The following is a 57,671-nucleotide window of genomic DNA, read 5'->3' as shown; positions in this document are numbered from 1 at the left end:
CGATGGCGTCATGATTGGGCGAGGCATCTTCAAGAATCCATTCGCTTTTGAAAAAGAGCCAAGGGAGCATACGAGCAAAGAATACCTTGACCTCCTAAGACTGCAGCTTGATCTCCAAGATCAATATGCCGAAGAAGTGCCGCGATCCTTATCAGGGCTTCACCGCTTCTTCAAAATCTATGTCAAAGGTTTCCGTGGAGCTGCTGAATTACGAAATCAACTCATGACCACAAAGTCGACGGATGAAGTGCGGGCTTTGCTTGATGGGTTTGAAATAGAATAAGGTTGCATGTTAATAAACACAAAAAAATTCGGAGTTAGTTTCCATAAAAACAGATGTCCTAGTCTGCTACACACCTCGTAAAGGCTGTGATGAATGTTGAAAAATATTTGGACGGAAGGGTGTGGACCACTATTTGAATAACAAGATGATGCTAGAAGCAGAAACCAAGATTGCGGGAACCGAAAAGACAATGCTGGATTTTTGGAAGTGGGGATTTTCGAATATATTAACCAATAACCTAAGGGGTATTTTTGCTGAATATATAGTGGGTTCAGCTCTCGGCGTTGTAAATCAATCGCGCATTGAATGGGACGCTTTTGATTTAGTTTACAAGGGTAAAAAAATTGAAGTGAAGTCATCTGCATATATTCAGTCCTGGCACACCGATAGATTCTCTAAGGTTAGATTCGATATAGGTGAGAAAAAAGAATACTATTATGAGACATACACTTACAGCGATGAGCCAAAAAGACATGCTGACCTATATGTTTTTTGCTTATTAAAAGAGAAAGATGTAAAGTTGATTAACCCAATAGACATGACTCAATGGGAGTTTTACGTGGTACTTACAAAAGAGTTAGATCAACATTTTCCTAAACAAAAATCAATATCCTTATCTTCACTGAATAAAACAACGCAGCCGAGTAACTATGAACAAATAAAGATAATGGTAGATGAATTATGCATCTAGCTGAAAACACATATCAGAGATGTTCAGGGTTAATTTCCATCAAGCTGATTCATCGCTTCATCAGCCAGCTCCATTGCTCTGATCCGTCTTTCTAAAAGTGTTCTTTGCGGGCTGCCCGGTTTTGCTTTGTCAAAACTGTTGTGAAGCGATGGGAATAAACCAGTCAACACAAGGCGGGCTTCTGCAATTTCTTCATCAGTATAAGGATGAGGTGTTTGATTCCATGCGGTCTCAAGCATAGCCAAGCCGACTTGAAGCGCTTTGAGTCGTTTAGTCAGCAAGGTAGTATTCGAGCCTTGTAGCGACATTTTAGTTAAGGCGTTTTCGCATTTGCGGATGGTGGATTGGAAGGCTTTGATGGATTGCGATCTTACTTCATTTGATATGTTTTCCATGTAATGCTGACCTCACTTTGCATTGATTTTGGACCCATGACCTAAGAATACCATTCTACACTACTTAGATAAGTAAATGCCCAATAAAATAATGTTTCATCAAACCCCGACAATCCCTTCTAAAAAGGGTCGTCGGGGTTTTTATTTTGTGAATAGGTCCCACTACTTTAACTGGGCCATCGTACCTGTCCCCGAATAATACAAGGTTCAATTAACATATTGTGTAAAAAAGGGTTTTTGATTTCTCGTAATTGGCGTTGGAAGCTTCTATAAAGGGGCTGGTTGGTTTTGAGGAGGCATAAACATCTACATTTGATTGTATTTTTGGCCATGTTATTAGTGGTCATGCTGATCGTTAATGTCATTCTTCACGTGAGAATTTATGTGGTGTATAGCTCGGGTGTCGGGCCGTTTTTCTTTACAGGGTTGATTATTTTAACGATGGTTGCGCTGTATTTTAAACGCTAGGGGGAAGGACTATGCATCAGGTACCTCGCCCCAGCATGATGGCGACTCAGATTATTCTAAGAAAGTTATTTTTAAACAAATGTTTGTTTAAATTCAAATTTTACATTGTAATGGATGGGTTTTTGGGGATTCGGGATTATTCAACAATCTTCGAAGATATATTAGAAAAGGAAGCGGGAGAACCGTCCCCCTGCTTCGTGGCAGTCATCCGGAAACCAGTGGTAACCAATCAGTAACCCAGCAACCTGAAAGTGCCTAATTGTCAGCATCTCCCTAATCATTTATCGTTAAGCTATCAATGATCAGGGGGAAAAATACATGAATATCTTGATAGTCTATGCCCATCCAGAGCCAACATCCTTAAATGGCAGTCTGAAGGAATTTGCCTGCTCTCTACTTAGATCTCAGGGACATAACGTACGGATTTCGGATTTATATGAAATGAATTTCAATGCCATAGCGGACGGAAATGATTTTAGGGAGAGGAAAAATCCCGACCAATTAAATTATTTATCGGAACAGATGAATGCTTCCAAGAATAAGTCGTTTTCAGAAGACATCCTGCTTGAACAGGAAAAATTGGAGTGGGCCGACTTCGTCATTTTCCAGTTTCCGATTTGGTGGACAGAGGCACCGGCCATCTTGAAGGGCTGGTTTGATCGAGTTTTCGCATTTGGCTTTGCCTATGGCCCCGGTGCTTATGACAAAGGTAATCTAAGAGGGAAAAGGGCAATGCTCTCTGTGACGCATGGTGCTCCCAACATGAACAACTATGGGGAATATGGATTGAAGGGAAAATTAGAGGAACGATTATTTAATATTCAGCATGAAAAACTATATTTTAGTGGCATGGATGTATTAGAACCTTTTCTCTTTCCTTCCTCAGCTCCATTGGAAATTAGAGATGCCTACTTTGAACAATATAAAAAAAGGTTACTCCACATATTTGAAGAACCAACGATACCGTTCCATCCCCTTTCCCATTATCAGCATGGTCAACTTGTTGATGAATTTCGAAAGGATCAACCTATGTAACATCGTGTTAAAATTATAAAAATATGGTATTATTTCTTTATTCTTTCCCTATGGAGGATATATGGAAAATACGAATATTTGTCCAGTTGATTATGTGGTAGATCTAATTAGCGGAAAATGGAAGGTTTTAATCATCTGGAATCTCAAATTTGGCAAAAAGCGATTCGGACAGCTGCAAAGGATCCTGACAGGTATCAGCAAGAAAGTGTTAAGCCAGCATTTAAAAGAATTAGAGAACAGTGGACTAATCATACGGACGGTCATTCCTTCCATTCCTGTACAGGTGGAATATTCCTTAACGGAAAGAGGGATGGAGCTATCTGCGATTCTTGAAGAGATCAATCAATTTGGAGCCATACTGCTAAAAGGACCAACTGTTCCGAAAAGTTAGGGAGGGTTCCGGCTGCTTCAAGGGTCTGGAGTATATATTGTATAAATTCGATAAAGCATCGGGAGCCGTTCCTGATGCTTTTATACGTCTACACCCCCAAAAGGGTTTCTTACTTTAATATAGAATAGTTTACTTATAACCAAATATTGTGTGATTACGGTATTAAGTAATAGGTCAGGTTGTGTAGGGGGGAAGGATTATGAATAGGTTAGTGGGAGTCTTTTTATTTACTTTGTTTAGTTATTTACTATGGTTGTATCTCGCATCTAATCACTCTACTCCTGATGATTGGTGGACTGTAAAATATATAAGAGAAACCCATACAGAAGACAACGATATTAAAGTGATTCCACATCATTTTTCAACATCGTCAATAAAGGTCTTAATCGGTTCAGGGGTTTTTATATTGTTAGGAACTTTGCTTTCAATCTTTGTTAGAGAAAAAACAAAAAACTGAATCTAATCGATAAATGAACATAATTCAGACTGGAAACTATTCGAAAACTGACCATTTTCTCATTGGAAAATCAATACATCGATCTTCCTCTATAAGCGGAGCGATAATTGTAGTACAGTGATTTAAGCATTATGGCATTAAATTAGTTATTCCATTAAAGGGCGCATTAAATAAACAACTGGGACAACGTACCCGTCCCCGTATGTGACATAAGAAAAGAAGAGTCACCCTTCCAATAGAAAAGGTGACTCTTCTTTAAATTGCCTTTTTATGATTGCTCACGTATTTCTTTAACTGTAGGTAGATTTCATCTTGGTGTTTCGATGTTAGAACATAGTAGGTAAGGGCATGCTGTTTTTCCTGTCCGTTATAGATAATAGTGAAGGCTGGTGTTTTGATTCCCAGAATACCTGTTGGGATATTGGTATCGACCTGTACTTTATTGATGCTCTTCCGTGGAATTTCCACGCTGTTGATGCGCAACTTTTCGGCATCATAGGAGAACATCGTTGGATCTTTAATGACGGTATAGGCGTATACCACTAGCAGTCTTCCAAAATAGGAAACCCCGATCACGGCCGTCGCTATATAGAATATCCTTCTAGGAAGCGTGGCATCAGAGTAGATTCCTTCATATATCAGAAATGCCGCCACCAGCACAAAACCTAAAGCGATGGCAAAACGCCCAAGGGCTACAGACTTGCGGTATTTTATGATTTTCATAGATTTCCCTCACATGATTTTATAGGTGTCAAAATGGTAAGTAAGACCGTTGCCCTCCCTCTTTTACTTCCCGATTCCTTCCTGTTTATAGCCACTTTTTAAGAATCACAATAAAAGTATGGGGCATCAATGTGAGTTTTTCTCTAATTTGACACAAAACGACAATATTCTATTCCAGGACCTTCTATAATATTGGAAAAGAGTTGGAAGTGTAGGAGGTGTGAAGTAGATAACCATGAAAAAGAATGAATATCATGACCCCTTTGATTCTATTATGGCAAAAGCCATCGATGACCCAGCCAGCCGCTATCATTTTTACAAAGCTTTGCTGGATCAGGAAGTAGTTGTTATCGGGACGGTTTCCGATGATGAAGAGACACTGAATCTAAAATATATCGAAATGGAAGAGGAACTCATTCTCCCTATATTTACTAGCATTGACAAGTTTCAAGCCATACTGAAGTCAAACTACCCTTACATACAAATACCGGCTAACATGCTTCTGGAAATGGTAGAAACAGATATCCCATGGGTGCTGAATCCGGGATTCGAACCTAGCAAGAAAATGATTAAAGAAGAACTGGAGACACTGAAGGACGGCAGGATCTTACACTATTTCTTTGATCAGCTCCCTGAAAAAGAAAAAGAAAGCCTACTGACGGAACAGATGATATACCTTCCGGAGCAATCTATGGAGGTTTTGTGTGAAAATCTAAGAGGATACAAGGCTATCAAAAAAGCATATCTTACCCATTTGTTTCATCCTTCCTTCGCCGGGCAGTCCTTCCCGCTGCTGGCGCTGGAGCTGGATGAGAATAATCAGGAGGTTACAGAGCTTGTTCAGACCCTATATGATGTCTTAGATCAACAGCTCCAGCTCCCTATAAAAATCGAACTGATTGTCCTGGATGAGATGGCCCCACTGGCAAACTCCATAGTTCAACACAACAGGCCGTTTTATATCCGGGAAACATTAATTGATCTCAGGTCCATGTTTGACTAGATGGAGGTAATGCCGTGTCAAAAATAGAAATAAAGATCAATCATACGAAATCTGTAAATAAACAAATCAAGCAGCTATCCTCCAACCTGACCGTTTCAAGGGTTTCCCTATCAATGATCCGAAATCATATAGATAGCCAAGTGGCACATCGCAGGAGCATAGGACCCCGGCTAAACGAAGTGGTAACGAGGATAAATGCTTCTGAAAAAAGGCTGCAGGACCTTTATCAATGTATCGACCACTCCTTGGACCTTTACGTAAAAGCGGAAAAGAGAGTGCAGTCGCTGAAACTGGATGAGGTAGAAAAGAAGTCAGTCTGGGACACCGTAAAAGATTCGATTAAAGGATTCGGCAAAGGTCTCGGTACTGCAGTGGTCTCCACAGTCGAAGGAATCTGGCACGCCTTCACCCACCCGGTCGAAACCATCAAAGGTACCATCCACGTCGTCACCCATCCTGTAGAAACCGGCAAAGCCATATGGAAAGCCATCTCCGACTCCTGGAAAAAAGATGTCGTAAACGGAGATGCCGAAAGTCGCTCGGAATGGTTTGGTCGGGGCTTTGGGGAAGTTGCACTTGCAATTGTCGGGACGAAGGGTGTGGATAAGGGTGTAAAGCTTTTGAGAGGGTCGGAGATTTTACAAAATGAAATTGGGGCAGTGAGGATTGGTAGGGAAAGTAGTGATAAGATAGAAGGTAAGGGTAATGATAATAGTGTTAACGTAGTTAAAGAAATTGACTTTGGAAAGCACATAATAAAGGGCGAAAATGGTAAGAAACAACTAATACCAAATACTATGTATATAACTAATGATAATTACAAATATACAACAGATGGACTTCGGCGTATTGTAAATGTGGAAGCTGCTGAACTTATAATGAAAAAGGCTGAAAGAAATAAATATGCACAAGCAAACGTAGGGGGAATAGACAGATTACCAGATGATGATGGTGGACATTTGATAGGAGCGCAATTTAATGGCCCTTCTGATATTGATAATCTTGTACCCCAGAACAGTCAGATAAATAGGAAGGGTGGAGTTTGGTACGAAATGGAGACTGAGTGGGCTAATGCATTGAAAGAGATACCGCCCAAGAAAGTTTCTGTTAATATTGAACCAATTTATTCTAATAATTCAATACGACCAGATTCCTTTTTAATTGAATATGAAATTGAAGGTGAATTTCCAGTGATTCGTGAAATTGCAAATAGATCAGGAGGCTGATAGTAATGAGTTTTGAAATAGAGTTAAACAAGATATACAATGAAATCGCTCAACAGGTTAATAATATGATTCCGATTGAATGGGATAACTTCTATTTTAATGGCGAAATTAAGGGAGAAGAAGGAGGAGTTTTCTTCTTTTTCACGCCCAAAGATGAGGTCAAACATGTTTTTTCTCATTATATTCCCAAATTATATAATGTAGACAAGAGGGCTTACAATAAAGAGCTTCATAAGTTATTTGGTCTAACAGTTGAGCTCCAAAAAGTTTTTACTGACAATGACCAAGAACCTTGGTTTTCAGTGACATTATTAGTTAATGATGCGGGGAAATTAAATGTACATTTTGATTATACAGATTGGCATGAAAGTGAATTTGGTCCAACGGCTAGAATAAAATATTTTGAATATAAATTTATAACAAAAAACAAACAACAACAAGATTTAGATTTAATAAACAGAATGAAACAATTTGAAGAAGTTTAGAATCATTACTTACTTATAGTATATGAAAATACTAGACTAGCTGCCTGTGCTTTTGAAGGAGGTTAATAGTTTAGATTTAAAAAGCCTGTTCAGAAATCTTATATATATATCAAGGTTTCTGAACAGGCTTATTTCTTATTTCCTATAAATTTTCATTATGTTAACTAAACATATTAAGAAATACGATAACCTTATTCCTCTACCAGGAGAAAATACAGAAGATTGTTATGACATGCTATGCCATTAATATTATCTTGATATCGAGACAACATACCCGTCTCCGAATAATAAAGCTAAACAGATTGTGAAATTAAGAAAAGAAGAGTCACCTCTCCCATAGAAAAGGTGACTCTTCTTTAAATTGCCTTTTTATGATTGCGTACATATAAGGCTTAGATAAATTTTAATTAAATAAGAATACATACGAATTAAAATGATAAAATAGAAGTAAAAAATGGAAAGGATTGTAAAATGAAGGAGATACTTTTAAAGTATATGACTCAATTTACCTCTCTCAACGAAGAAGAACAAAGAGCGGTTTCTGAATCTGTTCGAATCGGGGAGTATCAAAAAGGTGCATATCTTCTTAGACAAGGAGATCACCATGATATTAAATGTTATTTTGTATTAAAGGGATGTGTACGGCAATTTTTTGTAGATGAATCAGGGAAAGAGGTTACATCAAATTTCTTTACTGAAGAGCAAGCAATTCCAGTTTTCAATGATCTAGCAAAAGAAGAGTTATCTAATTATTCTTTCGTTTGCTTAGAAGACTCCATATTGGTGGTTGGTGAACTTGATTCAGAACAGGTGATGTATAACAAATACTCACAATTGGAAACTATGACCCGCAAAATGATGGAGATTAACTTTAGTGAAGTACAAAACGAATTCGCCGAATTTATAAAATCTACTCCTGAAGAGCGGTACAGATCAATAATAAAGAAACGTCCTCAGCTTGTTAACCGTGTGCCTCAGCATCAATTGGCAAGTTTTCTTGGAATGACTCCTGAGTCGTTAAGCAGAATAAAGAAACGTATGAATAAGGAGTTCATCTAGTAGGAAGTCTATCCGTTCTTTTTGTAGCTATACTTTTATTTTGTAAACTTAGGAAGTTGGTAAATAAAGATCAGTGACCCACATATGCCTTATCGAATTAGCGATGAGGAATTGCAACTTAGGCAGCCAAAAAAGCAAACCGAGATTATACAAGTTTTTATTCATTTAAACTTGATGATCTTGGTTTTTTTTGCATGATCCAGTAAGAAAGCAGTTCAGTGTCATCCACATTTCGTTATCTTTCCGCCTCTATGCAACATCCACATTGTAATCACGCCTAAAAAAATCTCTAAAGTCTCTAGAAATTAACTTAAGTCAATGAATGGATTCAATTCACTTGTTACTATTAATTAAAGTTAAAAAAAGGAAATCTTATTAAAAAGGCCTTTTAATTTTATGAAAATTGGGGGAGTTTTTATGAAAGCTATAGTTTGTAATAAATATGGTTCACCCGATGTACTTGAATTGAAAGAGATAAACAAACCTATACCCACCGAGAATCAAGTATTGGTAAGAGTTCATGCTGCATCCTTGAACTTCAGTAATTTGGTTCTTTTAAAAGGCAAACCTTTCTTAGCTCGCTTTGCCTTCGGACTAACGAAACCAAAATACTCTGTTCCAGGAGGTGACATAGCTGGTACAGTTGAAGCTGTTGGTAAAGAGGTTAAGCTCTTTCAAGTAGGGGATGAAGTATTTGGTGACCTCTCTGGTTGTGGCTGGGGTGGTTTTGCTGAATATGTAACGGTCCCCGAACACGTTTTAGCATTAAAACCAACCAATATTTCCTTCGAGGAAGCTGCTGCGACCCCTATGGCAAGTGTGACTGCCTTACAGGGACTGCGTGATAAAGGTAAGATTAAATCGGGACAGAAGGTATTAATTCATGGGGCATCTGGTGGTGTCGGAACTTTCGCCGTACAAATTGCCAAATCATTCGGAGCTGAAGTAACAGGTGTATGTAGCACAAGAAATTTAGAGATATTGGATTCAATAGGAGCAGACCATATCATTGATTATACAAAAGAGGATTTCTCCCAAAATGAGGAACGATATGATTTGATTCTTGGTGTGAACGGATCTAATTCCATTTCAGCTTATATGCGTGCACTAAAATCCAATGGGAATTTCGTTCACGTAGGAGGTTCCGAATCCCAATATTTTCAGTCATTATTTCTTGGACCTTTTATTACAATGACTGATAGCAAGAAAATAAGGAACCTGTTGCAGAGAGCAAACCAAAAAGACCTGAATAATGTAAAAGAACTACTTGAGACTGGAAAAATAAAACCAATAATTGATAAACGATTTAAGTTAAGTGAAGTAGCTGAAGCATTCAAATATTTTCAGGAAGGGCACGCTCAAGGCAAAGTGGTAATTACTGTAATATGATACAGCGAGCCTTTTGATAAGAAAGAAGCATTGGGAGCCTATCCCGATGCAATTGAGTTATATTATGAGCATATTCCTGTTGAAGGAGAAACAGATGCGGACATGTATTGGATGCCACCTGAACTAAACTCGGACGATCTGGAGATACTTGCCGAGGTGCCGGGTGTAAAAGCGGTATTAGGGATCAATTATGGCTGGGGCACGATGGTCCACGGTGATCAGCAAGGGGAAATGCAAATCACTGGCGTGGGTGCTGACTATTTTTCAGCTAAAAATGTCCAGATTGAGGAAGGACGTGCCTTTTTAGCAAGGGATGTTGACGGGTTAAATCGTGTTGTCATGATTGATACAGTTGCAAGAGAGAAATTCTTTCAGCCGTCTGAAGCGGCTATCGGTGAAATTGTTGATATAAACGGAAATCCATACAAAGTCGTTGGGGTGTATGAATCATCCATTCCTGAGCAATATCGTCAGGAGGGGATGGGAGAAATGCTTATGCCACGGACGGTCATTTCGATGATGTTTGGCAACATGGAGATAGAAAGCTTATCCGTTATAGCGAGCGACCCGGAGAAGATCTCCGAAACAGGGCATCTGGCTGCTGAAACACTTACTGAAAAAAGAAGCTTGAAAATGGAATGTACAATATTTATGATCAATCTCAATATGAACAAGAAGTAAATACGGTTATCACCATTATGACATTAGTATGAAGCATTGCCGGCATTTCTCTCTTAGTTGGTGGGATCGGAGTAATGAACATCATGCTCGTCTCTGTAACGGAAAGAACGAGAGAAATCGGCCTTCGAAAAGCACTGGGGGCCACAAGGGGCAAAATCCTTCTGCAATTCTTGATTGAGTCAGCCCCCCTTACTTCATTAGGCGGGATGATAGGAATCGGTCTCGCTGCTGTAGGAACAATTACTGTCACAAATTTTGCTCCTATCACTGCGTCGGTTAGTCCATTAGTGGCGTTAATAGGTGTGGGATTCTCAGCATTTATAGGTGTCATATTTGGAATTCTTCCTGCGAACAAAGCCTCGAAGCTAAGTCCAATCGATGCCTTAAGATATGAATGATAGAAGTTTTAAATTTGTGTCATTTTCGGGTAGTTGTTGGTTAATGAGGATAACGCTTATTTTTGATAATAGATGGGTAAATAGGCTGACCTTAAATAATGATGGAGATTCGAATGATCTACAAAAAAGTTTTATAATTCTCAGTGCAATAAGCCGATTACCTGCAGGTGCAGATAATCGGCTTTATTATTTGAAAAAAGAAGTAGACGAGGCGAGCAACATCCCGAGCTGAAATCAGATTTCACAATCGGGGCGCCTGGAAAGTTTTGTTAGACTATTATTGATCACGAACGAGCACCATAAAAAAACTTCATGAGCATGCAAATTAGTCTAAAGAGGTATAGGTTAGTTATTAATTTTGTATCTAGCAAAATTCTTTGTAAGATTTCCCTAAACTATGATGAAAAAGTATAGGGAGCCGTTCCAGATGCTCTATTTGTCGAACCTCGGGGACCATGTACATCCGTTGCCTGCAGGTACAGGCATGAACGGTTGGCGCTGGATCCATACTCCCGGCCATTCACATGGGCATATTTCCTTGTTCCGTACAGGGAAGCTTCAATTGGTCGACAGCTAATACACAACAACACCGGTCATACTGAAGGAAGAGAACTCTGGGGTGGCGGAAGTGCATATAGGTGATTGTTGATAGGGGCAACCTCCTCTGACTAGTTCAGGGGAGGTTGTATAATGGTCGTAATCTAATAAAACAAAAGTCACACAAGAGGCAGTAAACATATCTGTCTCTTATTTTTTGTTGCCAATTTTAAGTAATTCTTCCTATGTCAAGCCTATAAATCAATTAATATTAATGTACAATTATGTAGAAAGATGTAATTTTTTATAAAATTTTGTAATTTTGACAGAAGAGGTGTATATAGGATGAAAAAGGAAAATTGGAGGAAGGTTTTTAGGACGATATCGGATGAGACTTTGGTTGAGTTAGTCAGGGCTTGGAGCTTGAATGTCAATGGGTTTCGAAATGTGACAAAGGACAATATTAAAGTGGCAAGAAAGTTGATTTTAACAGAAAGCCTAAAAGCCAAAAATTTAAAAATAATTAAATTGTTTTATAACATATGGGCTGAAAAGGAAGGCGAAGAGGAAAAAGGTGTTTGGGACTTTAGTATGGATGAGTTACTTAAGGAATATGTAGATGGGGAAGAGCTGCACTATATCCTCGGTGGCCTTTACTCCAGTGAAAAGGAAGAACATGAAGAAATGGCTGATAGATTTATAGAAGAGCTTTTCAGTAAGTATGAAGCGGATTCTTTGGAAGGTTTGATTTTGGAGAGGGAAGATGAAGAAAGTGCCCAGGAAGAGAAGCAGGTTGAAAACGAAGACGCAACTAGTGAGTTGGAAAAGAAGTATGAAAAGCTGGAGTTTAAAAATCAAAAGCTACAAAAGCAAGTGACTGATTGGGAGCTGCAGTATTCTACCTTAAAGAAGGAGTATAAAGCGGAAAAGCAGTCATGGGTCAAGGAAAAAAATCGAATTCAGCAGGATTTGGGATGTGAGAAATCAGCATTGGAGAAGAAGCTGGAGCAGTGTGAACCATTACTTGATGAAAACGCTAAGTTGAAAAGCGAAATGGATGCTCTAAAAGCTGAAATTGCTCATTTACACGCCAGTTTGTTGAACTCGCAAAAGGAAGTGGCTGCAACAGTTAAAAAAGAAGAAAAAGCAGAGGAATTGATACAAAGTGCAAGCAGGGTATTAGTTATAGGAGATCCGAAAAATAAATTGATTGAAAAATCGGAAAGTCCATTATTCTTGATTCTGGATCCAAATGACGCCTTGGAAGAAATCGAATGTCAGGAGTGTAATGAAATATGGATTATGGAATATTTAGTATCTCCGACAATCAAAAGAAGAATATCCAAAAAGTATAAAGAAAAGGTTAGAACATTTAAGGATTTTACTACGGTGAAAACGTACCTGGAGAAAGGGAGTAGATAAGATGAGCACAAAGATTTGGGAAAATGATTTAATTGGTGTACTTGAAATTCCGAGTTATGATGATATGCCTTATAGAGATTCCATATTTATCAATAAACAGGACAGCCTTCAATTTATTGTAAGGATCATCTCGCAGCCGCCGGAAAGTTTTCCGAATGTCAAAACAGTTACATGTTTTTATTCGGATCTTGAGCCATGGGGTTTCGAAGACGATTACCACCAGCCGGATTACATCCGCAAAGATAGACTTCGAGAGTGGCTGGATGACAGGCTGCTTGTATTTAAGGTGGAACGAAGGGTCAAATATAACCATGAAGAAGTATTCAATACCAAGGATGTTAGGGTCCTGCCAAAGCATCCAAGCTTTAACCAGGAACTAAGACTTATCCCGGTTCCGATTTTCAGTAGAGAATCCCATAGTATTGATGTTGACGAATTTGTATATCGACTTTCAAACAAAAAATTTGTAGGAAGAATTGATAACATATCACATGAATCGAATGACACCCCTTCCTTGATACTCTGGAGAGATGAGATAGAAGATGAAGAACAATATAAAGTGTTTGGGGAATTTGAACACCATCAATATGCATACGGAGGCTTTAGCTTCGGTCTAAGGGGTGAATTGAAAGCGATAGATTTCAAAGAACAATGGATGGATGAATGCTACTTCTGTAACGATGTAGAAGACTTGGTATATATTCCACTTTCAATCTATCAAGATATGACGGAAGCAATGGAGCTCGCCAAGTCTATAAGTGAAATTTCGCTGATTGAAAAAAATGAAACAAAAAATACACAAATAACTAATGAAGAACAGATGGTTCCTCAGTACCTAAAAGAAGAGGAAACAAAAACAAAGGTATTTGTTCAAGCCGAAAAGGAAGTTGCTGCTACGGTACAGGAAACAGGTCCTGCAACCCAATCGAAAAATCAATTGATTAATGAAGCGGAACAGGAATTTCTGGAGCTTTTTTATTCTCAAACCCAGGATTCCAGTTTGTCATATAAAATGGAGGATCTGATCAATTTTCATACTTCCATGAAATCCTCTTCGCTTGTCATCCTCTCCGGTATGAGCGGAACAGGTAAAAGTAAGCTGGTTGAGTTATACAGTCACTCTTTGGGATTAAAAGGAGAGCAGCAAACCGTCATTCCTGTGAGCCCTTCCTGGACCTCAGATACCGATTTAATCGGATATGCAGATACGATGCACATGGTGTATCGCCCTGGGGATTCCGGTCTTATTAATGCATTGAAAAAAGCGGAGGGGCAGCCGGATAAGCTGTTTTTAATCTGTTTTGACGAAATGAATTTAGCGAGAGTGGAGCACTATTTCTCCCAGTTCCTTTCTATCCTGGAAATGGAACAAGGGAAGAGAGTATTAAGATTATACAATGACGATCTTGAAAACAGACTTTACAACTCTGCGCAATATCCGCCTACAATCCTAATCCAGGACAACGTACTTTTTGTAGGAACAGTCAATGTGGATGAATCAACCTATCATTTCTCGGATAAGGTTTTAGATCGTTCGAATGTCATTACGCTGGAGGTGATGCCATTTAATCATTTGAAATCGTTACCGGAAAAGAAGAAGCATTTAACGACTCGTAAAGAGGAAATAGATTTTGATACCTATAAATCATTCAAGAAAGAAAATAGAGTAGTAGCTTTACAGGATGACGAGCTTGCATTGATGTGGGACTTGCATCAAGCATTACAGCGAGTGAACCGCCAGGTGGGAGTTGGTCCAAGGATTGTAAAGCATGTGGACCAATACCTGGAGAACTTGCCGATACAAACTTACTTAACCAGGGAAGAGGCACTTGACATCCAATTCGTTCAAAGAATCTTGACCAAGGTCAGAGGATCGGAAGAACAGTTGAAGGGCTTGCTTGGTACTTATACAAGAGAAGGAGAAGTGATTGACAGTGAGTTGATTTTACTTCTTGAGAAATATGAGCAGATATCCACCTTCACCAAAAGCAAGAAAGTGATCCAACAAAAAGCGAAAGAGCTGAAGCTGCATGGTTATACATTCTAAAGATCTGGATTTTTCTCTTGAGTTTATACAAAGCTTTAAGGATGGCGAACAGAAAAAGATTGCAGTTTTGCATTTCGTGGATGATATTCAAGACTGGGATGAAAGCCTCCTTACTTATTCTGTAATCAGAGAAAATGTGAATTTGCAATTATCCTTTGATGCAAACGATAGTGAAGCCACTTGTAGGATGGATGGATTTGATATTTTGCAAGATTCATTATTGAAATACGATGAGCGAAATGTCCCTTTCATTAATAGAGGGAAAATCCTTTTATTCCAACATCGTTCCGGAAATGAATACTATCCCTATATTCCAGGCATCTATTGTATTTCTGTAGTATCTAAAGGTGTAACGTACTATTCACTCGTCAAGGTTATTTCGAACCGTTTAACGGACAACCAGCTGGATTCCATGCGATATGAAGTAGAAAGCCAGTTAAAAGGTCTGGCATTGGATGTTGTAAGGAAACAGACCGTATTTCAAAATACGGAGGAAATTCAAATTGATAATTCCATATTCCAGAAATATAAGACATTGAATCATCATTTTAACGAAATTTCCACAATTATTGCAGATCTATCCAAACGAGTCCGATCTGCACTGAAAAAAGAATATCTGCTCCAGCCAATGGAGAAGCCTTCACATGTGGATTCAGTGTCTATTCGGTACCGTGTAAAGCACCCGGAAACAACAAATTACCTTATGACTAAGAAGAACAAAATCAATTATGACTTACCTGAAAATAGGCTATTGAAGAAAATTGTAATTAAATGGAACGGGATTCTTGCCGACTTCATTTTTCAGATTGATAATAATTTGGAAAAGCTTCAAGCAGATGGGGCAGACTTTTCTTCTTATACATCAATAGCCAGAAGAAAGACCCTAGTGGAGGAATTAGGGGGATACCGTCAAAGAGCTTCCCAAATGAAGGGAACTTTCAATCAATTAAGTGTAAGTCCATGGTATCGTAAAGTTTCTGATCTTGGCCCGATGGTTATCCCGAATGAAATGTATATCGATATCAGATACAGAAAAATACTGAAAATACACCAGTATCTGACATCCGAGGAATTCGATCTTTCCTTGCATCCCGGCTGGAGGTTCCATTGGAAGCGTACGGACCAATTATATGAGATCTGGAGTTTCTTTAAAGTGCTCCATCTAATTAAAGAAAATGGATTTTCAATTAGCCAGGCTCCAAGTTGGCTTTTCAATGGCCATGAACAAGCAGGTTTAATCGTTATTCCTACAATTCCTAAAGGGGCAATTTTTGAACTTCAGAAGGATGACCTAAGGCTTAACCTAGTATACGATGGGGAAATTCCAAAGGCACAATCTCGAACCAGCAAAGAAAAAGAGCCAATCTACACTACAAGTGACCATAATACACCCGATATAAGAGTGGATGCATATATTCGTGAAACCTTTATCGGAAGTATACTATTAGATTCTAAATACAGAAAAAAAGAAGTTCTGATGGATTCCAAGTACCAGTTAATCAGCTACGCAGACCATGTCCGATCTCCTTTTATCTATAACAAAAGAAGGTGGGAACGGATTCGTCCTGTTCACCGTGTGTTGGTTCTGTATCCCGATAAATGGGGACATAAAGGAATTGAACATTTGAATGATAAAAGTATTAGTTTGGTACCGTTGACGCCCGAAATGGATTTAGAGGATGTAAATTCTACTTTGAAGGATTTATTGAGTGGTCTTGTGTTGGATGCATTGGATGAAGGAGTTGAGTTGGAAGAGGAAAAAAAGATGTAATAATTAGGGGTCGTTCCTTTTGCTTTTTTTCTATCTTCCACACGAAGTTTCAATCATGAAACTACCTATTACCAAGTGACAATTTTACTATTAAAATGAAGATATTTAAATTTTTCCAAAATAGACAGGTCAAGCTCCATAAACCTGTCTATTTTCTATGTAATTTTCAAGTGAGAAATATTTTTTCAAGTAAAAGATTGATAATGTTGTAAAAACTTAACTGAATAAAGGTAAACATTACCTATGTCAAGCTTACAAATCATTTGATATTAATGTACAATTATGTAGAAAGATGTAATTTTTTATAAAATATTGGAGATTGAGGGAATGGAACTTTTTAAAAACATCTATTTGTTATTAATAGTTCTATATTTGCTAGATAGGGGGTCATGAAGTGATAGATAAAATAGAATTAGCCATTAAATCAGGTAGTTCCTTAATCCAGGTAGTTTCATATGAATGGCAAAGAGTCCATGGAATCATAAACACTGTAGCAAAAACCATGAATGTCAACTGGATGAATTGGAGCAGAGTTTCTGGGCTTGAGCAATATGAGAATGGAGAATGGAGTAAGGTGGATGAGGATCTAACAGACCCTATAGATGTATTGGAAGATTTTCGGGATAAAGAAGAAAATATCATATTAATTTTAGAGGATTTTCATCATTATTTTGATGTGCCACAAGTAATTCGTCATCTAAGAGAAATTGCAAGATCTTCTGCAAACAAAACATTAGTATTGGCACAACCATTAAAAGTTGTTCCAGATGATCTCTCTAAAGAATTAGTTGTATTAGAGCTAGGACTACCAAATAAAGAAACAATTCGTACAGTAATTGGGAATGTAATTGAAGATTTAGAAATTGAAGACTTTGAGATGACAGAGAAACTACTGGAGTCTGCTCTTGGTCTAACGGTAATGGAAGCCGAGCGCGCATTTAGAAAAGCTGCTATTAACAAAGGTCGTTTAACGGAAATGGAGATTCAGGAAATCATCCAAGAAAAAGAAAGTATTATAAAAATGAATGGAATGCTCGAGTATTATCATCCCAATGAGTCACTTTCCAACATAGGGGGCTTAGATAACTTGAAGGATTGGATAGAAGAAAGAGGAAATGCCTATTCCCAAGAAGCTAGAGAGTATGGATTGAATTTGCCAAAAGGTGTTCTGCTTCTCGGAGTTCCTGGTTGTGGAAAAAGCCTAACTGCAAAAGCCATTTCAAGAAGTTGGAATTTCCCACTGTTACGTTTTGACCTAGGAAAGGTATTTGGTGGGCTGGTCGGAGAATCGGAACGTAACATAAGAGAGGCACTTGACGTTGCAAAAGCCATTTCTCCTTGTATCTTATGGATTGATGAGATTGAAAAAGGACTTTCAGGTGTTCAAAGTTCAGGATCATCAGATGGGGGAACAACCTCGAGAGTCTTTGGAACTTTCCTTACATGGATGCAAGAAAAGAAGGAACCGGTATTTGTTATTGCGACAGCGAACAATATTGGCCTCATGCCCCCCGAGCTATTACGTAAGGGTAGATTTGATGAGATTTTCTTTGTCGATTTACCTACAGTAGAAGAGCGTATGAACATTTATGAGATTCATATTAACAATAAAGGAAGAAATCCACGAGAATTCGATTTAGAGCAAATAGCAACGAAATCTTTTGGATTTTCTGGTGCAGAGATTGAAGAGGTTCTTAACGAATCCCTATTCCGTGCGTTTAATCAAGGTCGTGACGTCACGACAGAAGATATACTTTATTCTATTGGTCAAATATGCCCGCTTTCTAAAACAATGTCAGAAACAATTACGGGTCTTAGAAAATGGGCTTCGGCACGGGCGAGATTAGCAAGTTCCAGAGCAGGTGAAGAGTTTTTACAGAGCGAAGAGAAAGTGCCAAAATTAAAGCAAGAAATAAGTAATCCCTTTTTGAACTAACCACTGGAGGTACCATTAATGTCATTTTTATATTATCAGTCCATTTATGGGAAGCCCAATATCGCACAAGCATTAATGCATGCTTCTCAAGATAATTTCAAGCTGTTTGAGCAATACCTGGAACTTGCCATTGATTCGCAAAAAGAAAAGATGGTGTCCGCTCGATGGAAGCCAGTAAATAACGGGAAATCTGTTAGATTCACTCCAAAATACTCCATAATTGAGTTGGAAATGAAACAATCTATTCAATTTAAGATGCCAGAAAATTGGTTTGAAGTCATTAAAACGGTGAATGTTGATACGAGTCAGCAGCTAATCTTCACACAATCACAAAGATTTATCCCGCCTCAAGATATCACAATTAAGGTATCTGAGTCTGGCAACCTATTTATTCAAATAGATTTTACCCCTCAGCCGAATGAAACAGTCTTCTGGGGAAGCGCTACAACCACTTTAAAACCAGTAGAAATAGAAGAAGAAGGAATGTCCCTAATACAAGCCGGTAAAGAGATACGGGTGGATAGCATTAAATATGATAAAATCACGCTCTCTCATGTTGCGATTTTTTCCGGCTCTTTGCTATCCAATTTACCAATTTATTTAAATGGTTTTGAACTGCTGGATTGGCAGCTTTTCAACTCTGATCATGTAGTAATAACGGATGCCCAAAATAACCACGTTGAGATTTTAGCTCAAGATGGTAACCGGGTTTACTTAAACGGGCGCTATCCTGCCAACAGCTTAAAACGAAATGGAGTAGAAGTGAAATATAATACACTTCCAACCGATACCCCTGATAGGTTTATTTATAAAGGTATGACTATTCATGTCTATCAAGAAGAAAAAGGGTACAAGGTATATGACCTTCCTGAACATGCACCGACAGAAATAACAGTAATGGATGCAAGTAATCCGGTCTTAACTTATTCAGTCCAACTCCATTCTGGGAAAAAGGATCCTTTTACTCTTTGGATTGAATTAGTAGATGAAGAGGATGACGAAACTGACGGAAGCTTCTCTGCTTTTTCAAAGCTTGATTATTTTTTTGAAGACGGCGTGACTGAGCTAGAGGATAATCCCAGATTGCCCATAAGACAAAGACAACGATTCAGCATCAAAAAGCGTTATCGGGAAGAAAGGAAAATTCAGATTGCTTCAAAAGAATATCGACGGGAGCTTACGGTGGATAACCTACCAGACCAACTTTATATAGCGGTCAACACATACCAGTTGGACAAGCAAAAAGAAGCCATAGAAATGCTAAGAACTAGACCTTTATTGGAGCATAAAAAATTGCTTGCATTAGCAGAGAGACAGGATCTTTACAAAAGCCCTTGGGAGCGTTTTGCTCCAGAAGAAGTTCACCAATGGAAGGTATTGAAAGATCTGACTAGAGAAGGTACGGAGAAACAGAGGTCATTTGTGAAAAAAGCATTGGCAACAACTGATTTTGTCTTATTGGAAGGCCCCCCTGGATCTGGAAAAACGACTGCCATCATAGAGTTAATATTACAGCTAATCAATAAAGGAAAACGTATTCTTTTGTCAGCTTCAACTCATGTCGCGATTGACAATGTGTTAGAACGCTTAAAGAAAGATAACCTAATGGATGGAATTCAACCACTTCGAATTGGGGACGACAGTAATATGGCGGATTCTGTAAAAGAATTCTCAATTAATGAACTGAATCGCTCACCATTTAAAGACTTAGCAATAGAGGCTGCTAATCTTGTTTGCGGGACGACCATTGGGATATTGCAACATCCTATTTTCAAAAGGCAAAAAGGGCCAGGCGAACCAAGCGTTCCCATCTATGATTATTTAATCATAGATGAGTCAAGTAAGACTACTTTTCAAGAGTTTTTAATTCCTGCCTTGTACGCAAAACGTTGGATATTAGTAGGGGATGTCAAGCAATTGTCGCCTTATACGGATCGAGAGCATCTCGTTTCCAATTTCAACAGTTTTGTTAACGGGAATGGGAAAAATGTGTTTGATAGACACGAACAAAAAGCGGTTCTACTATTATTCCGGTATGTCTATCTTCAACAACGGGAAAAAACTAAATTTTGTATCGTTGAAGCAGATGAAGTAATTGAAGCAGTCAAAAGAGAGCTTGTTGAGAAAGTAGACAAACACCCTGAGAAGAAAATCGATACCCACGTGACTTTTCTAGAAATATCTTCGAATGGTGAGGAAGCATCAAGCATTTACACCAGCGTAACGAAAAAAGATTGTGTTTACGGAATGCCTATATCTTGGTCAGTACCTGCTGCAGATATCCTTTTTGTTAAACAATCCGAGTTACTTGAATTGAAGAAATATATTCCGGCAAACATGATTGTTATCAATCGTACGGATTGGGAAAATGAAAGTCAGCAGTTTCAAATGCAGGCCTTTTATAATCGACCCTCAAACAGTTTATTCTATCGGGAAAGATTTAATGCAAAAGCGTTAACAGACCCAAGAAGTATTATTGATGTGAATAACGAATTCTTACGGACCAAAACATGGGCTGAAGAATTAGTATGGAGAATGGAGCGAGTATACGAATTACGTGACTCTAATAAAAATACAACTGGATTCACTAAAGATATTGAAAACTTAACGCCAGCTTCCAGCCAGGAGATTGTGGAGGCTAAATATCAAGTAGTAAAAGATATTGCGCTTCCGTCGATTCTTGAGTCACTTCAGGATGGAGTTGGTTCTAGAAGTAGTAACACACCAGCAACCGTTTTGAATTCAGGATTTAGCCCAGAGGATCTTCAATACCGTTATGAACAGTTGGATTATCAACATAGGATGCATCCAGAAATATCTTCTTTCCCTCGAACCCAGTTCTATGATAATTCTGCATTAAAAGACTCAGTACGCTTAGAGAGAGAATGGAGTTACGATCGCTATCCAAGGAGAAATATCTGGGTGAATGTAAACGGTAATACGAACCGAAATTACAACGTTGACGAGGCAAAAAGACTAGTGGAAGAGTTGAAATATTTCATCGACTGGGCTGTAAGAAACCCTAAGAAGGATGGAACCGCATGGACAGTTGCATGTCTAACATTTTATCGGGGCCAAGAAACGAAAATAAAAGAATTACTACGAGAGTATACAGGACTTGATAAAAAACATAGTCAATTTTCTAAGTCCGGGGTGGAAATTGTTCTTTATACCGTGGATAAATTCCAAGGTCGCGAAGCTGATGTCACCTTTTTATCAATGGTTCAAACGTTTAAAGATGGATTTTTGGATAATCCCAATCGTCTAAATGTTGCAGTAACAAGGGCTCGTTTTCAGCGTGTGGTAGTAGGGAAACATGACTACTTCTTAAATAGATCCCGTTCTGAGCAATTGAGCTTCTTAGCAAGAGACAGTTATAAAATAGATTGAAGGTGACGAACAATGAAAGTGACATTTAAACAATCAGATAAAATTAAAGTGTTTGATGCTATAACGACGATGGTTGTATTTGAAAATGCCAGAGAAGATCTACTTACTATCATGCAGGTGATTTATGAGCATGGTGTGGATTATCAGGTAATCCAAGAGATGCTACGGGTTCCTGCAGCGGAAACTATTGCAAAAGGTATTGTAAATTATTTAAAGCAAAACGGTCTTATAGATGAACATCATACCATTACTAGCGCTGGGCATTGGTTTCTCCAATCCAAGCAGTATCCAGCTCTCGAAAGAGGAAAGTTTAAATTCTGGATGATTGACCATCCGTTATTAGGGAGACAGCTATTACATTATCAAAGGGAGAACAGCAAGGAAAGAACGATGAAACTGACTCCGTTCATTCACGCAACTGAACTGGAAGGGAAGACTTTTCATAGTGTGCTAAATATGGATGAGAAAAGACAATTTCAGATCAATAAATTTGATTATAACCGGGGGGCAGAAGTCTATTGTGTGGATTTCCCTAACATTAACACGGAATATAAGATCCACTGGGAAATAGATACAGAGCGTGAGGAGCCCTCCACCATTATTATAAATGGAGAAATAAAAGATCGGCCACAAGCTGTGAAGCGCTTCTCCCAAATCTCCATGAATTCAGATTTGGAAATTGATTATACCAACTTCCTAGTGGAGCTCATCTCGAAAAATAGAAAAGATGTGAATTGGAACTTCAGCACCAAGGCTTTTGAAATAAAGTTTAAAGAGATTGACAATATAGAAGAACTGAAAGCATTCACAACTATTTTGGCCATCCTTGATGTGGAAACAGATTATGGTTTGTTTGAAGATACTGCTATTCGTGAAGTACCCATTATGCCTGCTTCTTCAGATGATGCGAAGCTTTGGGTAGACGCTATTATTAAAGACAGTGTAGCAACCCAATATGTGAGTCAAGTGGAACTCCAACACCATTTGCAAACACTGAAAGAAAGAAGAGAATTGGTTCCATATCAATCTTCTTTATATCATTTGGACGAATCTACTTTTCTCCAAACATTCAGGACAGAAAAAGACAAAGCACCTTATTGGCACTTACAGGCACCTCTAGATTTAAAACCTTATGAGGACAAAGCAAACATTATAGAAACAAAGCATATAGCATTTGGTAACCGCTATTCCATGCGTGAAGTTGTAAGAATGATAGTAGGAGATGAAAGACCGGAGAGGTTAATTTTCTCCAGCAAGCATGTTCAAAATTTTTATCAAATTAAGAAGTTTAACTTATTTACGGAAGCGTTTAAATCCTTTGGTGTACAAGATATTCAATTTGTTACAACGGAATATGTTGACCTGCCAGATAAGTCAATAAGGATTGATATGTATGAAGATGTGTATGGAGATAGGAAAGAATGGCCACATGATCGGTACTTTGCGTTTGAAACGAATAGGAAATGGCATTTCTTTAAAATGACCGCCGAATTGGATCAGTGTGTGTTCGACCGTACTATTTCTGCAAATAATTTAACTATTAATACTGTAGGTTATTGGAAGGATATCTCTTTCATTCAGATATTACCAGAGATTTTCCCATTGAAGCTAAGAGAATTCACTCAAGAACAAATGATAACTAAATAGAGGTGTGTATCAGTGACGCAAACAAATATCAATCCTATAACGCTAACCGAAGAGGTTTCTTATATAGATCAAACCGTTCATCACATATGGGAAAAGAAAAAGACGACAACAGAATTTCAATCGAACAACCAGGACTTATTAGAAAAAATAACTTATACTTCTCAGGTTATTTGCATAATGAGTGCTGAGGAACTACCTGTTGAGCTATTGCAAGCCTTACAATCTGCCACAAGAAGGGGTGTACGGGTTTATTTATTATGTGACCAGCTCTATCCCATATATAAAGATACAATCGTTGGGAAAGCACTTATTCGTTCAGGAAATGCAATAAGTGGTAATATCTTTTTGTTTGATCCGGGAGTGTCAGGACGTGATAGTGGATTTGTAGCGAGTGCCTCCGCTTTAACAACAGATGATCCGTTAAAAGTATTCATACAACTTTCATCAGTCCAATTGAAAGAGGCATATCAATATTTCATATGGAATTTCTGGAAGAGTGCCGATCATGAATATATGACTAGTGAACAAATCGACAACCCTACCAAAATAATGGAGCCGCCTTTTGATGTTTATCCTCTAGTTGAAAATACATCATTGGTATATGGACGTGATACACACCCTTCCATAGGTGAAGTTGTCCAAGGTTACATTGAAGGTGCAACTCATGAAATAACACTCTTGCTTAGCGGAGTCAATGATTTCCCCGAATGGTTACCTATCCTAATTGAAAAGATGCGTTTCGGACTAAAAGTTAGTTTATATATCAAATTGGAAAGAAAAAATCACCCGTTTGTTCAATCTCTTGCTGAACACGGTGCTTTCATTTTCGGCTATGACGTAGTGGGGAACGATATAGTCCTTGTAGATAGAGAACAAGGGATATTACTAAATTCCCCGATATACAAAGGGGAAATATACAATAATAAATTCCAAGGGTTAAGGTTAAGCAATCATGACGTAGAGATGATATTCTCTGTTCTGCAATCGTACCAAAAGATGAGCCATTGGGAATACTTCAGTGAAAAGAAATTAGGGGAAATAGAGTCTCCTTTGGTGTTGCTAGGTACAAGTGTGGATTATTCAGAAGATAAAGTGCTCGATGTTAAGGATTATAGTGAAGTGAATCTAGGTGAGTGGACGGCACCTTCTCTAAGGGATTTAAAGGATCAAAATGTTAGACCTGATTTAAAGTCAGAGGGCTATATCAAATCTGCAAAATATACCTGGACTGTTATTCCGAAAATAAGAAGCTCCAAAGCTCAAATTGATTCGCTTTATAGCAACTGGGAAAGCGAAAGAAATTCGTTTGTAAAACACTTAGCAGAATTAAAGTCACTAGCAAAATATTCAGAAGAAAAACAGAAATCATTAACTGGTCTATCATCGTTTAAACTCACACGCTTTTTCCTGGGCAAGAACCAGAAAGTAAAGAACTTAATTATGGAGATAGATCGATTAACAGAAGAGCTAGAAAAAACTGATTTACTTACATTAGAAGCTTGGAAGAGAAGTGTAGATAAAGCGAATACATGGGTAGAAGAGTTAACTGTTACAAAAGATGAAATTGACCTAAGGATTGAAGAAAATGAACAAGAAATGAAATGGAACGACAAGAAAGCTAATCTTGAAAAACAGATAGAGGAAATAGAAAAATCACTTACTAAACTAGAGGTAGAAAAATCCAACATCAGCTCGGATAATACGGATTCTTTCATAGAAAGAGAGCAAGAATTGATACAAGCCGAAGCAAGAAATAAGGAATTAATATCCGTTCTTGAAGAGTTTGAAATAGAAAACCAGGTACAATTAAAATCTCTAAGGACTAAAAATAAAGTTTTAAAACTATTTTCCATATTGGATGATGGTATAAAGGAATTGACTGGCACGAAAAAAAATAAAATCGATAGAGTATATAATGTAATCATTTCTAAATTGGAAAAGGCACTGAAAGAAGAGTTTAATGCTACCCAAACATTACAAGATATCCTAAATAGTACGAAGATTAAAGAAAAGAAAGACTTACTCACTTACATAAAGATTCAACTAGTGAAAAATCCCTTATTTACCTATGACAAGAAAATCGACAAGAGTGTAGAGGAGAAATATTTAGAACAGTCAACAACAATTGAAGAGAGTGAATTGGTTATCAACAAGTTAACCCTTGAGTTAAACCTTATACATCATTCCATTACAGATAAGTTGAAAAAGCAAGATAAAAAAATTGAAGAGTTAATCCGAGATAAGAAAAAGGTACAAGAAGAAATTGTGAAGCTTGGCAGCACGTTTAAATATCAGCCACCATCTTCTGGGAACAAAGGGGATGAAAGCCTCAAGTCTGTTTTAGGAAATAAAAAGAAGAAAAGTAAAACCACTGAGAAAGAGGCAATAGTAACTTTGAAAGCTTATCACTCCAAAGCGCCAAATGAAATATTACCATCCGTAGGGACATTGTATCTCGCATCGGGACAACGACAGTTAGCTATCCGGAACTGGGGAGAACTTGAAAAAGGGGAAAGTGAAGCTCTTCGATTAAATGCGGAACTAGTTGCAGAAAGGGTGTGACGAATTGAGGGAAGTAAAGGTTGTAATCGAATTTTCTGAAGATGGGGAAATAGTAGCAGAAACACATGGAATAAAAGGAGAGGCGTGTCTCACCGAGCTTGAACTATTGTTGAAGGATCTTGCCGAAATTGAATCTGTTGATAAAACTGGTGAATATTATCAGACAAGTTCAAATAATCGCACGACAAAAATTAGTAACAGAAGGTGAAGTAAATGAGCGCTAGGGTAAAAACGGTCCTCCCTTTAATAAGCAAAGAATTGGTATTGGAAGCCTTGCAAAGAATGGGTGAAACAATAAAAGAAGAAGGGCACATCATTCACATACTATCAAAATCAAACTCCTTCTATGATGCAAAGTTGATTCGTATAGGTGGTGGACGGTACGTTTTAATTGGTGATAGTGATGAAATAACAATAGGGTATCAAAATCGGTTAACAGAAGCATATAGAACAGTAAATGAATCTCACAAGAAAAAAGTCCTTCAGAAGAAAATAAATCAATTACGTTTACAAGCTGAGCAAGAAGAGAAAGAACAAAAGCAGGAATTGAAAAATCGCATCCGTAGTGAACAAGAGGAAATCCGCAAGCGGTATCAAGAGCAAGTTGAGAAAAATCAACCAGTTGTTGATTCAGTGGAGCAGGTTCATCTTGATGTGGAAATGGTTTCTCAAGAACAGGCAAGGCGATCAAGAATTGATGAAGAAAAACGTCAGTATGTAGAATCTCAGAAAAAAAAGGTATATGATAAGGCAAAAGCAATGGGTTATAAGGTAAAAGAAAAACAGGTAAATGGAAAACTGAAACTTGAACTTGTCAAAAGAATTTATTAAAAGGAACGATTTAATACGATGTTAAATATCCATGATGTGGAAAGAACAAGCACTATTTACGGACCGGGAAATCGTTATGTAATATGGGTACAAGGGTGTACATTAGGTTGTGTTGGTTGTTGGAATACCAATATGTGGTCCGCAGAAGAAAAAAGCATGATCTCCGTCGATTTTTTGTTGAACGATATTCAATCGACTGCAGATATAGAGGGTATCACCCTGTTAGGCGGAGAGCCTATGCACCAAGCTATGGATCTACTGAGACTTTGTAAGACAGTAAAGGCTATGGGACTTTCCATCTTTTTGTATACAGGATTTGAATTGGATGAACTGAAAAAACAAGAAGAAAAGGAACTGCTGGATTTAGCAGATATCATTGTATGTGGTAGATATGACATCCAATTACGTAATACCCACCTGCAATGGCGCGGTTCCAGTAATCAAAAGGTTATTTTTAACACGGACAGATATGCACACTATCAGCTCGACGATGCAAATTATTGTGAAGTCGAAATAGACGAAGACGGGGTCATTACCATTTCAGGTTATCCAGATAAAGAATTACTAAATAGTATGGTAAAAGATTAATCGGAGGAACAAAATCATGAATTCTATAGACTCACTTGCAACACCAGAAAATAGTCCTTTTTTTCCGAAATTAAGTGAAAGGATATTGCATCGTCACCTAACCGAAGGTTGGAAAGGTCTTATTAATAGAATCGTAGATGCAGCCAATCAAGCCGAAGAATTATACAGTGAAAAAGATAAAGAAGCATATCTGATAGAAATTCGTCAAGTTCTGGAGGCTTCTGAATTTCTACCTAATAGCCCATTGATGGTGAATATATCAGAAAAAAAACGAAAAATCTTCGCATGTTATTCTCTAGATGCTCGAAAGCCTATAGATGATTTTTTACAAGTCGCAAGGCAAGTACATGATGGGATGGGTGGCATAGGCTATTCATTAGAACACATCAAAGAGTCCTCTAAGATTCAAAATTTTATTAAAGTGTTTGATGAGGATACAGTTAATCATCAAGCTGGAAGACCAAGACCGGCTTCAAATGCTGTAACCATTTCAATAGAAAATCCTGGTATGAAGGCGATTTTAGATGAAGCAGGACATACAAAAGTTACAAATTTAAATATTGGTATCTCTGAAACTTTTATGGAGAAATACAACTCAAAGGACCCTTGGGCTTTAGAGAGATTAAGAATGGTTGCGGAATCGGTTCATAAAACTGGTCAACCGGCTATTCTTTTTGTTGATAAAATTCCAAATGTATCGCTTGAGGAGGATACACCCTTTGCTGCTAATGTTTGTGGGGAGTCCCCCCTTGCTGCAGATGAATCAGGGTTATTAGGATCGATTAATTTGGTGAAATTCCTAAAGCAAACAAGAAATGGCTATAGTTTTGACGAGGAGAAATTTGCGTGTGTCGTGAAAACAGGAGTCCGTTTCCTTGACGGTATGCACGATATACATGACCATGCCTCTCCCCAATTGCAAAGGAATACTCTTTCAACTAGAAAAATAGGTATAGGGTTAATGGGCTATGCGCATTTGCTTGCTCTATTAGGGATTCGGTATGGATCAATGGAGTCTGTACAAATTGCAGAGAAGATTAGTAAGTTGCTGATGGATGCGGCTAACGAAGAGTCCTCAAGACTTTCAGAGAAACGAGGAAGTTATCCAGCTCTCCATCCTAAGGATTCATATAAAAAGAGGAACGCTTTATTAGTTGCGATTGCTCAAACTTCCACCCTTTCATTACTCGTGCATACTAGCAGCGGGATTGAGCCGATAAATGGCTATGTTACTAAACAAAACATCATGAATGATGAGATGTTTATACTAGATCCAGTAATTGCTCATTATGCAGTAATGAAAGAATTAGATCCTGAGAAAGTAAAGAATGATTTGATAAATGGGAAAGAACTCTACGATATCTTTGGATATGAAATTGCGGAGCTTTTCCCTAAAGCTCTAGAAATTAAGCCCGAAGAACACATTGAAGTTCAAGCAGCATTTCAAAAACATATTGATGGAGGTATTAGCAAGACAATAAATTGTTCCTTTTCAACCACTGTAGAGGATATTGAAAGTTGGATAAACTTAGCTTATAAAAAAGGTCTTCTCGGCTTTATGATATATAGAGACAAATCATTACTATCTCAACCTATAGAGGTAATGAATTGATGAAAAAGCCCTTGTTTATTTCGTTTGATGGTCCAAAAGGGACTGGGAAATCTTCTTTAATTAATGGTGTAACTGACAAGCTTGGTAAGGAATTTTCTATTGAAGTGTTGGTGGAAAAAGAACTTGATCCCTTTCGTGAGAAAAGTAAAGAGTTACTCAGGTTAAATAAAAATAGTATGAATAAAAAGGTTGAAGCAAATTTATTAGAATTACTAGCCAGAGGACGTCAGGAAATCGGAAATAAATATGTAAAAGAAAGTTGTGCAGATATCATTCTTATTGATCGATGGTTCCCATCCGATGCAGTTTTTCGTATTTTTCATAATTTCGAAGAATGTCTATTAATAAATTTAGAGAACAATGTTATTCAGCCAGACATAATTGTTGCTACTGTTTGTAATCCTGAAGTTTCATTAAACCGTGCAATAACTAGAGCAGATGGATTAAGAAGTCTCGTAATTAGTAATATTCAAGATCAGATAGAATCTACTAAAAGGTTTGAGAAAGCTGCAAGAAGACAGGATTGGTTTATTCTTAATACAGAAGAAGAGTTAAGTGTACTGATAGAGAGAATAGTGGATAAAATAGTAAATCAAATGGAAACTATTAATTGATATATTTAAGTATTTAACTAACGGGCGCAATCCTGTAACAAGGTTCAGAGCTTATTTTTCGGACCATAATGAATAGCTAAGAATACAGAAAATTATGCCTTTACAACAAATCTCTACATTGATACTATATAAAAAACTAAAAATTATAATTGCGATGAAGAGAAGAGTAGATAAAATTAATTCTTTACAGAGAGCTCCGGATGCTGAAAAGGAGTAAGTATGTTTTATTGAACCAAGCCTCTAAGCAGCACAATGGAACTTAATTGAAGGGATATTGTGACAGGAGCTCCTGTTTTAGAGCTAGGGTATAAGTAACTGTACCTGAAGAGGTTAATATGGTGACATATTAACAAACTGGGGTGGCACCACGATAAATAATCTCGTCCCCAAGACATTTAATGTCTTGGGGGTGGGATTTTTTTATTTGTATAAAGAAACCAAACAATGAAGGGGGAGAATGTTTATGTTGAAAGCATGTTGGAGGAATTTCCTTTATATCCTTAATCACAAATTGAATGTTTTAGTAGAATGTTGGAAGGAAGGGTTATACATCCAAGGGATAACTCATGATATATCGAAATTTTCCCCTAAAGAATTTTTTCCTTATGCTAAAAAATTCTTCTCGGATGGAGAACTGAGTGCTGAAGATGAAATGATATGGAAATACGCTTGGCTACACCACCAAAATAAAAATAAGCATCATGCAGAGTACTGGGTTGTAGATCCTCAAAATAAAACTGCCTTGCCGATGCCTAGAAAATACTTAATTGAAATGGTATGTGATTGGCGTTCATTCTCCAGGAAGTGGGGGAGAAAGGTGAAACAATCAAAATTAGATCTTACCGATAAGCTCGTTTTGCATCCTGATTCTAAAAGGGAGCTGGAGTTAATCATGCTGAGAAAAAGAGAAGAGGATAAACTGATGTAAGTGAGAATAGGGGGAAATAATACAGAAATGGAGGACCATATACGATGGATATTAGTAAGTGAAGGTATTGAGGATTACTTTTAAGTATTACAAATAGATATCGTGGCTATTTGGTATGTCGAGAATATAGCGGATGAAATTTTTATATATTGATATGAACCTAAAATGTATGTTTTTGATTTTTTAATTTTTTTATAGCATTCAAATGATGGCGAACATCTACCTGATGATGTCTTTGATTGATGGGTTGAAGAAGTGAAAAAATTAGTCTAACAAGCCCCGATTGCCAAATGCTTTCAAGGTTTTCTTAACAGTGGTGGTTCCGGCTGTTTCCCAAGCTGAAATCAGGTTTCATAAATGGAACTTAATATTGGCGTAAGTGAAACTTAATCATGAGTGATTCGTACAGCATAATGTACTTTTATAAGCATAGTACTTACCACTAAGGCGGATAGTTAATTGATAAAAAAGGAGATAGCCAGGAATTATTGTAAAGAGGCATTGAGGACCATCCTTCTGCTTTCAGGCAGGTTCAAGTTAATTGTCGATGTTTATAAGTAACTAACAATTCGATCATTACTAGGAGGTTAAACTTTTGAAAGCAGCCACTTATAAATCCTATGGTTCCCCTGAAGTAATGGAGATCAGTGAAGTTGATAAGCCGTTCATCAAAGATGAAGATAGAGTATTAATTAGGGTGGTCTCCGCCTCGGTAAATCAATATGACAATCTATTTCGAAAAGGGTATTTACCTACCAGAATAGAGAATGGACTTACAAAACCAAAAACGCAGATTCTGGGAATAGACGTTGCGGGTACAGTGGAAGCCATAGGTGAAAATGTAACGAAATTCAAGGTTGGCGATTCTGTTTTTGGAAGTTGTGTCGGCTCACATGCTGAATATGTCTGCCCAAGGCAAGATGTTATTGCCCTTATGCCAAACAACTCAACTTTTGAGGAGGCAGCTGCAATACCATGTGCCGCTCAGACAGCTTTACAAGCATTGCGGGATGTCGCACAGATAAAAGCTGGCGATAAAGTGTTAATCTATGGTGCATCGGGGGGAGTGGGACACTTTGCTGTTCAGCTTGCCAGATACTACGGGGCTGAAGTCACAGCCGTTTGTAGTACATCGAATATTGGGTGGGTTAGAGATCTAGGGGCTCACCATGTCATTGATTATACCCAAGAGGATTTTGCTCACAACGGAAAAAAATACACTGTAATACTTGATGCTGTCGGAAAGAGGACCTTTTTCAGTTGCTTGCGCTCTCTAACAGAAAAGGGAATTTATATAACAGAACATCCACTCTACCCCAAGTATCATCCAATTCAACTAATGATGGGCTCTGTCATAGGTAGTAAGAAGGCTAAGATTCATCTTGCAAAGCCAAACGGCAGTGATTTGGACCTTTTACGAGCGCTTATGGAAGAAGGAATATTAAGACCTGTAATTGAAAAGTGCTTTACTTTAAATGAAATTGCAGAGGCTCATAGGCATGTTGATAGTGGACGGACAAAGGGGAAGGTTGTTCTTAAAATAGAGTGAAATTATTTCCGATCTGAATTGTGGAAGCACTAGGGACGGTTCCGGCTGCTCCCAGGCAACTTAATTGCATAAAAAAACAGCAACTGAATTCGTTCAGTTGCTGTTTTTGAATACTTAGATTACTCAATTTCCAATCTCTCTGCGACGTCACTGTGACAATCGTTTTGGTAGTTCAAAGGAGGATCCGGCTTTGCTTAAAAAGCAAGACATTCAAATGATTAAATAAATTTCATCTCTCCCCAATTCCCTACATCACTGATCAATTTATGAAGTAATGTAAAGCCTTGCTCGAAGTCACGTAGGTGCGCAACTTCAACTGGAGAATGGGAATAGCGGCGTGCAAATGTTACTGCACCAGCGAGCACTCCTTCTCGTTCTAGATGAACGGCTGCCAAATCAGTGGTAGCTCCTGTCATAACAGCTAGTTGATAGGGAATATCTAATTCATTGGCATACTTCGTTAAGAGCTTCTTAAACGATGGAGACATAATATTTCCACGAACAGAGCCACCAGCCAGGGCAGGGAATACGGGCCCTCTTCCAATTCCTACAGGATAGCCGCTATTTAAGCTATCAGGCGTATCTGCACAAGGAATGGTATCCAGCACAATCGCAAAATCCGGGTTAACTTTATAGGTCGCAACCTTCGCGCCACGTAATCCTACTTCCTCTTGAACGGCGATCACACCAACCAAAGTACCGGAAAAATTTTTCTCCTCATATAGAGATTTAAATAGCTGAAGTAATAGTACACAGCATGAACGGTTATCTATGGCTTTTCCGCATATTAAATCTGGATTAGAAAATTGTTCAATTTCACTAATATATGTAATGGGGTCACCGATTTCAATGCCCATTTCTCGAACCTCTGCTTTAGAACCCGCACCTACATCAATATATAACTCATAAATAGAAGGGATTGTTTTTCTTTCTTCCGGTGTTTGCAAGTGACCGGCTTTAACACCGACTACTCCAAAGTGACCATTTACGTTAACTTTTCGGCCAATCAGGAGCGATTCAATCACACCACCTGTCCGCTCCACCCGAATAAAGCCCCTTTCATCTATATCACGGACAACAAGGCCAATTTCATCGGAATGTGCAGAAACCATCACAGTTGGCCCTGGATTTGCTCCATGTAAATAAGCATAGATATTCCCCATGTGATCCACTTCTACCTCATCAGCAAACTCGTTAAACCAATCTGCTAATACCTTAACAACCTTCATTTCCTGTCCGGGAGTCCCCTGAATCTTGGCTAACTCTTTTAATTGATCTAGAAATTCTTGTTTTTCCACTAATTCATCTCCCTTCAAAATAATATCCATTATATCATAATGCTGAATATTTAGAATTGACAGAAAAATGAGGGTAACATAAAGATGTAAGGACGTAACCACTTAGAAGAGCCCTTTGGGGTAAGGTTAGTAACAAAGGTTTGAACCGCAGAGAAAACCACCCTCTCACCCACGGGTTGCTTTTCAATTCACGTCACAGTGACGCCTCGAATTTTACCGGAATTTCGTGAATCAGATTAGTTAGTCAGGGTTGAGGGGACAGGTGAAACGACCCGTTTATTCTTTGAAGCACAGATGGGTCGAGGTACCTCCACCCCATTTTACAAAATATTTTAATGAAAAGGGGCGATTTGATGATTATAGCTAGGATGCATTCTCTCTCTTTTTTTAAACGTTATTAACAATAAATTACAAATATTGTGCAGGATATTATGCCCAAATGGAGAAAAGGATAGAGAGCAATTATTAATGATAGGAGGGATTTAAGGTGCAACCAATACACTTAATTTCAAAAATCAGTTTAGAGGACTTTAAAAATGAATGGTTAATGGATGTAACCGAAGGTACACCATCGACAGTTACCTTAGGGAATAGGTTCGCCCAGAAAATAATTTCTCAATGGCTAGAACTAGATACATATTCAGATGATATTATTTTTTGTGATGGAACAGGTGATGGTGGTATAGATATTGCATATTTACATAAGGGGCAAAATAGTGACGAAGAGAACGAAGGGGATACTTGGTATATAGTTCAAAGTAAGTATGGTTCGGCTTTTCAGGGCACGCACACCTTGTTAGGTGAAGGAAAGAAGTTCTTTGATACAATGGAGGGACATAGAACAAGTCTGTCTTCTCTTTCTTCTGATGTTACAGATAGATTAAAAACATTTATAGCTAATTCATCTGAAAAAGACAAGTTAATTTTTGTTTTTGCAACAGTTGATTCAATGTCGATTGAGGACAAAAGAGCATTAGAGGATATAAAAATATTAGGTAAGAATAAAATCGGTCAAATATTTGATGTAGAGACAGTTTGTATAGAAACTATCTATAATAGATTAACTGAGCATGAAGAAAATAAAGAAGAGAAGTTAGGTGTTAATCTAGTAGGAAATCTAGTTCCTTCAGGTGATGAATTACTTGTTGGTTCAGTAAAGTTAATAGATTTATTTAACTTCCTTAAAGACTACAAAATGGTATCAGGAGATTTAGATTTAATTTATGAAAAGAATGTTCGGAAATTTTTAGGTAATAAGCGAAAGGTCAACAGGGGAATTGAAAAGACCTTATTAGAAAAACCTGAGAGATTTGGGTTGTATAACAATGGAATTACCATAGTAGTAAACGATTTTGATGAAAATGATGGGGTCTTTAAACTTAAGGAACCATTTATCGTAAATGGATGTCAAACAACAAAATCGATATGGAGTGTTTTGGTAAAGAAACTTGAAAGTGGTGGTACAGGATATAGTGAGGAGTTAGAAAATTACAAGAAAAAACTAGAAAAAGGAATTGTGGTATTAAAGGTAGTAAAGGTTGGGTCTCAAGGAGAAGATTTATTATATGAAACAACCAGATATACAAACAGTCAAAATGCTGTAACTGAAAAGGATTTCTTAGCATTAGAAAAAGATTTCAGAAATTGGGCAGACCAAATGGCATCTAAGTATAATATCTTCTTAGAGATTCAAAGGGGTGGCTGGGAATCTAGGAAAGCTTACCAAAAACAAAATCCACTAGCAAAACCTTTTTTTACTGAAAATGTAAATGCCTTTGATTTGATTAAAGTATACTCAGCAGGTTGGTTAGGAGAAGCTGGCTTAGCGTTTGGGAAAAATCCACCGTTCTCACCAGGTGGTTCTATCTTTAACAAAATTGTCAATGACACCGATTTCTCTTTGAATGATTTATATGCAGCCTATTTAGTGAGTAAACAAGCAGAAAAGTTTAAATTTGGTAAAGGTGCAGAAAAACAATCAAGAGGGCAAACTAGATACCTATACTTTATGGTGTTCATAGAACTATTAAAACATGTAATATTAAAAGCTGAATTAAGTGAATACTATAATGATAAGCATTATTATTCTAAATGCATTATCAACTTAAATAAGGCAGAAAACATGAATGCTTTTAAAGATTTACAGAGCAGTGCCATAGAGATAATTGATGAGTATATGGCAATGCAAGGAGATAATTCCTATACAAAAGAACCTAAGTTTAGAGGGGATATTAACTCATTCTTAAAGTGGGAACAATTAGGAACGGACGGCTCAACACCAATATTAAATGACTTAATTGGTATCAACAAGAGATTATTAACAAGAACACCTGAATATGACACATTAGTAAAGTGTGTAAAAAACGCAAAAAACATTGACTAAAATAATGGGTATCATCTTAAAACATAAGGTGATATCTTTTTATTGTGATATATTCAGATTAGAAATTTGAAGACTTAATTAGACAACCGCTTTGGAAATTTATGGATCTCTGAGAACCGAACCAAACATACTGCAAAAATTTCAAAGAAAAATTGTAGAGTTTGATAGTAGCTATTTCAAGCAGTACTGTGAAAGTTTACCAATAATTTCAGAGGTGAGAAAAAAGTTTCTCGTTCAATATATATCTTACAGACAACAAATAATAGAAAAACTGAAAGGAGAGTAAATCTTTGAAAACTATAAAATCACTTTTATTAGTTTGGAAAAACAAGAAAAATGATACGTATTATCATATCGGAACCTTGTCTTTTGATGGAGTCATATACACTTTTGAATATTCATTCAAAAGTGACTCTACTCGAAATGTATAGGCAGCAATCGAAAGTGGATATTCTCATCTTCCTGCTTTTCCAATATTGGATAAGATTTATAAGTCGGACCATCTGTTTGAATCCTTTAATCGTCGCATCCCAGACCGGTCACGAATTGGATATGAAGATTTTATTCAGGAATTTAATTTGTCCGATCGTGCAGATCGTATGGATATTCTGCAGGCTACCCGTGGTGCATTGGCTAATGATCCTTATACATTCGAACAACCGTTACGGTTAAACGAGGAAACATTACGTGCCACGTTTTATGTGAATGGTATGCGCCACCGCGAATCTATCCGAGATTCATGGATGTATGAAGTGGCACCAGGAGATGTTTTGCATCTGGAGTTAGAACCCAAGAATAATGCAGACCCATTTGCAGTAAAAATATTAACATCCAATGACATGCATTTAGGCTATGTACCTGGAATTTATAATCAAGCTTTGCACGCCTTGCTAAAGCGCGATGTACCACTTACATTACTTGTCCGGAAAGTACGTCCCGCTTTTTCACCACAATGGTGGGAGAAGTACAGTTTGAAGCCAAAGTCACCGTAAGTGATACAGATTTGTTGAAGAAATCAAATTTAGATCACCTGCTTTATCGAGAGTCAGCGTGATACTAAGGGTATAGAAGCGCCTGGATTAAATAGAAATTAATCAGGAAACAAGTAGAGGTTAATATTTCTACCTGTTTTTTTGTTAGGTGGACAAAGGGCAACAGCTGAATTTATATTTAGAAGACACATTCGGTATAGCTATCATACTCACCATCAAGGGTATTCACCCGTCCCGCTACCGTAAACATAACATCAGGTTACATCTTTATAAAATTCCTTCAAACCCATGAGGCAACTGCCAGGCAAATAGTTCACTTCCATTGTTGAAATTAAACCCCATATTAATAGAGGAGGGGAGATTCAGTCAAATGGTTACCCCATTGTAACTCAAACTTTAAAGCAATTAGAAAAAGCTTTTTTTCCTTCTCTGCTTGATAGGGCATCATTTCTATTGGTAATTCCAAGTGCTCAAACTCTTGAATAAGGAAATCATGGCCAAGATCTGGAGGATTGTTGCCCATAGAGTCATCTAACTTATGATAATATCTTTTGTACAACGCATCATAAAACTCCGAAGTTTCAGGAACATTCGTGGCAATGGTGAAATTAGCTATATGTTCTTCTTTATAAATGAAGATAGTTGATGAACCTATTTCACCTTTAGTGATATAAAAATCTCCTTGGAATTGGAACACAAAATAACTATTAGTTTCAAAGTACAGGGGGGAGCATCTTTTTAATGCTTTAAAATAATAATTTCTTGCTTTGTCAGATGCGGATTGCTTTTCTCTGGATAAAACAGAACCTTTATTACCGCTTTTTCTATTGCGCTTCCCCACACTCACCGCTCCTGTTATTCATCCTCATCGTCTACTTCGATGTGGCTATAATAAATATCACACAAGCATTCATGATAATCCCACCCTGTATCTTTTGACTGATCTAGGATTTCAAGTAGTCTAGCATTATATTTATTAAGAAGAAATTCATTAATGCTGCATTCAATTACCACTGCTTGGAACATAGTAAGCATACTCTCATAAAACTGTTCATGAATATCTCCATAAGTATTCGTAAATTCAGTTCCATACTCTACATAAATAATCCTTAAAGCAAGTGTTCCATCTTCATCATTAGTAATTTTTTTATAGTCCTGGATAGCTTTTCTGGCAACACCAAGTCTCAATCTACCATGGCCTCTACTAGGAAAAAACTCATGCATTATTTTCTTGGCAGCTGCTTCAAACAACTCCTTTAAAGCCTCATCCCCACCATATTTAACAGCAAAGTATTCTTTTACTTCCTTACTATTCTTGTACAGTTCACTAATGATAGCGATTAATTCCTTTTGTGAAAGATCCTTTAATTCTTTTTTGATATCTGATAATTTAACGTTCATTAACAGTTTCCGCCTCACTTAAAAGTTTTCTGTGTCTCTTCGGTTATGCATTATTCTAAAAGAAAAATTATGAAAAGTCATCCTAGTCTATAATTGTTAAGAGAATGATGAAAGTTAGAAAAAGAATAAGCTATTCTCCTGATAAATTTCTAATATTCAGTTATAATGGTATAAATAGAAAAAAGGGTAAGTGGGAGATTTATGATTGAATTAAAAGTATTGTTTTGGAATTTAGGTGGAAATACTAGAAATAAGGATTATAAACCTGGAATAGAGGCAATAAAAGAATTAACCGAAAGAGATAGTTTTGATGTAATCCTTTTAGCAGAATGTAATGAACAAGCTCGCTTGAATATATATTCAGAATTGAATAAAATAAGTTCAACTTATGTAAATGGGTCAACAATTGGATCGAAATTAGCGGTTTTTCATAAGTTATCTCAAGGTCAAAAGCCAATCCAAGTTTTTCATTCACAAAGATATAGCTTTTTTCATTATATGGACACCTTGGTAGTTGGTGTGCATCTACAATCCAGATATCCCAATTCAAATGGAGTAAAGTTGTATAAAAAAGCTGCAGAGGTTAAAACTGAAATAGTGGAAATTGCTGATAAATACTCCACAAAAAATATTATCATTGTTGGAGATTTTAATTTAGATCCATTTGAGCATGGTATGACTGCCATGGATGGGTTCAATGCTTCATTTTCACCAATTGTAGCAAAGCGAAGACCGATATTGAGGTTGTATGCAAAAAAATACTTGTTTAAACATCCCTACTTTTTTAATCCATCATGGCATTTACATGGACATTTTGGGAATAGAGTTCAAGGAACATACTATAAAACCGATTCTGAATATAGAGTCCAGTTTCATATGCTAGACCAAGTAATTGTTACCAAGAATTTTTTACCTCCTGTATTTAATATGGATTATTTCACCATTATTAGTGGCTATACAAATTTAAAAGGTGAACAAAAAGAATTGTTTAATAAAAATGGAGCCCCTAATATAAACTACTCAGATCATTTTCCAATTAAATTCGAAGTAAAGAAGGTGACCTCAAAATGAGATTGAAAAATAAAAGTAAATTGAAAAGGGAACCGAAAAGAGCCAGAAAAACCGCTAACAATTTTCATTCCAGACCGTGGATGAATGATAAATTGGAAAATATATATGCTCCGCAACGTTTGAATTACTCTTATGATGATTACATTAAAAAAATTGAAATTAATAAAGAACTTCCTGAAATTCTCAATAGAGTAAAAGGATATTATCTTGAGAATCAAAATTATGAGAAAGTTGAGATACAAGAGAACGTATCTGGGTCTAAGAGACAGTTGAAGTTCAATGTATATCAAAAGGATGGCAAAAATTTATCGCTTTTTAAAATTGCGTTCTCTCCAAATAAAGTAACACCAGTTGAGATCGTTACTGTTGAAGAGGATTTGGAATATGAGGATATTTCCAAAATCGAGCATGACTTAAAGAGCATTGTAAAAAATCGCATTCAGCTCCTAAATGAATTTTATCAATAAATAATAAATATAATACCAAAATCCAAAGAGTAACGGCTATGGAAATCCTCAATTAACAAAATTAATCCCTATAAATTAGAAAGTCACCTTTTTCTTGGAAGGTGACTTTCTTTATCTATAAATCCTAACCGACAAATGCCTCCCTCTCCCCGTTCGCCAGCGAGATGATTGTGATCTAGCTAGATAGCCTACTAAATTTTTCAACCTATGAAATTCTTAGTAGAAGAAGTTAGTGAATTTCTCAAAACAACCTCATCTGCTCATTACCTTTCTCCTTTTCCCCGTCCATAACATATCCCATCATCCTATATCCACTCTGTCTTTTTACAAACATCCTCTCAAGCATAGGAACCCGCTTGTCCACATAATCATATACCTGTACTTCCTGCTTATTGTCATGCAATCGATGCAGGCGTCCGACATATTGCTGCAGGGTACCTTTCCATGATATCGGCATGGCTAGGAAAAGAGTATCTAGCCTTGCGTCCTCGAAGCCTTCTCCAATGTATTTTCCGGTAGCGATTACAAGCCGTTCTTCGGAGTCAGGTGTGTTTACCAATCTTTTTAGCTCATTCATTCTCTCTTTTTTAGATAGTTTACCCGAGAGTGTTATGATATTTTTGGCAAATCCTTTGAACATGTCCTGCAGGTGTTCCAAATGCTCGATTCTTTCGGTTAGGATGAGTGGGGAACGTCCGGCTTCTAGTGCCATTAAAACATCATTGAATAGTTGTTGGTTTCTTTTTTCATCCTTTGACAACAAGCGGTATAATTCCTGGATCTGTTCTGATTTTGAGGTGAATCCAGTATTTCTTATTATAAGCTTGTGGACAAATGGCCTTGTCTTTGCTTGGTTTCTGGCATCAACTTTGTAGCGAACAGGTCCGCATTGCATAAAGATAATCGGGTGAAGGCCGTCTTTTCTAACTGGCGTAGCTGTCAGTCCGTATACATATTTGGCACGTACATGTTTTAGTACATTTTCAAAAGTATAGGCTGATATGTGGTGACATTCATCTACAATGATCTGACCATATTGTGTAATGAAGCTTTTTACTTCTCCTTTTAAACTAAGGCTTTGGAGCGTGACGACATCAATTTTTCCAGTGATTTTCTTTTTCCCACCGCCTACCGCACCAATATCCTCTTTAACTAGACTTAAAAAGGAATTTAGCTGATTAATCCATTGTTCTTGTAGTTGAATCTTATCTACAATAATTAGAGTATTCACTTTGCGTTCAGCTATTAGGGCGGCAGCGACAACTGTCTTGCCGAAGCCTGTAGTGGCAGATAGGACACCACAATCATTCACTGTCAGCTGGGAAACAGCATCTACTTGTTGAGAAGTTAACTTGCCTTTGAAATTAACATCCAGTGCTTCTCCCTCATAGACTTCATCCTTAAATGTAGCCTCAATGCCAGAATCTTTGAGTAAAGCTACGAGTTCATCCTTACATCCGCGAGGGAGAATCAAATGTTCAGAATCGCTAGATGTACAGTTTATCGTTCGTGGGATGCCAGCTGTAGATATCCTTTTTGACTGGGCTTTATAGTATTCAGGGTTTTTAAAAGTAGCGAGTTCTGTCAATTTTTCAGATAGAGTAGAAGGAAGTAGCTTTTTCTTGATATGGAGACCATTTTTTATCACAATCATTAATTTTTGAGGCAAAACTGCAGCATATGGTACTGTTTCATCTGCACTAGGATCTAATTTCTTAATAATTTGGTGGACATCTTTTTTACCAAGCCTTTTACAGTCGATAAGTATATCCACTGATCTGGATAGGGAGTAAAACTATCATCTACAAACAAGCTGTTGCCATTCACACCAGCCTGTCGTTGCAACGGAAGGGCCATTAGATTGCCAAAACCACCTTTAGGCAGAGCGTCTTGATTTGGAAACATCCGATCAAAAGAATTCATCCCAACCTCATGACGAACCTCCAATGTCTTCGACAGCAACATATACCCCAACCTCCGTGCAAGAGGGGCTTCCATTCTTTCAGAAAAGAAAAACCATACATGCGCACCGTTCCCTGACCTAGATCTCTCTACACTATAAGGAACTTCATGCTCCCTACAAACCTGAGCAAAAGCCAAAACATCCTTTTGCCAATTCTGCTTGTCAAAGTCGATAGCAAGGAATGAACAGGTATCATTATTCTGCATGGGATATAAGCCGATACTATGTGTCCCCTTAAGGTGGTATTCAATGACTTTATCCGTAAGGGGTAATAGAGTACGATGTTGACATTCCGAACATTTAATCTTTGGCTTCTGGCAGATAGGTCGGTCCCATTCATGTGCACATGCCGGCAAATAACCAGACCTTCCATCCTGTGCTTCCCAGTGGAGTGCGTAAGCATCATCCCGCTCTTTAAATAGGCTTCTATAAAGCTTGATTTTTGTGTGGAGTGGGGAGTGCTTTGTCACTATATCAGGAGACCCGTTATTAAATTTTTCACGTTGAAGAAGACTGGTGATCTGTTGTTTAAGGTAAGTATTTTCTTTGCTTAGTCGGTTGCACTCCGCAATCCAGTCTTCAAGAGTTTTATTATTGTTCATAGGAAACCCTCAATATCGTAGTAATTTGCTTCTATTGTACGAAATTTTGGTTGAATAAGATATGTATATTAGTTAACCGTGGCTGTCTTTGATAAGTTATTACTATTCATTTTTCCCATCATAATTTACAGGTAAACGTGGTTTGGATTATCATTGAGTAGCGAAGAAATTCAGCGAATTGAGGATTACTATAGTTTGCAATTGGGGATAAATCAAACTTTAATAGAAATAGCACAGTTAAATGCATTTGATTATGGAGAGGAGTTTGAAACCCATCTTGATGCACTTTCTCAATCAACTGTCATTTTAACTTATTAAAGAGGACAGCATGATCGTGCCAATATTCATGGATGAAAGACAATTACTAGTCGTATTGAAAAATAAAAATGGAGAGTTGCTAGAAGTGGATGCAGTTCACATTACTAACCTAATCTATCTCTACTATACCCTTACTATTTAACAAGGTATAATGAGAAAAAGACCACTTCACGAAGGAGGGTTTTTAAAAGTTCGTTATTGATAAAAACAAGACAAAAGACGAGAAGAAAAAAGCAAAGTATGTAACAGTTAATGGGAAAAAGGTGGCGGTATCAACAACGACTACCCATTTGACCCACTTGTCATCTCAATCTACCAGTAAAATGTCACGAAACGTGCAAGAGTTAAATAGAAAAGTGTTACAGTTCATTAATAACCAATAGAATAGTCGAGCAAGGTACAGTCTATGTATCTTGCTTTTTCTTTTTATATGTATATTCCCAGGTTTCTTGGTAAGGATGGTTAATACCAAGGAGAGGAAAGAAGGGATATCATATGGACAAGCCTAAAAAAAGAAAGCGACCCGAAAAAACTGACCAGATTAAAAGGGGAAACCAAAATGGAGAAAAAGAACAAAGAAGCTTTAAAGATTATTAAGTCTATCAAAGGTATGTTTGGGTGAGCGTAATATGAAGCGTAGGGAAGATTTGGAGTGTTCGTAAATCAAAAAATGAATATTTTTTCATGTGAAAATAATAGAAAATTAATTTAGAAGCATCGGGACCGTTCCGATGCTTATTTTTGTAACTTTATGTAAATTAACTGCACCTTTTGCTATAATAAAAGTAATATTTTGTCGGTAGGTGAAAAGGATGGCCATTACGGTTCCGGAGACGATTAGGAGTAGTGCGACTTCTGGCGAACGGATTTTGTTTCGCACTTTGAAGGATTATTTGCCGGATGATTATATTGTGTATTATGAACCGGAGATACAGGGAACTTGGCCGGATTTTGTGATTATTGGTCCTGATTTAGGGTTGATTGATCTTGAGGTGAAGGGTTATACGAGAAATACACTGTATCAGTTAAATAAGGACGAGTGGACGATAAGGGATTCTAGTGGGGATTTACATAGTGTGAAAAGTCCGCTTAAACAGGCGAGAGATTATGTGTTTAAGATAAAAGATGTCTTGAAGAAGGATAAAAGCCTTATTCAAACCGAGGGGAAGCATCAAGTCATATTGAATTTCTCTTATGGATCTGGTGTTGTTACGAGGCAGTTTCAAAAGCAGGTTTTGGAGGATGGCATCTATTCCATCAGTAATCCGAACAGCATGTCAACACGTGAAGAGATGAATCTTGATTATGGGGAGTTCTCTGAGTAAGTGCTGGTAGTTGTGAAAATATGAACGTACAGGTCCCACAATTCATTTTGCATACTACCATTCAGAGCAAGTTAAAACAAGGTTGAACCAGGTATTTATCAAAGGGCAAGCAAACATGAGTAGCGTTATTTAGATTCACCTAATAGGGGAGATTGTACGTATATACTGAGTGGGGAAATGCTAGGCAAATGATTCTTTCTTTCAATAATTATAAAAAGGACGGCTCATATGAAATGTAGATGTTTAATACCTTCAGATTATCCAAATGGCTATTGTAGTAATTGTGGAGGCTATCAAAAGTTTGTTCATCCTAATAGGGAACAAGAGAGAGTGGTCTTCAATGAAAATTTTAAAGTAGGTACTATCATATATGATAAAGGTAAGCAAAGGATGGGGGAAATTTGTTCATATTCAAAAAGTGAACTTAATATACAATATTTTTATAAAAACGAAAAGGCATTTAAAGAGACTTTAGATACATCTGATTTACTAGAGGTTATTTATCCCTCAAATAAATCTAAATTCAGCGAGGATTTTAAAAAAGGTGCGATAGTTGAGTTTTTAAACTTATTTTACATTCAAGGACATTTCAACAAAAATTATGGTGAGATTATTGATGTCAGTAAAGATGGAAAAAGCATTACCATAGATTGGGGTTTGTATGGGGGAAAGGATACAATTGAATATAAAAATTCTGAGATTATAGTTAAATTAGCTTATAAAGACGACGAAGCAATATTTAACGATAGTTTTAAAACTGATCACCTGGTAAGAGCTCGAGTCCCAAACATTGATTTTAATTGTGAAATAATAAATGTAACAAAAAATAGAAAGTTTATTACAGTATTAAATAACTTATATGAATTTTATGAAGAAGTCTCTTTTATAAATAATATAAGATTTTATGATTTTGAAGTTATTGGTAAAGGAAAGGCTGATTCACCACCCTTACATTATGATTATGATTACGATGATGAGCCCTATGAAGAAGATTTTTATGAAGAAGAGGATTATTATTAACACTATAAGGCTAATTATTCAGAGACACTCTAAATGGGTGTCTTTTTTTTCGGGGCAAATAGGGAGGATATTAAAACAATATGCCTTCTAAGAATCTAAACTGACACTAATGCTATAAGTAAGTCATTAATTAGTCAGGATTATTGGAGATTTATAGTCTTGGCACTTCTGGGGTGAATAAGTCCATATTGAGCTACACTCTTTCCTTTTTCTGAAAAACAACCAAATTTCTTTATTGTTTTGATATAATTATGTCGAATACTGGAATTTTACAGAAGTTGGTGAATGTTGTGTTAGGAAAGTTTATTTCAACCAATGTTAAGGATAAAAAAGGAAGCAAGGCGGAAAGTATCGTTTGGGATGCAGTTAAGGATGCTTTTTACAGCCGTGAATGCATTGCATATTTGAATTATCCTATTTTTTCTCCTGATTTTAATAGCCGGAAAGAACCGGATATCTTTATATTGGATAAAGAATTAGGAGCTATCATCATAGAGGTAAAAGGTTTAAAGATTGATAATATTGTAGCCATTCAAGGCCATAAGTGGCTTTACAAGGATTTTTATATGGAAGAAGGCAACCCGTATCAGCAGGCTGAGCAGCAAATGTATAGCCTGGTCGATCAGTTGAAAGGGCAAGAAGGGATTGATCCGGATTTTACAAAAAGGATTGTTGTTGCCCTTCCTTATATTACACGAGCGGAATGGGAAGCGAGGGGGTTCCACCTACTGCCTAGTGCCCCAAAGGTCCTATTAAGGGATGAACTCACCAGTAAGGGTGTCCTTGATACGATAATTTCTACGTATTTATCAAAATCTTCCACCCTGATGAGTGTGAAAGGATGGGAATCGATGATCGGGTTGATTTCCGGCGGTGCAGAGATGGAAGAAGATTCGGATGGATTTTTAGTCAAGTACTCCTATTTATATATCGCGTCGACTAAAGAGAGGCTTTGGGATGATATTGCTTACATGAAATCCTTGTTGGAAAAAGGGAAGAAGGTCATTATCCTTGCACCTTTCGAGAAAGAGATTACATGGTTTCCTGTTGAATTCTTTTCCAAATATGAAAAGGCATATTTGTTTCAATACTATTTGTCAAAACAGGGATTTAAAATCGATGAACCGTTGGTGGTTGTCGATGGTGAAAGTGTGGATGGCTTGTTTGCTGAAAAATGGTTCAAATTATTTCCATCCTTCAATAAAGGGCAATATCTGATAGAACATGCATCAGTGGACACCAATCTGTCAATCACTGCCGGGGCCGGTACAGGTAAGACGACTGTGATGATTCAAAGAATCATGTTCCTTATATCCATGAGGCCGGATTTATCCCTCAAAGATATTGTCATGATTACATTTACGCGGGATTCTGCGCAAGAAATGAAAAAAAGGTTAAAGGATGAGCTTCTATCACGATATCATGTTACCAATAGACCTGACTATCTGGAATATGCAGAAGAGCTAAAGGAGATGAATGTCAGTACCATTCATTCCTTTGCCAAATCCTTGATTCAAGAACTGGGATTTGTATTGGGATTCGGCAGGAATGTAAGGCTGAGGAGCTACACCATGAAGCGCCGGGAAATCGTTGAATCGGTCCTCAACGAATATGTAGGGAACATACCGATGGAGGACTTGGGTTTTGATGGATTCCGTCATTATGAGCTCGTGAAGATCATCGAAGGATTCTGGGATGAAATTGAACGAAAGGGTTTGAATGAAAATCAAATCCAGTCTCTTCAATGGGGGGATGCAAATTCTGAGCAAGACCAGAAATTCAATGAGTTATTCAAATATGTGTTTCCACGGGCAGAAGACTATTTTGATCGTTTGAAGAAAGAAGAAAATTCGATCACGATAGGGGACCTTGTCAGGAAAATAAGTCAAATCAGCATAGAGAAGGCGGATGCGTTACATGAATTGTCTTCAAAGATGAAATATCTTTTCGTGGATGAGTTTCAGGACAGTGATGACGTACAGATCAAGCTGGTCGCCCAGATAGCGCACATATTAAATACGAGGCTTTTCGTTGTAGGGGATATCAAGCAATCCATCTATCGATTCAGGGGAGCCGATTATACTGCATTTGAACAATTACAAAAGCAGGTGGAAGATGGTTTCCATGAAGAGCCGTTACAGATAAACTACCGGACATCAAAAGGAATATTGGATACGATCGATGGTATGTTCAAGCATTGGGCATCAGCTGATCATTTGAATTACAAAGAAAAAGATAGGCTCATAGGCAATGAGGATCCCACTTTCGGCAGCAATGAATTTAAGTTGTATAAATATAATAAATGGGCAGATGAACTGAACGGGAAGTTGATGAAGGAAATCCATCATGCCCAGGAACTCATCAAACAGCAATCCCCAAAGCCGAAAAAGAAAAGAATCGCACTGTTGGTCAGGACTAATAACCAAGCAAAAAAATTGCACAAATGGTGTGAGGATCATGGTATTGTCACAGAAATGAATTTGGGTGGCACTTTTTTCAATAGTCGTGCCGTGAAGGACTTTTATGCCCTTTTAGAAGCGCTATTGTATCCAGGCTATTCAAAAAGTGTCCTCAATGCACTGGCAACTCCGTTTTTTGATGCTGATGTGTTACTGGATTACCTTGTCCCTCTCGAGGGGGATAATAAAAGGATCCTGGAGTATTTAAGAAAAGAGCACGGCTTGAAAGAAGAGTTTGAGGACTATGTAAATCAACTGAGAATCAAACCTGTGTTTGCTGTCATCAGGCATTTTTTATCAAAGGATATACAACAAAGGCTATACTCAAGCGAACTTAGTCGTTTTGAGGAAGGGCCCAACGAGACCGAAAAGGTAAAAATCAAGCAAGATGTAAAGCAATATCAAAAAAACCTGAATCATATGATGAACTTGCTGCACCAACAATTCGATAGCACGAATGCCACTTTATATGGGATGTATAGTTGGTTGGGCTTGAATATTAAAACCAATCGTAATGAGGACGAACCACGGATCGATAAAGTGGATAGTGAAGAAATCATAGAAATCGTCACTGTCCACAAATCAAAAGGACTGGAGTACCATACAGTCATCATTCCTTTCACAGATCAAATCTTTGATTTTGAACGGGACGAGATGCTATTTGATGACGAACGGAAAGAGGTAGGGTGGTTCATCAAGAAGAATGCCAGTAGCAATCAGAACCACAATAAGTTGGACGATATGGAATCAACAGAAATCATCAAAGAAGAAACAAGGTTGTTATACGTTGCAATGACACGTTGTAGGGAAAGGCTCCTTATTTTTGTTCCCGATAAACCTTTGGATCAGACATGGTCGATGCAGCTGGGCAAGTTTTATTAGGGAGGAGCAATGATATGAATTGTAAGGTACTTACCTACAACCATCCAAGAAAATTAGAAGAACTGGATACTTTCAAAGGATATGTGAATTGCCTGCACATCTGTGCAACGAAGAATATGAGGGATGGCGTTTTTGAACGTTATCAAAAAGGGCCGGAAAAACCTTACATCACAGCGCCGGTAATCACTTCCATCACTTTTATCAAAGCTCTATTCCCAAGTTGGTATAGTTCCGAGACGAAGTTGAAACAATACCTTATCTTGTCTGAAGCGTTGAATAATAATATTGCTAGGGACTCGGAGTATTACACTTCTTTTAGACGCAACCAGATCGAGGTGCTGGATACAATCCGATTATTGGAATTGTCAGGGATCAAACCGGATGATTTTGATGAGGAATGGAATTTATCCGATAAAGAAAAGATTTTCATCAAGGTATGGAGGGGGATGGAGAATCATGATGATTTCCGACAAATCAGAAGGGTTTTCTCTTCTCCAATCCAAATACATGAGGAAAAACTCAAAGAATCCCTATTTTCATTGATTGAACAAGAGTATGGGGTAGAAGATAGAGAACTTATCAATAGAAGGATTTCCTTTGATACCCTTGTATTGCATGGGTTTTACTTCTTGACATCCGAACAGCAGCGGATATTTCAATTACTGAAGAAAGCGGGAGTCAACATCATCTTCCTTAATTTATATGACGAACGCTATCCAGGTACATTTTCTTTCATTTCCGACTTCATCAGCAAAAGGCATGGCTGGATTGATAAGGATGCTTGGGAAATAGGTGGGTCATACCTTGGGGATACGACGATTGCAGATAAGTTCTTATCGGATTTTGAAGGGATATCCGTTGATGGATATAGCAAGCAAGAGATGCTCGTGACCGACTATGAAGATTTTTACTCATTCTTATCTGATTTCGAAGATAACCAATTGGGAGAAGAGATGAAAAAGACATTCATCGCCCCGAATGCCCAGGCTCTTAATGAACGATTGCTTGAATACTATCCGGAACTATTCAAGAAAAAGAGGCGTTTTCTCTCGTATCCCATCGGTCAGTTCATGTTTCACCTACACCAGATGTGGGATGAACGGAAGAAGTGCCTGAAAATCACAGAGGGTGGAATATTCGAATGCTTTTCTTCGGGGTGGCTCCATGACAAGGAAAGGGATGAAAATGCCAGGGACTTCACAAAAGACCTGCGTGACTTACTTCCGTTCTTCAAAGGTTGCGAAACCATCGGTGAGTGGATGGAAAGGGCAGCTTTACTGAATGATATCCAAAAGGAGGCATTATCTTCTTTTAATATGGGGAACGACAACCGCTTCCATAAAATGATGGATAGCCCTTTTAGACGGATTTCCCATTTCTCACTCGAAGAACAGGAAGTCACACAGGTCCTTAGGTTCATTAAGCAATTATTCGAAGTTGCCGGAGCGCTTTTCGGGAATGGTGAGAATAGAATCTCATTGACCGAACACTTCAAAAAATTAAGGCATCTTGTATTCGACTCCAATCCTCATTTGGAGAAAGAAATCCAACAGGAAGAACGCACTTTGATTGAAGAGCTGAAGCAGACATTGCAAGCTGCTCCGACAGTGGAGATGTTTCATATAGACGATATCAGTACGGCGATAAGTTTATATCTATCCGGGAACCTGGAAGGTGACCCAAATAAGGATATGATTATCCGTCCCTTCATTGAGATGGATGGTGAAGCATTCAAAGATAATAAAATCACGCATGTAACGGGTCTTGATGAAAATAGTTTACCATATAATGAATATCAGCTTCCATGGCCATTACAAGAACGGACATTCCGTTCATTGGCGGAAAGGAATATCCCGCTTTCCTTTCAATCCTTACGAAATCGCCATGTGAAAGGCATTACAAGATATTTAATGTATAATCTCTTTCAATTTTCAAATGCAATAGAACTATCCTGGATGGTTCAATATGAAGATAAGGACAATTTGGATAAAGCCATCTATCTTGATCAGTTGGGATTGGTCCCCAACAAAGAAAATGATTCACTGAAAGAGGATTTATTGGATGAGCCGTTGGTAAGGTCGGTGAGCAAGGGAGAGTTGGATTCATTCCTGGCGTATCCTATAGATGCTTTGGCGGAATTTGAGTTCTGCCCACGCCGTTTTTACTACAGTTACATTACAGAGGAATATAGTTCGTTTGATAGTGAGTTCATACATGAATTCATGTATGGGAACCTTTTGAAGTCTGTCCAGGCACTTATTGGAAGGCAAGGTACCGAAGAGATGGTGAAGAAAGAGGTGGATAAGCTATTCCCTTACTGGACTGATTTCAAGCGCAACCTCATGGCAGATGAAAATCTACGTTATTCACATTGGGCGAGAAAGCACTACGGTGGACACATCCCATACGGTAAAGAAAATGAATATAGTGACCTCCGAAAATTATTTTTATTCCCGGCCCTTCAGAATCAACATGGAGATGACGATAGTAAAAAGACCGCAAATAGGATCCGAGATTTGTATGATAAGCCGGAAACCATCATACCAGATTTAAGGGAAGAATTTGAATACCAATTGAACAACCATCCGATTCAAATGGAAGCAAAGCCAAGTATGAAGTGTCGTTTCTGTCCACATAACGCCTTTTGCCCCGAAGCATATCATCCAGTGGATGATGAAGAAAGGAGAAAATCCAGCTGATGAGCATTTGGAGTAGGGTAGCTAGTGAATGGTGTATCAAAAATAAGATAGATAGGGAGAAAATCAATACGACCATTGAATATCAATTGGATAAAGTCCATTCGGTGATAAAGGAAAGTAAAGGTGTCCCTTCAGCTATGGATGCAATCAATTCAGACGATGACGATGATGACGATGATTTTTGGTAAGGAGTATGGAATATGTCTATTGAAGCAATCGAACATGAATTAACAGAGAAGCAACAGGAAGTCGTGGATTATGATGGGGAAGAGCTCCTTATAAAAGGCATTGCCGGGAGTGGGAAGACCACTGTACTTCTAAATAAAGCAAGAAAAATGATTAAGAAGGATCCAAGTATAAGGATTGGGCTTTTCACTTATAATAAAACGCTCAGTACCTATGCTAAATATATCGCCGATCAAATAGGACCTGACAATCTTTATGTCTATAACTTTCACAGTTGGGCATTCCAGCCGCTAAGGCAGGCTGGGAAGATGAAGTGGGTCAAAGTGGCAAATACAAAGGATAGAAAAAATTACCTTCAACAGTCTATAAAAGAGTGCTCATCCAAGAAACACCGCTTTGCAAAAGAAGATAAGTTCCACGATTTCCTATTGGAAGAAATCTCTTGGATAAAAGGAAAGGCAATCATTACATCTTCAGACTATATGGAGGCTTCACGTACTGGACGCGGGGGCGATGTCCGTGTAACCAAAAAGGATCGGGAGGTCCTCTTCAGTATTTATGAAGGATATGAAACTGCCAAGAAAATAGATGGAAAAGTTGACTACGATGATTATGGATTGACCATTTATCAGAATAAAGCAAAGCTGAGTGATCAATATAAGTTTGATTGTGTCATGGTTGACGAGGCTCAAGACCTACAACAAATCCAGCTGATGTTACTCCGTTATATCGCAAAGGAAAGGTTTGTCGTCGCAGCCGATAAAGGACAGAAAATCTACAAGACATCGTTTTCCTGGAAGGAAATCGGAATCAACATCTTGGGGGGGCGTACCAAGGTCCTGCAGAATTCATTCCGATCGACCAGGCAAATCATCCAGATGGCCCATAGTTTACAGCAGCACGACTCCATCATAAACGACGAAGAATATGTCCAACCTGTTTTGCCGGAATATACAGGGCCGATGCCAGACGTGTTTGAATGTGGTGGCAAGAAGGAACATGATGCCGCCGTCATTGAAACCATCAAAAAGTTGCAAAAGGATAATCCCGAAAAAACCATAGGGATACTTTCCAAGGAATGGAGATCGACTAAACGATTTTATTATAGCTTACAAGCAGAGGGAATCCCGCATGAATTCATCGAAAAGGAAAAAGGTAATGTTCATACACCGGGTGTGAAACTTACCACTTTCCATTCGGCAAAAGGCCTTGAGTTTGACTATGTAATCATCATAGACCTCATTGATGAATTAACGGATAAAGAAATACAGGATGATGAATACATGGAAGTGGAACGAAGATTGCTGTACGTTTCAATCACCAGGGCAAAGACTTATTTACAGTTGTATTACTATGGTAAGCCTTCTGTGTTGATTGGTGAAATCGATGAGCAGTTCTATAACAAGCATATTATTTAATTCATAAATCCCTCTTATGAAAAGGCTCCCTTAAAACTGGGAGCCTTTTTCCATACTATCCATCCTTTCAAAATCTACCTATATAAAGACCATAACTATTTCTGTTATAATAAATGGTTGTAACATATAAATATTTTGCTATTTTTTTTATAATTGCTAGTTAAATAGTTGATCTTTTGGACAACTTTTATTATAATGAACATAAGCTAATAACCGAAAGGATGTTCGGTCTTGATAAATGTAATAGAATTATTTGCCGGAGTCGGTGGATTCCGACTGGGTCTGGAAGCTGCAAGCGGTTTTAATGTTGTGTGGGGAAACCAATGGGAGCCTTCCAAGAAAATACAGCATGCATTTGACTGCTATGCACGCAAGTTTGAGGGGAATGGAATACATTCCAATGAAGATATCAGCATAGTGGATGGAGAAAACTTCAAGGGACAAGACATCGATATGATTGTCGGAGGATTTCCGTGCCAGGATTATTCGGTCGCAAGAAGCTTGAGCGGTGAAAAGGGACTGCAAGGGAAGAAGGGTGTCTTATTCTGGGAAATCACACGGTTGATGAAGGAAACCAATCCCAAATATGTGTTGCTCGAGAATGTCGACAGACTGCTTAAGTCACCGTCCAAACAAAGGGGAAGGGATTTCTCCATCATGTTGGCCAGCTTCAGGGACCTGGGATATTCAGTGGAATGGAGAGTCATCAATGCGGCTGAATATGGACAAGCCCAGAGAAGAAGGCGGGTCTTCATCTTTGCGACTAAAAATGAGACACCTTACGTCATGAATGGCAGGAATTATGATGAAACCCAGATGTTACATGAAAAAGGTTTCTTTGCAAAAGCATTCCCGGTCAAAGAAGGTATTTCAGAAAAGAAAAAGCCCCAGTCATTCATCATGAAGAAAGACCTCGTGGAAATTTCGGATGCATTCTCGATGAACTATTATAATGCAGGCATCATGAGGGACGATTTGGTCTATACGGAAGAAGTCACGCCCATTGAAGAAGCACCGATTCCATTAAGGGAAATCCTTCAGTCCGATGTTGATGAAAAGTATTACTTATCAGAAGCGGCCATCGAAAAGTTCACTTACTTGAAAGGCCCGAAAAGGATTGAAAGGACCTCAGCCACGGGACATAAATATGTTTTTTCCGAAGGTGGCATGGCTTTCCCTGAACCTTTGGAAAAGCCGGGAAGAACGATGTTGACGAGCGAAGGCACGGTCAATCGTAGCTCCCATGTGGTGGAAGATCCCCAGACGAAAAGATTGCGCTTCCTCACCCCTGTCGAATGTGAGCGCCTGAATGGATTCCCGGATGAGTGGACGGAAGGGATGATAAATCGGATGAGATACTTCTGTATGGGGAATGCATTGGTCGTCGGTTTGATAGAGCGTATGGGCAGGCGGATATCAGAAATCGAAAAGGAAAATATAGATGGCAATCAAGTTGAACTTGAATTGGTGTTTACGGAAACTGATGCAAAATGATATAAGGGCTACCCTGAAATGGACCAGGGCAGCCCTTTAATTATGAGTAATTTTAGCTTCATCGATGAAGTCGCCTATTTTCTGGATGGCCTTATCGAACTCACCCCGTATTTCATGTTCCCAGAGTCGCAGGATGTTCCAGCCGTTTTCCACATAGTAAGCCGTCACATCCTGATCCCGTTTTTGATTCCTGGTCAGTTTATCCGTCCAGAAGGCGACATTGGATTTGGGAATCTTGCCATGGATCGGGCAAAGGTGCCAGAAGCAGGAATCGATGAAAATCACTACTTTATACTTCTTTATCGCGATATCAGGCGTTCCTTTCAATGACCTTACATTTCTGCGGAACCTGTAATCACGGTTCCATAATTCCTGTGTCACCATGGTCTCCAATTTAGAGACAGCCTTGATGGACCCCATGATTTTACTTCTTTCCTCTGTTGTCTTAGGGTTCTTCATAATATGAACTCCTTGTATTGGTATATATTTATACTACCTGTCATCAGGAGGAGATAAACATAGTCCTCAAGGGATATCCATTCAGTTTGGTTCATGCTTACAAAAGAAAGCCGCAAGATATAGTATCTCGCGGCTTTCAGCTTATTGATCATCTAATATCCCTTGTATGAATCCCTTATCCAACCAGTATCCTTGCCTGGTGATTGATTGACCATCTGGAAGCAGTACTTTATCATCACCATCTTGTGCTTTTGAACGTACATGGCATACATTATTGAACGTTGATCCAGGCAAATCGTTCATTACTCGATTTCCATTTGGGACCAACTCGACACCTTTACTCACGATTTTGCGCGTTTCCATCCATAACGCATATAATTCCCTTTCGATTGTTTCCAGGGGCATGTTCCATAGCTTGATTCCTTCGAAATAAGGGATGCGCTTTATCCCTTTCTTATACTTCTCGGTGAACCTGAATACCAAGAATAGATATTTTTGCTCGGAGAAAATATTGTATAAATCACTCTCTTCCCATTCCTCTTCTAATAACGTATCAAAATCTATGTGTGTAAAAGACATGTGCTCGCGTATTTTCCCATCCGGTTCCCTGCGTACGGTTTTAAATTTAATGTTTGCCTTTGAAAATTCCTCGATTTGATCAATATCATTTTTGCTGACACCAAGCAATTTGGTCATAAGGTGTGGAATCATGGATTTGTTTCCAGGATTGTACACCATACCGATTTCTTTGCATAGTACATCCACCCTTTTTCCATAATGGGGCTTGAATCTTTCTTCCAGGATTTCTTCAAGTGTCTTGATTCTCAATTCCCCGGGTTTTGATAAGGCTTCCATGTGTCCTGGAGTGAGATATTTGCGCATGATTCCTGTCATGTACGATGCCTTCAGGGAGAATGCCCGTTGTTTAGCCGCCACCGTTGAAAAAGGTTGCTTACGGATGCTGGATTTATTTACTCCTTTTGTACAAGCAGACAAGTACATGGTATCGGCTTCGGAAATCAGATGTGCTTCCCCATTCCTGATTTTAGTGACGATGGTTTCCCAGTCACGGCGCATGACTGCGAGGTCTTCTTCCGAAAACTCATTTAAGAATGCCTTGAAGATACGATAATCATTTATCGGGATATCAGGCTCGTACTGATATAGCATGATCAACATCTTTGCTGCCTTATTCATGAATGAGGATGTTTCAAAGGTCAATTTGAATTCTTTCATATAATCGATGATGTTGAGTACCAAACGTTCTTTTGCGGAATATGTACCGTTTTTATTCCTTTTGAATGGAGTGACCTTGAGTTCCACTCCTAGATTCTCAAAGTCGGGTTTTGATACCGAATTGATTTCGTAGCCGAAATAACTTTCCTCTATTATATTACCAAGTGTCCCCTTCGCCCGAAGGTTTTTAATCCTGCCGGTAGTATCTATTTCACCGAAGGTCTTTCCTTCTGCCGCTTGTGCTTTATTCATCAATTCTTCAATCGTTTCATATATCAATTGTTTACTCCTTTCGAAAGAGTTTAGCTTTCTTTTTATAAGTTTACAAGGAAAGTAAAATTATGTAAATGATTTAACTGTTACTCTGGAAGCGTCTTTGGAGGTGGAAGAGATACTTATGTTTATTTTGAAAAAGAATCCCTTTCTTGCTTTGGAAGTATATGGGTATAATATAATTGAGAAAATTATGAAAAATAATTATACGGGAGGAGAAATCATTTAATAACCACTTTGTTAGGCCAGGTTAAACATAAACACTCTGAGTATCTTAGGGGGAAGTAATAATGAAAATCCAGCACGATATTTATATTGACCAATTATCAAAGCACAGGGAACATATAGCGGACGTTCTTGATGATCCTGCTGTGCGCGGTGTAAAAACCAGTGTTGTCGAGAAGTATTCTGATCAAGCGCATTTTATTTACGAGTTACTCCAAAATGCTAATGACGCGAAGGCGACATCCGCTCGTTTTACATTGCATAGAGATAAATTAATTTTTGCACACAACGGAACACGACGATTTACCGTGTCTAATCCAGCATCTGAAGAAGAAGATTCTGCAAACAATACTTTAGGTGATATAAACGCAATAACATCAATCGCTAATTCTAATAAACGTGAAGCTTCTATAGGTAAATTCGGTGTTGGATTTAAGTCGGTGTTTCAATATACCTCCTCACCGCATATATACGACCCATACATCTATTTTAAAATAAGTCGTTTTATCGTTCCGACAAGGATTTATGAAGATTTTTCTGGTAGAAAAAAAGATGAAACGCTATTTGTTTTTCCATTCAATCATCCAGAGCGAGGGGCTGTAGAGGCGTATGAGGATATTTCAGAGAAACTTCGTTCATTGGATCACCCTCTATTGTTTCTATCTTACCTTGAGGATATTTCGTTCGATATTTCGGGTATTTTGGGATTATATCGTAAAAGCATTGAGCAAACACAACATATCGGTAACACAGTGGCGGAGTGTATTAGCCTTACGCAAAATTATGGAGGTGAACTTTTCGAAGATAAGCTGTGGTTGTTTTCACGAAAAGATGGTATTGGAAACTCATATTCAGTTGGTTTCTTTCTTGATGAGGAAGGAAAACTGATTGCTAAACAATATTCAGCCTTTTGCTACTTCCCCACTAAAGAGGTAACTGGTCTTAATTTCATTATTCATGCACCGTTTTTGCTTACTGACAGCCGCGAGGGAATCAGGGCTGGTGTTCAGCATAACAAAGAGATGATAGGATTATTGGCAGCTTTAGCAGCGGATAGTCTTGTTTATCTTAGGGATATTGGTCAATCAATTGGCTATCCACTTATCAAAGATGAGATATTTGACATTATTCCCTATGAAGAGAGCAAGTTCAGCGATGTGAACGACAAAAGGAAGATTTCATTCATGCCATTTTATACTGCCATTCTGGAAGTAATGAGTAGTGAGGACTTACTACCAACTACCGATGGCTTTGTGTCAAAGGGTAATGCTTACTGGGCTTTCGTACCTCAAATTGCGGAGTTATTTACAAATGCTCAGTTAGCTGCAATATGCGGAAACGAAAAAGCAAAGTGGGTTTTCAAATCATTCGGGAGGCAGGAT

General features: G+C 37.9%; 50 protein-coding genes, 1 pseudogene and 1 other annotated feature (2 of these 52 only partly in view). Of the genes and pseudogenes, 42 read left to right on the top strand and 9 right to left on the bottom strand.

Translation table 11 applies throughout. The features are described 5' to 3' along the window. Both JOC95_RS09460 and JOC95_RS09455 read left to right on the top strand, forming a co-directional pair. A protein-coding gene (locus JOC95_RS09460) for a tRNA dihydrouridine synthase (protein WP_204415459.1) crosses the window boundary here: on the top strand, positions 1-283 show its final stretch. The gene continues 677 nt to the left of window position 1, outside the view; only the last 283 of its 960 coding nucleotides appear in the window; its start codon lies beyond the left edge, outside the window; it ends in the stop codon at positions 281-283. 133 nt (positions 284-416) lie between these two features. Then, complete coding sequence (locus JOC95_RS09455; RefSeq protein WP_239582800.1) at positions 417-974, top strand: hypothetical protein; 558 nt, start codon at positions 417-419, stop codon at positions 972-974. Between the two features lie 29 nt (positions 975-1,003). Here the strand turns inward: JOC95_RS09455 and JOC95_RS09450 are convergent, their stop codons facing one another. After that, on the bottom strand, positions 1,004-1,369 hold the full coding sequence (locus tag JOC95_RS09450; protein ID WP_204415457.1) for a hypothetical protein: 366 nt from the start codon (positions 1,367-1,369) through the stop codon (positions 1,004-1,006). Between the two features lie 288 nt (positions 1,370-1,657). Between JOC95_RS09450 and JOC95_RS09445 the strand changes: the two genes are divergently transcribed. The 4 genes from JOC95_RS09445 to JOC95_RS09430 all read left to right on the top strand — a co-directional run bounded on the left by JOC95_RS09445 (position 1,658) and on the right by JOC95_RS09430 (position 3,720). After that, positions 1,658-1,837 carry a hypothetical protein gene (locus tag JOC95_RS09445; protein ID WP_204415455.1) on the top strand — a complete coding sequence of 60 codons (180 nt, stop codon included), beginning with the start codon at positions 1,658-1,660 and terminating at the stop codon, positions 1,835-1,837. 318 nt (positions 1,838-2,155) lie between these two features. Continuing rightward, positions 2,156-2,872 (top strand): NAD(P)H-dependent oxidoreductase, encoded by a 717-nt coding sequence (locus JOC95_RS09440; RefSeq protein ID WP_204415453.1) that lies wholly within the window; start codon positions 2,156-2,158, stop codon positions 2,870-2,872. Between the two features lie 61 nt (positions 2,873-2,933). Continuing rightward, a complete protein-coding gene (locus JOC95_RS09435) occupies positions 2,934-3,263 on the top strand; it encodes a winged helix-turn-helix transcriptional regulator (RefSeq protein WP_204415451.1) in 330 nt (109 codons plus the stop codon). Between the two features lie 199 nt (positions 3,264-3,462). After that, positions 3,463-3,720 carry a hypothetical protein gene (locus JOC95_RS09430; RefSeq protein ID WP_204415450.1) on the top strand — a complete coding sequence of 86 codons (258 nt, stop codon included), beginning with the start codon at positions 3,463-3,465 and terminating at the stop codon, positions 3,718-3,720. A gap of 255 nt (positions 3,721-3,975) precedes the next feature. Here the strand turns inward: JOC95_RS09430 and JOC95_RS09425 are convergent, their stop codons facing one another. After that, complete coding sequence (locus tag JOC95_RS09425; RefSeq protein WP_204415449.1) at positions 3,976-4,443, bottom strand: hypothetical protein; 468 nt, start codon at positions 4,441-4,443, stop codon at positions 3,976-3,978. A gap of 235 nt (positions 4,444-4,678) precedes the next feature. Here JOC95_RS09425 and JOC95_RS09420 point away from each other — a divergent pair, with 235 nt between their 5' ends. From JOC95_RS09420 to JOC95_RS09320, 22 genes and pseudogenes are all read left to right on the top strand, one after another. After that, on the top strand, positions 4,679-5,446 hold the full coding sequence (locus JOC95_RS09420; RefSeq protein ID WP_204415448.1) for an enhanced serine sensitivity protein SseB C-terminal domain-containing protein: 768 nt from the start codon (positions 4,679-4,681) through the stop codon (positions 5,444-5,446). A 14-nt stretch (positions 5,447-5,460) separates the two neighbouring features. After that, a complete protein-coding gene (locus JOC95_RS21620) occupies positions 5,461-6,672 on the top strand; it encodes a DNA/RNA non-specific endonuclease (RefSeq protein WP_338083078.1) in 1,212 nt (403 codons plus the stop codon). 5 nt (positions 6,673-6,677) lie between these two features. Then, positions 6,678-7,157 (top strand): immunity protein YezG family protein, encoded by a 480-nt coding sequence (locus JOC95_RS09410; protein ID WP_204415447.1) that lies wholly within the window; start codon positions 6,678-6,680, stop codon positions 7,155-7,157. A gap of 471 nt (positions 7,158-7,628) precedes the next feature. Beyond that, entirely contained in the window at positions 7,629-8,216 is a 588-nt protein-coding gene (locus tag JOC95_RS09405; protein WP_204415446.1) for a Crp/Fnr family transcriptional regulator, read from the top strand. A gap of 417 nt (positions 8,217-8,633) precedes the next feature. Then, positions 8,634-9,605 carry an NAD(P)-dependent alcohol dehydrogenase gene (locus JOC95_RS09400; RefSeq protein WP_204415445.1) on the top strand — a complete coding sequence of 324 codons (972 nt, stop codon included), beginning with the start codon at positions 8,634-8,636 and terminating at the stop codon, positions 9,603-9,605. A 102-nt stretch (positions 9,606-9,707) separates the two neighbouring features. Beyond that, a complete protein-coding gene (locus tag JOC95_RS21405) occupies positions 9,708-10,286 on the top strand; it encodes an ABC transporter permease (protein WP_239582799.1) in 579 nt (192 codons plus the stop codon). Between the two features lie 74 nt (positions 10,287-10,360). Beyond that, on the top strand, positions 10,361-10,684 hold the full coding sequence (locus JOC95_RS21400; protein WP_239582798.1) for an ABC transporter permease: 324 nt from the start codon (positions 10,361-10,363) through the stop codon (positions 10,682-10,684). A gap of 442 nt (positions 10,685-11,126) precedes the next feature. After that, positions 11,127-11,231, top strand: a pseudogene (locus JOC95_RS09390) (MBL fold metallo-hydrolase); the annotation flags it as partial. A 335-nt stretch (positions 11,232-11,566) separates the two neighbouring features. Next, complete coding sequence (locus JOC95_RS09385; RefSeq protein ID WP_204415444.1) at positions 11,567-12,643, top strand: hypothetical protein; 1,077 nt, start codon at positions 11,567-11,569, stop codon at positions 12,641-12,643. Position 12,644: 1 nt separating this feature from the next. Next, on the top strand, positions 12,645-14,690 hold the full coding sequence (locus tag JOC95_RS09380; protein WP_204415442.1) for an McrB family protein: 2,046 nt from the start codon (positions 12,645-12,647) through the stop codon (positions 14,688-14,690). Then, positions 14,674-16,461 (top strand): DUF2357 domain-containing protein, encoded by a 1,788-nt coding sequence (locus tag JOC95_RS09375; RefSeq protein WP_204415440.1) that lies wholly within the window; start codon positions 14,674-14,676, stop codon positions 16,459-16,461. The genes JOC95_RS09380 and JOC95_RS09375 overlap by 17 nt, the downstream gene beginning before the upstream one ends. Before the next feature lie 394 nt (positions 16,462-16,855). Continuing rightward, complete coding sequence (locus tag JOC95_RS21615; protein ID WP_204415438.1) at positions 16,856-18,397, top strand: AAA family ATPase; 1,542 nt, start codon at positions 16,856-16,858, stop codon at positions 18,395-18,397. An 18-nt stretch (positions 18,398-18,415) separates the two neighbouring features. Beyond that, complete coding sequence (locus JOC95_RS09365; RefSeq protein WP_204415436.1) at positions 18,416-21,787, top strand: AAA domain-containing protein; 3,372 nt, start codon at positions 18,416-18,418, stop codon at positions 21,785-21,787. A gap of 12 nt (positions 21,788-21,799) precedes the next feature. Further along, positions 21,800-23,434, top strand: coding sequence for a hypothetical protein (locus tag JOC95_RS09360; protein WP_204415434.1), 1,635 nt, complete (start codon positions 21,800-21,802; stop codon positions 23,432-23,434). Positions 23,435-23,446: 12 nt separating this feature from the next. Then, a complete protein-coding gene (locus JOC95_RS09355; RefSeq protein WP_204415432.1) occupies positions 23,447-25,996 on the top strand; it encodes a hypothetical protein in 2,550 nt (849 codons plus the stop codon). Between the two features lie 4 nt (positions 25,997-26,000). Further along, positions 26,001-26,204, top strand: coding sequence for a DUF2997 domain-containing protein (locus JOC95_RS09350; RefSeq protein WP_204415431.1), 204 nt, complete (start codon positions 26,001-26,003; stop codon positions 26,202-26,204). A gap of 5 nt (positions 26,205-26,209) precedes the next feature. After that, on the top strand, positions 26,210-26,827 hold the full coding sequence (locus JOC95_RS09345) for a hypothetical protein (protein WP_204415430.1): 618 nt from the start codon (positions 26,210-26,212) through the stop codon (positions 26,825-26,827). An 18-nt stretch (positions 26,828-26,845) separates the two neighbouring features. Next, positions 26,846-27,415 (top strand): anaerobic ribonucleoside-triphosphate reductase activating protein, encoded by a 570-nt coding sequence (gene nrdG / locus JOC95_RS09340; RefSeq protein ID WP_204415429.1) that lies wholly within the window; start codon positions 26,846-26,848, stop codon positions 27,413-27,415. A gap of 16 nt (positions 27,416-27,431) precedes the next feature. Beyond that, entirely contained in the window at positions 27,432-29,027 is a 1,596-nt protein-coding gene (locus JOC95_RS09335; RefSeq protein WP_204415428.1) for a hypothetical protein, read from the top strand. Next, positions 29,027-29,641 (top strand): nucleoside/nucleotide kinase family protein, encoded by a 615-nt coding sequence (locus tag JOC95_RS09330; protein WP_204415427.1) that lies wholly within the window; start codon positions 29,027-29,029, stop codon positions 29,639-29,641. Before JOC95_RS09335 ends, JOC95_RS09330 begins: the two co-directional genes overlap by 1 nt. A 145-nt stretch (positions 29,642-29,786) precedes the next feature. Further along, positions 29,787-30,032, top strand: a binding site (T-box leader). 72 nt (positions 30,033-30,104) lie between these two features. Beyond that, positions 30,105-30,569, top strand: a complete 465-nt coding sequence (locus tag JOC95_RS09325; protein WP_204415425.1) for a DUF5662 family protein — start codon at positions 30,105-30,107, stop codon at positions 30,567-30,569. Positions 30,570-31,164: 595 nt separating this feature from the next. After that, positions 31,165-32,118 carry an NAD(P)-dependent alcohol dehydrogenase gene (locus tag JOC95_RS09320; RefSeq protein WP_204415423.1) on the top strand — a complete coding sequence of 318 codons (954 nt, stop codon included), beginning with the start codon at positions 31,165-31,167 and terminating at the stop codon, positions 32,116-32,118. 218 nt (positions 32,119-32,336) lie between these two features. On the opposite strand, the gene JOC95_RS09315 is transcribed toward JOC95_RS09320, so the two are convergent. Then, complete coding sequence (locus tag JOC95_RS09315; protein WP_204415421.1) at positions 32,337-33,416, bottom strand: M42 family peptidase; 1,080 nt, start codon at positions 33,414-33,416, stop codon at positions 32,337-32,339. 487 nt (positions 33,417-33,903) lie between these two features. On the opposite strand from JOC95_RS09315, the gene JOC95_RS21610 reads away from it, so the two are divergent. Together JOC95_RS21610 and JOC95_RS09305 are read left to right on the top strand one after the other, a co-directional pair. Then, positions 33,904-35,799, top strand: a complete 1,896-nt coding sequence (locus tag JOC95_RS21610; protein WP_204415419.1) for an AIPR family protein — start codon at positions 33,904-33,906, stop codon at positions 35,797-35,799. Positions 35,800-36,275: 476 nt separating this feature from the next. After that, on the top strand, positions 36,276-36,791 hold the full coding sequence (locus JOC95_RS09305) for an HIRAN domain-containing protein (RefSeq protein WP_204415417.1): 516 nt from the start codon (positions 36,276-36,278) through the stop codon (positions 36,789-36,791). A 343-nt stretch (positions 36,792-37,134) separates the two neighbouring features. On the opposite strand, the gene JOC95_RS09300 is transcribed toward JOC95_RS09305, so the two are convergent. Then, entirely contained in the window at positions 37,135-37,632 is a 498-nt protein-coding gene (locus tag JOC95_RS09300) for a hypothetical protein (protein WP_204415415.1), read from the bottom strand. Between the two features lie 14 nt (positions 37,633-37,646). Further along, the gene (locus JOC95_RS09295) at positions 37,647-38,192 is read right to left on the bottom strand and encodes a DUF6155 family protein (RefSeq protein ID WP_204415413.1); all 546 of its coding nucleotides are present in this window, start codon (positions 38,190-38,192) and stop codon (positions 37,647-37,649) included. Between the two features lie 201 nt (positions 38,193-38,393). On the opposite strand from JOC95_RS09295, the gene JOC95_RS09290 reads away from it, so the two are divergent. Both JOC95_RS09290 and JOC95_RS09285 read left to right on the top strand, forming a co-directional pair. Then, positions 38,394-39,263, top strand: a complete 870-nt coding sequence (locus JOC95_RS09290) for an endonuclease/exonuclease/phosphatase family protein (RefSeq protein ID WP_204415411.1) — start codon at positions 38,394-38,396, stop codon at positions 39,261-39,263. After that, a complete protein-coding gene (locus JOC95_RS09285) occupies positions 39,260-39,730 on the top strand; it encodes a hypothetical protein (protein WP_204415409.1) in 471 nt (156 codons plus the stop codon). The genes JOC95_RS09290 and JOC95_RS09285 overlap by 4 nt, the downstream gene beginning before the upstream one ends. 241 nt (positions 39,731-39,971) lie before the next feature. Here the strand turns inward: JOC95_RS09285 and JOC95_RS21385 are convergent, their stop codons facing one another. After that, on the bottom strand, positions 39,972-41,378 hold the full coding sequence (locus JOC95_RS21385; protein WP_338083077.1) for a DEAD/DEAH box helicase family protein: 1,407 nt from the start codon (positions 41,376-41,378) through the stop codon (positions 39,972-39,974). Between the two features lie 59 nt (positions 41,379-41,437). Further along, positions 41,438-42,295 (bottom strand): TOTE conflict system archaeo-eukaryotic primase domain-containing protein, encoded by an 858-nt coding sequence (locus JOC95_RS21380; RefSeq protein WP_239582796.1) that lies wholly within the window; start codon positions 42,293-42,295, stop codon positions 41,438-41,440. Positions 42,296-42,448: 153 nt separating this feature from the next. Between JOC95_RS21380 and JOC95_RS09275 the strand changes: the two genes are divergently transcribed. The 9 genes from JOC95_RS09275 (at position 42,449) to JOC95_RS09235 (ending at position 54,096) form a co-directional block, all read left to right on the top strand. Beyond that, positions 42,449-42,613 carry a hypothetical protein gene (locus JOC95_RS09275; protein WP_204415407.1) on the top strand — a complete coding sequence of 55 codons (165 nt, stop codon included), beginning with the start codon at positions 42,449-42,451 and terminating at the stop codon, positions 42,611-42,613. A gap of 10 nt (positions 42,614-42,623) precedes the next feature. Then, entirely contained in the window at positions 42,624-42,755 is a 132-nt protein-coding gene (locus tag JOC95_RS09270; RefSeq protein ID WP_204415405.1) for a hypothetical protein, read from the top strand. 670 nt (positions 42,756-43,425) lie between these two features. Further along, the gene (locus tag JOC95_RS09265) at positions 43,426-43,938 is read left to right on the top strand and encodes a nuclease-related domain-containing protein (protein WP_204415403.1); all 513 of its coding nucleotides are present in this window, start codon (positions 43,426-43,428) and stop codon (positions 43,936-43,938) included. 228 nt (positions 43,939-44,166) lie between these two features. Continuing rightward, positions 44,167-44,958 (top strand): hypothetical protein, encoded by a 792-nt coding sequence (locus JOC95_RS09260; protein WP_204415400.1) that lies wholly within the window; start codon positions 44,167-44,169, stop codon positions 44,956-44,958. 281 nt (positions 44,959-45,239) lie between these two features. Further along, the gene (locus JOC95_RS09255) at positions 45,240-48,299 is read left to right on the top strand and encodes a UvrD-helicase domain-containing protein (protein WP_204415398.1); all 3,060 of its coding nucleotides are present in this window, start codon (positions 45,240-45,242) and stop codon (positions 48,297-48,299) included. 14 nt (positions 48,300-48,313) lie between these two features. Continuing rightward, positions 48,314-50,998, top strand: coding sequence for a hypothetical protein (locus JOC95_RS09250; protein WP_204415396.1), 2,685 nt, complete (start codon positions 48,314-48,316; stop codon positions 50,996-50,998). Then, on the top strand, positions 50,998-51,186 hold the full coding sequence (locus JOC95_RS09245; RefSeq protein WP_204415394.1) for a hypothetical protein: 189 nt from the start codon (positions 50,998-51,000) through the stop codon (positions 51,184-51,186). The genes JOC95_RS09250 and JOC95_RS09245 overlap by 1 nt, the downstream gene beginning before the upstream one ends. A 12-nt stretch (positions 51,187-51,198) precedes the next feature. Next, positions 51,199-52,602: a UvrD-helicase domain-containing protein gene (locus tag JOC95_RS09240; protein WP_204415392.1), complete on the top strand. Its 1,404-nt coding sequence runs from the start codon at positions 51,199-51,201 to the stop codon at positions 52,600-52,602. Between the two features lie 231 nt (positions 52,603-52,833). Further along, positions 52,834-54,096: a DNA cytosine methyltransferase gene (locus JOC95_RS09235; protein WP_204415390.1), complete on the top strand. Its 1,263-nt coding sequence runs from the start codon at positions 52,834-52,836 to the stop codon at positions 54,094-54,096. A 36-nt stretch (positions 54,097-54,132) separates the two neighbouring features. Here the strand turns inward: JOC95_RS09235 and JOC95_RS09230 are convergent, their stop codons facing one another. Continuing rightward, positions 54,133-54,555 carry a very short patch repair endonuclease gene (locus JOC95_RS09230; protein WP_204415388.1) on the bottom strand — a complete coding sequence of 141 codons (423 nt, stop codon included), beginning with the start codon at positions 54,553-54,555 and terminating at the stop codon, positions 54,133-54,135. 141 nt (positions 54,556-54,696) lie between these two features. Then, positions 54,697-56,070, bottom strand: a complete 1,374-nt coding sequence (locus JOC95_RS09225; protein ID WP_204415386.1) for a Sau3AI family type II restriction endonuclease — start codon at positions 56,068-56,070, stop codon at positions 54,697-54,699. A 284-nt stretch (positions 56,071-56,354) separates the two neighbouring features. Here JOC95_RS09225 and JOC95_RS09220 point away from each other — a divergent pair, with 284 nt between their 5' ends. Next, on the top strand, positions 56,355-57,671 hold the 5' end (the start) of the coding sequence (locus JOC95_RS09220) for a DEAD/DEAH box helicase (protein WP_204415384.1). It continues 3,477 nt past the right edge of the window; the window shows 1,317 of its 4,794 coding nt (coding positions 1-1,317); the start codon lies at positions 56,355-56,357; the stop codon falls past the right edge of the window.

This window comes from Sutcliffiella tianshenii (assembly GCF_016908565.1).
In the GTDB taxonomy this organism is placed as follows: Bacteria; Bacillota; Bacilli; order Bacillales; family Bacillaceae_I; genus Sutcliffiella_A; species Sutcliffiella_A tianshenii.
Note: the sequence above shows the minus strand (reverse complement) of the source record. Positions and strands in the feature narration are given on the sequence as shown.

What these genes read in the sequence shown, in the direction of transcription:
- JOC95_RS09450 (WP_204415457.1), bottom strand. Translation starts at nt 1,369, where the DNA reads ATGGAAAACATATCAAATGAAGTAAGATCGCAATCCATCAAAGCCTTC.
- JOC95_RS09440 (WP_204415453.1), top strand. Translation starts at nt 2,156, where the DNA reads ATGAATATCTTGATAGTCTATGCCCATCCAGAGCCAACATCCTTAAAT.
- JOC95_RS09435 (WP_204415451.1), top strand. Translation starts at nt 2,934, where the DNA reads ATGGAAAATACGAATATTTGTCCAGTTGATTATGTGGTAGATCTAATT.
- JOC95_RS09430 (WP_204415450.1), top strand. Translation starts at nt 3,463, where the DNA reads ATGAATAGGTTAGTGGGAGTCTTTTTATTTACTTTGTTTAGTTATTTA.
- JOC95_RS09425 (WP_204415449.1), bottom strand. Translation starts at nt 4,443, where the DNA reads ATGAAAATCATAAAATACCGCAAGTCTGTAGCCCTTGGGCGTTTTGCC.
- JOC95_RS09420 (WP_204415448.1), top strand. Translation starts at nt 4,679, where the DNA reads ATGAAAAAGAATGAATATCATGACCCCTTTGATTCTATTATGGCAAAA.
- JOC95_RS09410 (WP_204415447.1), top strand. Translation starts at nt 6,678, where the DNA reads ATGAGTTTTGAAATAGAGTTAAACAAGATATACAATGAAATCGCTCAA.
- JOC95_RS09405 (WP_204415446.1), top strand. Translation starts at nt 7,629, where the DNA reads ATGAAGGAGATACTTTTAAAGTATATGACTCAATTTACCTCTCTCAAC.
- JOC95_RS09400 (WP_204415445.1), top strand. Translation starts at nt 8,634, where the DNA reads ATGAAAGCTATAGTTTGTAATAAATATGGTTCACCCGATGTACTTGAA.
- JOC95_RS21405 (WP_239582799.1), top strand. Translation starts at nt 9,708, where the DNA reads ATGTATTGGATGCCACCTGAACTAAACTCGGACGATCTGGAGATACTT.
- JOC95_RS21400 (WP_239582798.1), top strand. Translation starts at nt 10,361, where the DNA reads ATGAACATCATGCTCGTCTCTGTAACGGAAAGAACGAGAGAAATCGGC.
- JOC95_RS09385 (WP_204415444.1), top strand. Translation starts at nt 11,567, where the DNA reads ATGAAAAAGGAAAATTGGAGGAAGGTTTTTAGGACGATATCGGATGAG.
- JOC95_RS09380 (WP_204415442.1), top strand. Translation starts at nt 12,645, where the DNA reads ATGAGCACAAAGATTTGGGAAAATGATTTAATTGGTGTACTTGAAATT.
- JOC95_RS09375 (WP_204415440.1), top strand. Translation starts at nt 14,674, where the DNA reads ATGGTTATACATTCTAAAGATCTGGATTTTTCTCTTGAGTTTATACAA.
- JOC95_RS09365 (WP_204415436.1), top strand. Translation starts at nt 18,416, where the DNA reads ATGTCATTTTTATATTATCAGTCCATTTATGGGAAGCCCAATATCGCA.
- JOC95_RS09360 (WP_204415434.1), top strand. Translation starts at nt 21,800, where the DNA reads ATGAAAGTGACATTTAAACAATCAGATAAAATTAAAGTGTTTGATGCT.
- JOC95_RS09345 (WP_204415430.1), top strand. Translation starts at nt 26,210, where the DNA reads ATGAGCGCTAGGGTAAAAACGGTCCTCCCTTTAATAAGCAAAGAATTG.
- nrdG (WP_204415429.1), top strand. Translation starts at nt 26,846, where the DNA reads ATGTTAAATATCCATGATGTGGAAAGAACAAGCACTATTTACGGACCG.
- JOC95_RS09335 (WP_204415428.1), top strand. Translation starts at nt 27,432, where the DNA reads ATGAATTCTATAGACTCACTTGCAACACCAGAAAATAGTCCTTTTTTT.
- JOC95_RS09330 (WP_204415427.1), top strand. Translation starts at nt 29,027, where the DNA reads ATGAAAAAGCCCTTGTTTATTTCGTTTGATGGTCCAAAAGGGACTGGG.
- JOC95_RS09325 (WP_204415425.1), top strand. Translation starts at nt 30,105, where the DNA reads ATGTTGAAAGCATGTTGGAGGAATTTCCTTTATATCCTTAATCACAAA.
- JOC95_RS09295 (WP_204415413.1), bottom strand. Translation starts at nt 38,192, where the DNA reads ATGAACGTTAAATTATCAGATATCAAAAAAGAATTAAAGGATCTTTCA.
- JOC95_RS09290 (WP_204415411.1), top strand. Translation starts at nt 38,394, where the DNA reads ATGATTGAATTAAAAGTATTGTTTTGGAATTTAGGTGGAAATACTAGA.
- JOC95_RS09285 (WP_204415409.1), top strand. Translation starts at nt 39,260, where the DNA reads ATGAGATTGAAAAATAAAAGTAAATTGAAAAGGGAACCGAAAAGAGCC.
- JOC95_RS21380 (WP_239582796.1), bottom strand. Translation starts at nt 42,295, where the DNA reads ATGAACAATAATAAAACTCTTGAAGACTGGATTGCGGAGTGCAACCGA.
- JOC95_RS09270 (WP_204415405.1), top strand. Translation starts at nt 42,624, where the DNA reads ATGATCGTGCCAATATTCATGGATGAAAGACAATTACTAGTCGTATTG.
- JOC95_RS09265 (WP_204415403.1), top strand. Translation starts at nt 43,426, where the DNA reads ATGGCCATTACGGTTCCGGAGACGATTAGGAGTAGTGCGACTTCTGGC.
- JOC95_RS09260 (WP_204415400.1), top strand. Translation starts at nt 44,167, where the DNA reads ATGAAATGTAGATGTTTAATACCTTCAGATTATCCAAATGGCTATTGT.
- JOC95_RS09250 (WP_204415396.1), top strand. Translation starts at nt 48,314, where the DNA reads ATGAATTGTAAGGTACTTACCTACAACCATCCAAGAAAATTAGAAGAA.
- JOC95_RS09245 (WP_204415394.1), top strand. Translation starts at nt 50,998, where the DNA reads ATGAGCATTTGGAGTAGGGTAGCTAGTGAATGGTGTATCAAAAATAAG.
- JOC95_RS09240 (WP_204415392.1), top strand. Translation starts at nt 51,199, where the DNA reads ATGTCTATTGAAGCAATCGAACATGAATTAACAGAGAAGCAACAGGAA.
- JOC95_RS09230 (WP_204415388.1), bottom strand. Translation starts at nt 54,555, where the DNA reads ATGAAGAACCCTAAGACAACAGAGGAAAGAAGTAAAATCATGGGGTCC.